This window comes from Streptomyces sp. NPDC057445 (genome assembly GCF_042802855.1).
Lineage (GTDB): Bacteria > Actinomycetota > Actinomycetes > Streptomycetales > Streptomycetaceae > Streptomyces.
In genome coordinates this window covers 1-57,391 of sequence record NZ_JBHVDH010000020.1, presented here as the reverse complement: position 1 = coordinate 57,391, position 57,391 = coordinate 1, and the positions used below count along the sequence as shown (strand labels likewise).

Sequence of the window (57,391 nt, the reverse complement as noted above, 5' to 3'; positions counted from 1 at the left end):
ATCTCGTCGGTGACGTTCGGGTCGTAGGCGGTGGGCCAGAAGTCCTCACCGACGCCCTCGACGAGATACGGCCGGCCGGAGCCGCCGGAGTAGACGGACCCCTCGGGGTCGGCGCCGACGACCCGCACCTTGCCGCCGCTGGCCTCCTTCAGATAGCGGCCGGTGCCGGAAATCGTGCCGCCGGTGCCCACACCCGCGACGAAATGGGTGATCTTCCCCTCAGTCTGTTCCCACAGTTCGGGACCGGTGGTCTCGTAGTGCGAACGCGGGTTGTTGGGGTTGGAGTACTGGTCGGGCTTCCAGGCACCCGGCGTCTCCTGCACCAGCCGGTCCGAGACGTTGTAGTACGAGTCCGGGTGATCGGGGTCGACCGCCGTCGGGCAGACGACGACCTCGGCCCCGTAGGCACGCAGGACGTTGATCTTGTCCGTGGACACCTTGTCAGGGCATACGAAGATGCACTTGTAGCCCTTCTGCTGGGCCACGATGGCGAGGCCCACGCCGGTGTTGCCGCTGGTCGGCTCCACGATCGTGCCGCCCGGCTCGAGCTCTCCGCTCTGCTCTGCGGCCTCGATCATGCGCAGCGCGATGCGGTCCTTCACCGAGCCGCCGGGGTTGAAGTACTCGACCTTGGCGAGAACCGTCGCCTGAATGCCCGCTGTCACGCTGTTGAGCTTCAGCAGCGGGGTATTGCCAACCAGACTGATCATCGAGTCGTGGAATTGCACCGTAAGTCTCCGGGATCTCCGTAGTGGTCCCGCCAGCGTATGCGCACCGGAGCGAGATTGGGCGACGGTCGTTACGGGGCAGTTAGCTCTTGTATGACGGCGCGGCTACGGAAGGTGGCTGGGACTGTGTCGAGGGCAAGGGTGGCGCGGCGCATCGCGGCGGGCGCGGCATACGGCGGCGGCGGAATCGGCCTGCTCGGAGCCGCGGCGGTGGGTGTGGTGCTGGCCGAGGTGCAGCTGGCGAAACGGTCGGTGCGCGGTGGCACCGCCCCGCTCCCGCCGCACCCGGACGGGCTGTACGGAACGTCGTACGGCCCGTCGGAGCCGCTGAGGCTTGTCCTCCTGGGTGACTCGACCGCGGTCGGCCAGGGGGTGCGGCGGGCGGGGCAGACACCGGGGGCGCTGCTCGCCTCGGGGTTCGCGGCCGTGGCCGAGCGGCCCGTGGAACTGCGGATCGTGGCGGAGCCGGGAGCCAGGTCCGACGATCTGGAGCGGCAGGTCGGCCGGGCGCTGCTGGATCCGGGGCGGACCCCGGACGTCTGCGTGATCATGATCGGCGCGAACGACGTCACGCACCGGATGCCGCCGACGCAGTCGGTGCGCCATCTGTCGGCGGCCGTGCGACGGCTGCGCACGGCGGGCGCCGAGGTGGTGGTGGGCACCTGCCCGGATCTCGGCACCATCGAGCCGGTGTACCAGCCGCTGCGCTGGCTGGCGCGCCGGGTCTCGCGCCAGCTCGCGGCGGCGCAGACGATCGTGGCGGTGGAACAGGGCGGCCGCACGGTCTCGCTGGGCGACCTGCTGGGCCCGGAGTTCGCGGCGAACCCGCGCGAACTCTTCGGCCCCGACAACTACCACCCCTCCGCCGAGGGCTACGCGACGGCGGCGATGGCGGTCCTGCCGACCCTCTGCGCGGTGCTCGGCCTCTGGCCGGAGTCCGACCGGCTCGACGCCGGCCGCCACGAGGGCATGCTGCCGGTCGCCAAGGCGGCGGCGGAGGCGGCGAGCGAGGCGGGCACCGAGGTGACGGGCGCCCGCGCCCCCTGGGCCCTCCTCAAGCACCGCAGGCGGCGGCGTCTGCCGACCTCTGTCCCCACGAAGCTCGCGGCGCCGACGGCGGACACCTGGCCCGCCGAGCTGCACGGCTCCGACTGACCCCGGAACGGGACGAATGGTCCGCGCCGCCCCGCACGGGCGGCGTGGCCGAACCCGGCTCCGTAAGCGAGCGCTTAGAAAAGAGGCCCGCATCACACGGTCCGTACGGTGACCCGCGCGATACGTAGGGGTAACTTCCCACTCAGACTTGCCTGACAGCCGCACTTCCCTCTGGAGCCGTGATGCCCGAAGCCGTGATCGTCTCTGCCGCCCGCACCCCGATCGGCCGGGCCTTCAAGGGCTCGCTGAAGGACCTGCGGCCGGACGACCTGACCGCGACCATCATCCAGGCCGCGCTCGCCAAGGTCCCCGAGCTCGACCCGAAGGACATAGACGACCTGATGCTCGGCTGTGGCCTGCCCGGCGGGGAGCAGGGTCACAACCTGGGCCGCATCGTCGCCGTGCAGATGGGCATGGACCACCTCCCGGGCTGCACGGTCACGCGCTACTGCTCGTCCTCGCTGCAGACCTCCCGCATGGCGCTGCACGCCATCAAGGCCGGCGAGGGCGACGTCTTCATCTCGGCCGGTGTCGAGATGGTCTCCCGCTCCGTGAAGGGCAGTTCCGACGGTCTGCCCGACACCCACAACCCGCTCTTCGCCGAGGCCGAGGCCCGCACCGCGGCCGTCGCCGCGAGCGAGGGCTCGAGCTGGCACGACCCGCGCGAGGACGGCCTGATCCCGGACGCGTACATCGCGATGGGCCAGACCGCCGAGAACCTGGCCCGCCTCAAGGGCGTGACCCGCCAGGACATGGACGAGTTCGGCGTACGGTCGCAGAACCTGGCCGAGGAAGCGATCAAGAACGGCTTCTGGGAGCGCGAGATCACCCCGGTGACCCTCCCGGACGGCACCGTCGTGAGCAAGGACGACGGCCCGCGCGCCGGCGTCACCCTGGAGGGCGTCCAGGGCCTGAAGCCGGTGTTCCGCCCCGACGGCATGGTGACGGCCGGCAACTGCTGCCCGCTCAACGACGGCGCCGCCGCGCTCGTGATCATGTCCGACACCAAGGCGCGCGAGCTCGGGCTGACCCCGCTGGCCCGGATCGTCTCCACCGGCGTCTCCGGCCTGTCTCCCGAGATCATGGGTTACGGCCCGGTAGAGGCCTCCAAGCAGGCGCTGAGCCGCGCCGGTCTGACCATCGGCGACATCGACCTGGCCGAGATCAACGAGGCGTTCGCGGCCCAGGTCATCCCGTCCTACCGGGATCTGGGCATCCCGCTGGACAAGCTCAACGTCAACGGCGGCGCGATCGCCGTCGGTCACCCCTTCGGCATGACCGGCGCCCGCATCACGGGCACGCTGATCAACAGCCTGCAGTTCCACGACAAGCAGTTCGGCCTGGAGACGATGTGCGTGGGCGGCGGCCAGGGCATGGCCATGGTGATCGAGCGCCTCAGCTGATCCCCCGGCCGGGCCGCTGACCTGCCCGGTCGAGCGGAACCCCGTCCCGCGGAAAGGGCTTTCCCAATCCCGTCGCGTCCCAGCCGTGACCTAATCTCCCCCAGGATGTGACCTTTCTCCTGGGGGAGATGCGTTTCCCCAGGTCACTGGGGCTCGAGCGGTAAACATCAACCCCAATTTCCTGTCCCTTTCGTGACGTAATGCACTGACACCAGGCACGGGCTCACGACAAGCTGATGTAGTAAGTCGGGGAATCCATTGAAACCGGGAGTACGTCAGTGAGCGCCATGTCCCTCGCCCTCATGCTGACCGCGGCCACCGCCACGGCCGTGGGCGCCGCTGCCCTGCACGCCGCTCACGGGCTGCGCAAGCAGGTCACGGCCCTGCGTACGGAGCTGGCTGCCGTGAACAGCGCGGAAACCGCCCTGTTCGCCGCAGCCGTGCCGCAGGCCCGCACCGCCCCTGCCGACGAGATACGCGCGGCCGTCGCCGAGGCGCTCGCCGAGGAGCGGGAGCGGGAGCTGGCCGAGGCGCGCGCCTTCTGGGCCGCCCAGGAGGCCCGTGACGCCGCGGACGCCCCGACGCTGCTCGGCGGCTCGGCCGGGCTCGGCGAGGAGCTCCCCCCGCTGTTCATCCCCCGCCAGGCCGACTTCGCGGGGCTCGAGGCGATGGACCTGGAGGCCGTCGAGGCGCTCGACGCACTGGCCGAGCTGCCCGAGTTCTGTGAGCCGCCCGCCGAGTTCGCCGAGGACTCCCCGGAGCTGGCCGCCGCCCGCCGCAGGCACCCCTCGCATCCCGACTTCGTCCCCGTCCAGACACCCGTGGTGACCGACCATGAGCGCACCGTGGCCCGGCTGGAGGAGCTCGCAGAGACCGCCACGGCGCTCGCCGACGTACGCCCCGGGCCGCTCGGCACCCTCGATGTGTACGTCTTCGCCGACGGCACGACGCTCTGCATGACGCCCGGCCACCGGGAGACGGCCGAGCGGCTCGCAGAGGCGCTGCGCAACGGTGAGACGCCGGTTCTGCTGGGCGGGTCGGGCGTCTCCGGCGCGTACGCCCTGACCTTCTCCTGCGGTTCTGGCGAGAACGTCTACATCCTCGCGGACCGCGTCATCGCCTCGCTCTAGCCGGCGCCGCCCCGAGCCACGGCAGCGACAGCCGCAGCCACCGCCACCGCCACCGCCCGGCGGCCGTCCAGGCCGACCCTGACCCCGCAGCCGCCTACAGCATCGCCCTGAGGCGCACCCCCGCCTCCTCCACGAATCCCACGGCTTCGCCCAGGTCCTCCGGCGAGGCCGCTGTCGTACGCAGAGACTCGGCCAAATCCGTCGCCGCCACCACAAGTTGGTCCGCGACCGCGAAAACACCCGTTTCCGGCATGATCCTCGGCTCCCCGTCCGGGGTCTCGAGCCGCTGCGCCCGGAGCGCCAACTCCCTTGCGAGCGCGAGACCTTCGGCTGCAGCACCACGCTGCAGCCGGCTCTGCGGGGCGGCCCGCAACCGGTCGGCGATCCGCTCCACGGCGGTCGTCAGAGGTGTCGTATCAAGCACTCCGCGACCCTATGCGCCGGTGCGGGACTGTTGCCAATACGCGAACACTCAGGCACGGTGACGTGAAGGACCACACGCGCAAAGCGTCCGGAGGCGCCGATGTCCCAAGTCTTCTCCGAAGAGACCCATCGCAATCTGCTCTCCCGCATCCCTCATTGCACCGGCCGTGAAGTCGCCGACTGGCTGCGTACCGTCGAGGAAGGCCCCGCTCTCTTCCGCTTGGAGGAGAAGGTCAGCTGGCTGCGGAGCGAACACAATCTCGCGTACGGACATGCGAAAGCGATCATCCATGAGTACGACCTGAGGCGAGCCGCGCGCAAGCTGCAATAACCAGGACGTACGCAAGTGCGACAACGAGAAGGGCCCGCCCGGCGCCAGCCGGGACGGGCCCTTCGTAGCTCAGCCGGCTACGGGTGGCTCACCCGCGTCAGTCGTCGCCCTGCAGGATCGACAGCAGACGCAGCATCTCCAGGTAGATCCACACCAGGGTCAGGGTGAGGCCGAAGGCCGCCAGCCAGGACTCCTCGCGCGGAGCGCCGTAGGTGATGCCGTCCTCGACCTGCTTGAAGTCCAGGGCGAGGAAGCAGGCACCGAGGATGATGCCGATGACACCGAACAGGATGCCGAGGCCACCGCTACGGAAGCCGAGACCGTCACCGCCGCCGAAGACGGCGAACAGCATGTTGACGGCCATCAGCAGCAGGAAGCCGATCGCGGCCGCCATCACGAAGCCGTAGAAACGGCGGGTGACGCGGATCCAGCGCATCTTGTACGCGATCAGCACACCGGCGAAGACCGCCATGGTGCCGAGCACGGCCTGGGCCACCACACCGTTGGCGATGTAGGTGGAGACGGCGCTGGAGATCACGCCGAGGAAGACACCCTCGAACGCCGCGTAGGAAATGATCAGCGCGGGCGAGGCCTTGCGCTTGAAGGACTGGACCATCGCCAGCACGAACGCCACCAGCGCGGCGCCGATGGCGATCCCGTACGACTTGCCGATGTTGGCCTGGTCGACGGGCAGCAGCACCCACGACAGGACGGCCGTGAGCACGACGGTGCCGAGCGTCATGGCGGTGCGCGCCACGACGTCGTCGATCGTCATCACATTGGTGCGGGCGGGCGCCTGCGGCGGGGCACCCAGCTGGGCGTCCGCGGGCGCGTAAGGGTTGGTGGCGTACGGGTTGGTCCCGACGGCGGGGCCCCCGGCCTGCGGCGCGGTGTTGAAGCCCGCGTGGCCGTTGTCGCGGCTGAACCCCCGTCGCGAGAAGACCGGGTTGCTGCTCCTCATCTCACTCCTCCATGGCCACCCTGCGCGGCCTTGACACAAGAGTAATGCGGGGGCAAAGACATCGGCCTAGTGCTGAGGGAGGATCTTTCCTCGATCGTGACGGGACGGACACGCTGGGACCCGTGCCGCCTCGCGCGTGCCACGGCCGGGTCCGGCCGGGTCCGGTCCGGCCCGACGAGATCAGCATGGGCCGATCGGGGGGTTTTGACATGAAATGCCCTACCGGGTGAGGCACCGGCCGCGACGGTGGCGGCGAGCGGCCTCGCGCACGGCGGGCGGGCGCGGGCCGGGGGCAGGGCGGACTGCCTCCAGGCGGTCGCCCTGGACGCGGCAGCGCCCTGGGCGCGGCAGCGGCCTGGGCGCGGCAGCGGCCTGGGCGCGGCAGCGGCCTGGGCGCGGCGGGCGGGTGCACTCCCTGGACCCGCCGGGCCGACCGAGTGGCGCGACCCGCAGGCGGACCGCCGGACCGTTCGCGGCCCGGCCGGGCGCGGGCCCCCGCATGACCGGGCGCCGCGCGGGACCTACGCACTCGCGCGGGACCTACGCACTACCTACGCGCTCATCGACGGCACGGGCCACGCACTCTTCGGCATCGGTCGGGACGCCGAGAGCGGGCGGCGAGGACGACGCGTGGAACGGCCGAGCGCGTCACGTGACGTTCGCATCGATGAGGGCCGGTTCCGGGATGAACGATCGCCACCGCCATCGCGCCGGAATGCCCGAGTAGACCTTCAAGAATTCAACGATTCAGCTCGCGCCAGCCGGTGGTGGACGTGCCCGGAGCCGGACTCGAACCGGCACGGCCCGAAGGCCAGCGAGGTTTAAGCTCGCCGTGTCTGCATTCCACCATCCGGGCTTGGTGCGCGGCCCTGCATCGGCACACGAGCCTATCCGGGCGGATCCCCCGGACAGCGGAGTCCCGACCCGATGTTGTCTTATTTTATTGACGTCTGAGTGTGCGTCAGCACGAGCGAGGGGCAGTTTGCCCCAGCCCCCGCCCCGCCTCACGCCCGCCCGGCCCCACGTCCGGGAATGACGGAAAGTCGCCGCCCGGATGCGCAGAAGAACGGGCGCCGGTGGCGCGGGACATCCCCGAAGGGCTCCCGGGGACGCCGTCATACCAAAGGAGGACGGACGTCCCGTGCCGTCAGACCCAAGACGGCCCCGGGAACGGGCACCGGGACGGACGATCCTGCGGCGAGCGGCCAGCACGATGGGGTGGTCCCCGAAGAACACCCCGACAGGAGAGTCGTCTCGTGACCACCACCCAGACCTTCCACCGCGCCACCGCGGTGGCCGCCCGCGCCATGGATCTGTCCAAGGTCTACGGACAGGGCGAGACCCAGGTGGTCGCGCTCGACCGCGTCACCGTGGACTTCCGGCAGGGCGAATTCACCGCGATCATGGGCCCGTCGGGCTCCGGCAAGTCCACGCTGATGCACTGCGTCGCCGGGCTGGACAGCTTCAGCTCCGGCTCCGTACGGATCGGCGAGACCGAGCTGGGGTCGCTCAAGGACAAGCAGCTCACGCAGCTGCGCCGGGACAAGATCGGGTTCATCTTCCAGGCGTTCAACCTGCTGCCGACCCTGACGGCACTCGAGAACATCACGCTGCCGATGGACATCGCGGGCCGCAAGCCGGACAAGCAGTGGCTGCAGCAGGTCATCGACCTGATCGGGCTGTCCGCGCGGCTCGGCCACCGGCCGGCCCAGCTGTCCGGCGGTCAGCAGCAGCGCGTCGCCGTCGCCCGCGCCCTCGCCTCGCGGCCCGAGATCATCTTCGGTGACGAGCCGACCGGAAACCTCGACTCGCGCTCCGGCGCGGAGGTACTGGGCTTCCTGCGCAACTCCGTTCGGGAGCTGGGACAGACCGTCGTCATGGTGACGCACGACCCGGTGGCCGCGTCGTACGCGGATCGCGTCGTCTTCCTCGCGGACGGCCGGATCGTGGACGAGATGCTCGCCCCGACCGCCGACGGCGTGCTCGACCGGATGAAGGCCTTCGACGCCAAGGGCCGGACCAGCTGATCCGCACCTCCACCCAAGACTTCCGGCCCTCACCTCAGGACTGACACCCACCATGTTCCGTACCGCCTTGCGCAATGTGCTCGCGCACAAGGCCAGGCTGCTGATGACCGTGCTCGCCGTGATGCTCGGCGTGGCGTTCGTCTCCGGCACCCTGGTCTTCGCCGACACGCTCTCCAACTCCTTCCGCAACCAGTCGGCGAAGAGCTACGACAACGTCGCCGTCGCCGTCACCTCGTACGCCGACGAGGACGACCCCCAGCAGGAACCCGGCATATCCCAGAAGACCCTCGACAAGCTCGGCAAGCTGGAAGGCGTCGCCGGCGCCCAGGGCCGCGTCAGCGGCTTCGCCGGCGTCGCCGGCCCCGACGGGAAGCTGATCGGTGTCGGCTGGTCCAACAAGGGCTCCAACTTCGCCCCCGGCAAGGACGGCAAGGACCCCGCCTACACCTTCACCGACGGCTCGGGCCCGGTGAAGGACGATCAGATCGCCCTGGACAAGGACTCCGCGGACAAGGGCAAGTACCAGGTCGGCGACCGGGTGCGGGTCGCGACCAACGGACCGGTGAAGGAGTACACCCTCAGCGGTGTCTTCACCACCCAGGACGGCGCCGTGAACGCCGGCGGCAGCCTCGTCCTCTTCGACACCGAGGTCGCCCAGAAGCAGTACCTCAAGCCGGGCTTCTTCAGTGAGGCCACCGTCACCGCCGCCCCCGGCGGCGACGACGCGAAGATCCTGGAAGACGTCAAGCCGCTGCTGCCGGACGCCGCAGAGGCCAAGGCCGGGGAGAAGCTCGCCCAGGAACAGGCGGAGCAGATCGAAGAGGGCCTTGGCGCCCTGAAGAAGGTGCTGCTCGGCTTCGCCGCCATCGCGCTGTTCGTCGGCGTCTTCCTGATCTCCAACACCTTCACCATGCTGGTCGCCCAGCGCACCAAGGAGATCGCGCTGATGCGCGCCGTCGGCGCCTCCCGCAAGCAGATCACCCGCTCGGTGCTGCTGGAGGCCGCCGTGGTCGGTCTCTTCGCCTCCGCGGTCGGTTTCCTGATCGGCATCGGCCTGGCAGTCGGACTGCGCTCCGGGATGGCCGCTTTCGACATGAAGATCCCGGCCGGACCGCTGGTCATCGGGGCGAGCCCGGTGATCGCCGCGCTCTCCGTCGGTGTACTGATCACGATGCTCGCCGCCTGGCTGCCCGGCCGCCGGGCCGCCAAGATCCCGCCGGTGGCGGCGATGAGCAGCGTCCACGCCGCGGCCACCACCAAGTCCCTGGTGCTGCGCAACTCCATCGGAACGGCCTTCGCCGCGCCCGGCACGGCCCTCATCCTGTGGGGCGCGTCGGCCGGGGGCGACACCGGCCAGATGCTCATCGCCGGGGGCGCGTTCCTCGCCCTGATCGGTGTGATCGTCCTGATCCCGCTGCTGTCCCGACCCGTCATCGCGCTCGTACGGCCGCTGCTCGTCGGTGCCTTCGGGGTGTCGGGCAAACTGGCCGGCCAGAACGCGGTCCGCAACCCGCGCCGCACCGGCGCCACCGCCTCGGCGCTGGCGATCGGGCTCACCCTGGTGACCGGTCTGACGGTGATCGGTGTCACGGTCGGCCAGGCCATCGACAAGACGACCACGGACAACATCAAGGCCGACTACATGGTCACGATGGCCAGTGGCGGGGGCCTGGACAAGTCCGCGCTGAGCGCGCTGGAGAAGGCCCCGGGCGTCTCGGCGGTCTCGCCCCAGCAGTCCGTCTACTTCCAGGTCAAGGACGACTACCTGTCGGCCTCTGCGGTCACGCCCGGCGACATCGAGAAGGTCCTCGACGTCAAGGTCGTGAACGGCAGCCTGGGTACGCTCGCCAAGGGCGAGATCGCGGTCGCCGAGGAGACGGCCAAGAGCAAGGGCTGGAAGGTCGGCGACAGCGTCCCGTTCACCTTCAACGACAAGAAGAAGAGCACGCTGAAGGTCGGCGCGGTCTACAAGGGCAGCGAGTTCCTCTCCGAGGTCCTCCTGGACACGAAGCTCGCCAACCCGCACGAGGTCAAGCCGTTCCTCCCGCAGATCTTCGTGAAGATGGACGGCGGTGAGTCCGCGGCGAATGAGAAGGCCCTGATCGACGCGCTGGGCGCCAACCCCGCGATCAAGGTGATGGACCGGCAGGACATCCGCGACGAGTTCGGCGGCATGATCAACACCCTGCTGAACATCCTGTACGGGCTGCTGGCGATGGCGCTGATCATCGCCGTGCTGGGTGTGGTCAACACGCTCGCGATGTCCGTCTTCGAACGCCAGCAGGAGATCGGCATGCTGCGCGCGATCGGTCTGGACCGCCGCCGGGTCAAGCGCATGGTCCGCCTGGAGGCCGTGGTCATCTCGCTCTTCGGCGCGGCGGTCGGCATCGTCCTCGGCTCGTTCCTCGGCTGGGCGGTCGGCGAGACGATCGCGGACAACATCCCGGGCTACGCCCTGGTGCTGCCCTGGGCCCGGATCGGGATCTTCCTGGCGCTCGCCGGACTGGTCGGTGTGCTCGCCTCGCTGTGGCCGGCCCGCAGCGCCGCGAGGCTGAACATGCTGAACGCCATCAAGGCCGAGTAGCCCGCCCCCACGGGTACGAGGGCCGGGTCTCCCGCACGGGAGGCCCGGCCCTCGCGCATGCGGTCAGCGCGGCGGGGACTCGGTCCACTCACGCGCCCGCAGCGGAAGTCCGGAGGCGCCGCCCTCCGGGGTCTTCACCGCCAGGATCTGGTTGACGCCGATCCGGTTCCGCTCGAAGGACACGGCGGACGCGGCCATGTACAGCCGCCAGATCCGGGCGCGGCCCGGCGACGTCCGCCGTACCGCGTCCTTCCACGCGGACTCCAGATTGGCCACCCAGGCGCGCAGGGTGCGGGCGTAGTGCTCGCGGATCGACTCGACGTCCCTGGCCTCGAAACCGGCCTCCTCCAGGATCGACAGGGTCGCGCCGACCGGCGCCAGCTCCCCGTCCGGGAAGACATAGGCGTCGATGAAGTCGTCCACGCGATAGGCCGTCTCGTCCTTCTCTGGGCGACGGGCGATCTGGTGGTTGAGCAGCCGGCCGCCGGGCCTCAGAAGGCCGTACAGGACGTCGGCGTACTCCCGGTAGCGGGCCGAGCCGACGTGCTCGGCCATGCCGATCGACGAAATCGCGTCGTACGGTCCGTCCTTGACGTCCCGGTAGTCCTGGACGCGGATCTCGACCCGGTCGGTCAGCCCCTCCTCAGCGATGCGCTTGCGGGCGTACGCGGCCTGCTCGCGGGAGAGCGTGATGCCGGTGACGCGGGCGCCGTACTCCCTGGCCGCGTGGATCGCCATCGAGCCCCAGCCGCAGCCCACGTCCAGCAGCCGGTCGCCCTCGTCGAGCGCCAGCTTGCGGCAGATCAGGTCCAGCTTGTCGCGCTGGGCGTCCTCCAGGCTTCCCCCGTCCGCCCAGTAGGCGCACGAATAGACCATGGAGGGCCCGAGCACCAGCTCGTAGAAGTCGTTGCCCACGTCGTAGTGGTGACTGATCGCCTGCCGGTCCCGGAAGCGGGTGTGCAGCGGGCCGCGGCGTCTGCGGACCTCCTCGGCGGGCGGGGCCAGCGGCAGCCACGCGCGCGGTCCTGACAGCTCGAGCAGGTCCCGGGCCGCGGCGCGCAGCCGTGGGTCGAGAAGAGCCTGCGCCCGTCCGGCTGCCGAGGACCGCGCTTCGCCGTCCTCGGGGGGCGGGCGGTCCCAGATCAGTCCGGCGAGCCGGTCGAGGGCCTCGTACAGATCTCCCTCGACGTCGATCTCCCCGGCCACCCAGCCCCGGACCAGGCCGAGTTCGCCGGGCTTCCAGAGCAGTCTGCGCAGGGCGCGCCGGTGCCGGACGACGAGGACGGGGGCATCGGGAGCCCCTGCTTCGCTTCCGTCCCAGGCGCGGATGCGGACCGGAGGCGGCGCCCCCAGCAGATTCCCGGCGAGAGTGGTGAGCCGCGAAGCGGCATCGGCCATGGCGCACACCTCCGTGATGACGGTTTCCGGAAATGCCCAACACCACGTAAACACCCTCGGCGCGGCGATGCAGTCCCCTTAGCGCGCAAATGGACGGCAAAACAGCTTCCTTCGCCGCCTTCCGGCCCAGGGGTGTCCTTCGGACCGGGCCGGATCGGCGAGCGGGGTCCGGCGCGTGCAGGTGCGGGGAACAGGAGGGAGCCACTGCGCTCGGGGGCACCTCCCAGCGCCCGACGGGCTACGGGGGGACATCCGCGACCGGACGGCGACGCAGCCGGGGGCACCCCCCAGGCGAAGCTGCGGGGAGCGCGTGCCAGAGCACACGAGCCCGGCAAGATCCGAGAGAACCCCCTAACGGGGTATGCCGAAGGGGCCGTCCGCACCACGGATGGCGGACGGCCCCTTCGGGACGTTCTGACGCTCAGGCGGTCAGGAGGCCTTGGCCTTCTCCGGAGCGGCCTTGGCCGCCGCCGGGGCCGGCTTGGCGGCCTCGTAGAACTCCTCGCGCGGCGTCTCCATCGCACCGAGCGAGACGACCTCGCGCTTGAGGAACATCGCGAGCGTCCAGTCGGCGAAGACACGGATCTTGCGGTTCCAGGTCGGCATCGCCATGCCGTGGTAGCCACGGTGCATGTACCAGGCCAGCCGGCCCTTGAGCTTGATCTTCACCTTGCCCATGACGATCATCGCGACGCCCTTGTGCATGCCCAGACCGGCGACCGCACCCTTGTTGGCGTGCTCGTAGGTCTTCTGCGGGAAGCCGCGCATCCCGGAGATGACGTTGTCGCCGAGGACCCTGGCCTGGCGCAGCGCGTGCTGGGCGTTCGGCGGGCACCAGGCGTTCTCGACGCCGGCCTTGCGGGACGCGACGTCCGGCACCTGGGCGTTGTCGCCCGCGGCCCAGATGTAGTCCGTGCCCTGCACCTGGAGCTTCTCGTTGCAGTCCACGTGGCCGCGCGGGCCGAGCGGCAGACCGTAGCGGGTGAGCGCCGGGTTCGGCTTCACGCCGGCGGTCCACACGATGGTGTTGGAGTCGACCTCGAGGCCGTTCTTCAGCACCACGTGGCCGTCGACGCAGGAGTCCATGGAGGTGTTGAGGTAGATCTCGATACCCCGGCCCTCGAGGTGCTCCTTGCCGTACTTGCCGAGCTTCGGGCCGACCTCGGGGAGGATCTTGTCGGCGGCGTCGACGAGGACGAACCGCATGTCCTCGCGCTTGATGCTCTTGTAGTACTTGACCGCGTCGCGGGCCAGGTCCTCGACCTCGCCTATGGTCTCCGCGCCGGCGAAGCCGCCGCCCACGAAGACGAAGGTCAGCGCCTTGCGGCGGACATCCTCGTCGGTCGTCGAGTCGGCCTTGTCGAGCTGCTCGAGGACATGGTTGCGCAGGCCGATGGCCTCCTCGATGCCCTTCATACCGATGCCCTGCTCGGCGAGGCCGGGGATCGGGAAGGTGCGGGAGACCGCGCCGAGCGCGACGACCAGGTGGTCGAACGGCAGCTCGTAGGCCTCGCCCACGAGCGGCGCGACCGTGGCGACCTTGCGGTCCTGGTCGATGGTGGTGACCCGACCGGTGAGTACCTCGGCCTTGGGCAGCACGCGTCGCAGCGGGACGACGACGTGCCGGGGCGAGATGCTGCCGGCGGCGGCTTCGGGGAGGAAGGGCTGGTAGGTCATGTACGACCGCGGGTCGACGACCGTGACGGTCGCCTCCCCGTACCGCATCTTCTTCAGAATGCGACGAGCTGCGTACAGGCCTACGTACCCACCGCCTACTACGAGGATCCTGGGACGCTCCGTGGTGCTCATGCCATCGAGTATCCACCCCCCTGGTGGGGGTCGCTCGTGAGCCCCTTCACAAGCATCTGCGGACCCTCTGCTACACTCCGCCGCCCACGTGACCGAGGTCATGGCGGGGGCAGGGAACCCCGGTGTAACGGGGAGCGTTGAGAAGGCCCTCTGAGCTGGCCCCACTCCCCCATCCGGAAGGTGAACCAGCACCCTGCTTCATGTGTACGTAACGCGGCGGGCACATGCCCCGCAGCGCGCGGGCAGGCCGAGTTGGGCAAAAAAGAGGCCCGGAGGGCCGTCGAGGGGCACTTTCGACGGCCGACAGGGCCCTTTTCCTTGTGAAGAACTTCACGAACTTTCTCGCGGCAGCCCGGCCGACGGGCCGGACCGAGCGCCGGTCAGGCGAGGGACCAGGCGATTCCGTCCAGAATGTCGTGTTCGCTGACCACGACCTCCTCGATGCCCGTGCGGTCCATGATCTCCAGCAGGACCAGCGCCCCGGCGGCGATCACGTCCACCCGGCCGGGGTGGATCACGGGGTTGGCGGCGCGCTCCTCGTGCGTGGAGGAGAGCAGTCCCCGGGTCACCTCCGCGACCTGTCCGCGGGAGATGCGCGAGTGGTGGATGGCCGAGGAGTCGTACTCCTCGAGGCCCAGCGCGATCGCGGCGACGGTGGTCACGGAGCCGGCCAGGCCGACGAGGGTCCGAGCCTCGCGGATCGGGACCGTCTCCTCCGCGAGGTCGAGCGCCGCGGCGATGTCGGCGCGGAGGGCGGCGACCTCGGCGGGGGCCGGCGGATCGCTCTTGATGTGCCGCTCGGTCAGCCGTACGCAGCCGATGTCGACGGAGCGGGCGGCCTCGACATGGCCGTGGCCGATGACGAACTCGGTGGAGCCGCCCCCGATGTCCACGACCAGGCGCTCCTCGTGCCCCGGGAGCTCCTTGGTGGCGCCGGTGAAGGAGAACTCCGCCTCCTGGTCGCCGCTGATCACCTCGGGCTCGACGCCCAGGATGTCGAGCACCCCACGGACGAACTCGTCGCGGTTCTCGGCGTCACGCGAAGCGGAGGTCGCCACGAAGCGGACCTTCTGCGCACCGTGCGCCGTGATGGCCTCTGCGTACTCGCGGCAGGCGGCGAAGGTGCGCTCCAGCGCCTCGGGGGCGAGGCGGCCGGTGCGGTCCACGCCCTGGCCGAGGCGGACGATGGTCATCCGGCGGTCCAGCTCCGTGAGGTCGCCGGTGGCGCTCCCACCGGGGGCGCTGTCGGGCCCGGTCACGTCGGCGACGAGCAGCCGGATGGAGTTGGTGCCGCAGTCGACGGCGGCGACGCGGCTCACTCGTCCTCCTCCGTGGCAGGCGTCACGCAGGGACCCTTCGCCCACCACTCCGGCAGCATCGCGATCGCCTCGTCGCCGAGCGGGTTCACGCCCGGGCCCGCGGCCAGGGAGTGACCGACCAGGACATGGAGGCACTTCACCCGGTCCGGCATGCCGCCCGCGCTCGGGAAGCCCTTCAGCTCCTCGATCGCGTCGCGCCGCGCGATGTAGTCCTCGTGCGCCGCACGGTAGGCCGCGGCGAGCTCGGGATCGGTCCCCAGGCGCTCCGTCATCTCCTTCATGACGCCGTTCGCCTCCAGCGTGCCGATCGCCGAAGCCGCGCGGGGGCAGGTCAGGTAGTAGAGCGTCGGGAACGGCGTACCGTCCTCCAGCCGCGGGGCCGTCTCGACCACGTCCGGGTTGCCGCACGGGCAGCGGTGGGCGATCGCGCGCAGACCGCGCGGCGGGCGGCCGAGCTGGTCCCGGAACGCGGCGATGTCCGCCTCGGTGGGCGGCGTGTGCTCGGTCGTCGGAGGGGGCGTGTCCATGGATATGTATGTCTCTTCGTTCGTGTTCGTGGCTTCGCTAGCGGCCCGCGTCGGCGTGGTCGACGCCGTCCCAGACGTTCGAGTACCAGGGGCGGCCGACGCCGCCCTCCTCGCTGCGGGACTGCTCACCGGCCTTGGGACCGACCATGGTGTAGGCGGTCTCGCCCGGCCGGACCATGTGCAGGTGCTCACGGGCCAGCCGCATGACGTACGCGTCGTCCTGGAGGCGCGCCTTCTCGTCACGCAGGCGCTCCACGCGCGCACGAGCGGCTTCGGCGAGCCGCCTCTGCTCGGCGACGTCGTTGCGCTGCGACACATACTGACGCGTCGGGTACGCGAGCGCGACGATCATCGAGCAGACCACCAGCGCGAGGAAGGCCGCCCGGCCGGTCAGCCTGGAGCGCCGGGCCTGGCGGCGCGTCTGCGAGCGGTAGACGCGGGCGGCGGTCTGCTCGCCGAGCAGCCGCAGTCTGGTCGCGGTCGAGAACCGGTCGCGGTCCTTGCCGGCCATGGTCCCGCCTCCCCTTTGTTACGCGCGTACGTCCCCGCACACGGTACGGGACCGGGTGCGGGGACGTACGGAGGCAGGTGTCAGCCCTTGAACCGCGGGAACGCAGAGCGGCCCGCGTAGACCGCCGCGTCGTCGAGGATCTCCTCGATGCGCAGCAGCTGGTTGTACTTGGCGACGCGCTCGGAGCGGGCCGGGGCACCGGTCTTGATCTGGCCGCAGTTGGTGGCGACGGCCAGGTCGGCGATCGTGACGTCCTCCGTCTCACCGGAGCGGTGGGACATCATGCACTTGAAGCCGTTGCGCTGGGCCAGCTCCACGGCGTCCAGGGTCTCGGTCAGCGAACCGATCTGGTTGACCTTGACCAGCAGGGCGTTCGCCGCACCGTCCTCGATGCCGCGGGCGAGGCGCTCGGGGTTGGTGACGAACAGGTCGTCGCCGACCAGCTGCACCTTGGCGCCGAGCCTGTCGGTGATGACCTTCCAGCCGGCCCAGTCGTCCTCGAACAGCGGGTCCTCGATGGAGACGAGCGGGTACGCGGAGACGAGCTCCTCGTAGTACTCGGTCATCTCGGCGGCGGAGCGCTCCTTGCCCTCGAAGACGTACTTGCCGTCCTTGTAGAACTCGGAGGCGGCGACGTCGAGCGCGAGGGCGATGTCCTTGCCGGGCGCGAAACCGGCCTGCCGGACGGCCTCGAGGATCAGGTCGAGGGCCTCGCGGTTGGAGTCCAGGTTCGGGGCGAAGCCGCCCTCGTCACCGAGACCCGTGGACAGACCGCGCTCCTTCAGGACCTTCTTGAGGGTGTGGTAGACCTCGGTGCCCCAGCGCAGCGCCTCGGAGAAGGACTCCGCGCCGATCGGGGCGATCATGAACTCCTGGATGTCCACATTGGAGTCGGCGTGCGAGCCGCCGTTCAGGATGTTCATCATCGGCACCGGCAGCAGGTGCGCGTTCGGGCCGCCCAGGTAGCGGAAGAGAGGGAGGTCGGCGGCCTCGGAAGCCGCGTGGGCGACGGCCAGGGACACACCGAGGATGGCGTTGGCACCGAGGGACGCCTTGTTGTCGGTGGCGTCCAGGTCGAACATCGCCTGGTCGATCAGACGCTGCTCGGTGGCGTCGTAACCGACGAGCTCCGGGCCGATCTGCTCGATGACGGCGAGTACCGCCTTCTCGACACCCTTGCCGTGGTAGCGGTTCGGGTCTCCGTCACGGAGCTCAATGGCCTCGAACGCACCGGTGGAGGCACCGGAGGGAACAGCAGCACGGCCGGTGCTGCCGTCGTCGAGGCCGACCTCGACCTCGACCGTGGGGTTGCCTCGGGAGTCCAGGATTTCCCGGGCTACGACGACGTCGATGGACGGCACGAGCATCTCCTTCTGGGATGTGACGCTAAATGTGACGCAAGCGGTGCAGGGCCGCTTCGGCCTTGCGGCATGAGCCTAACCGGCTCGGGGGCATCAGCCGGCCGGTGCCCGCCCCGTGGGACGAAAAAGGGAATCAAACAGACAGAAACCCCGGCCCGGCGCGTACGGGGGAAGGCGCGCCAGGCCGGGGGGCTGAGGGGGACGGGGGTGCGTCGTCCGGTGGTCCGCCGGGTCCACCGGACGACGTGATCCCCCGGGGACCACGAAGGTCCCCGGTCCGGGGCGGGGAGTCCCCGGTGTCGGGGGCCCCGGAGCAGGGTGGGTCAGCTCAGGTGGAGGAGCTGGCCGGGGTGGATGACGTCCGCGTCGTCGAGGATGTCCTTGTTCAGGTCGAAGAGCTTCTTCCAGCCGCCTTCGACCTTCTTCGCCTCGGCGATCTTGCTGAGGGTGTCGCCGGCCTTGACCTTGTACTCCCCGTCGCCCTTCTTGACCGGGGCGGCCGGGCGCTCGGAGCGGGTGGTCGGGGCCTCGGCGCGCTTCGGGGCCGGGGCGGGGGTCTCGGCCTTGGGGGCGGCGGGCTTCGGGGCGGCCTCGGCGGCGCCACCGGTGAACGGGGCGTTGGACAGGCCCACGCCACAGTGCGGCCATGCGCCCTTGCCCTGGCCGGCGAGGACCTTCTCGGCGACCTGGATCTGCTGGGCCTTGGTGGCCTGGTCCGCGCTGCCGGCGTATGCCGTGCCGCCGTACGCGGCCCAGGTGGAGGCCGAGAACTGCAGGCCGCCGTAGAACCCGTTGCCGGTGTTGATGGACCAGTTGCCGCCCGACTCGCACTGGGCGACGGCGTCCCACTCGGAGGCGGTCGCGGCGGACGCGGTGCCGGAGGCCATGAGCGGCGCGGCGATGGCGGCACCGGTGACACCGGCGAAGGTGGCGATACGGGCGGTCCGCCCGAGGGCGGTCTGGCGGCGGTGCTTGCCCTTGCCTGAAAGCAGCATGAAGTATCCCCTCACCGACGCCTACGAGGTGAGCTGTCGGGTTCGGGCCAAGTGAGTTGCCCGGCCGCGCAGACCATGCGCGCGGCTCCACCCCAAGCCGTGCCCTCCCTCAACGGGCGGGTACGGCACTTACCTTGGGTCCCCCGCTCCTGCCTACGGCGCATGATGCGTCGACTGTTCCCTGCGACCGACGGCAGGATTCGGCGTGACGGTCGACGGGGCCCGCGATGGCGAGCGTTCAGACCGTAAACACACGTCTCCCCGATGTTCAAAGACGAACATCGGGGAGAAAACGCCCATACCCGTCACGGACGGATGTCCGTTTTCGCAGGTGAGAGGCGGGATGGCCCTACTTGGCGGGCATGAGGCGCCAGTTGACCGGAAGAGACCCATGTCTCACTTGCACAGAAACGGACATAAGCGCCCTAACTACTTCTTCAACTGCTCCTGATCCAGGCCCAGATCGAGGCTCTGGCCAGGGAGGATGAGGTCGGCGTCAGAACCGACGACATCCTCGTTCGCCTCATAGAGCGCGGGCCAGCCGCCGGGGACCTCGTTGGCGTCCGCGATCGCCCAGAGGTTGTCGCCGGGCCGGACGGTGTACTCACCCGGCGTTGCGGCGACGTCTCGTGCCGATCCGTCACCTCGTGAGGCATGGCGCCCGGAATCACGCTCACTGTCAGAACTGCCCGAATTGCCCGGCTCGTCCTCATCGGTGGCCGCGGTACCGCGGTGCTTGCCGGCACCGGAGTCGGCGCCCTCGGCGGGATCGGCGCCCTCGGCGGACTCGGGCGCGCTCGGCTCCTGCCGCGAGCCGGCGGGCTCGGACGTCTCGGGCGACGCCGAGGAGTCCGTGGAAGGCTTCGACGACTCCGGCGAGGCGGAGGCCGAGGGGTCCGTCACGACGGAGTCCCTGCCGTCACCGAACGACGGCGGGTCGACCTCCTCCTGGACGCCGAGCGTCACACCCGGATCGACCTGGGCCTTGGCCCCGCCGGTCGTGAGCCCCGTGATCGCGGCGCAGCTCGCCCATGCGGAAGGACCCTGGGCGGCGAGGACCTTCTCCGCGACGGCGATCTGCTGCGAGCGGCTGGCGAGGTCGGGGCGCGGCGCGTAGGTCGTGCCGCCGAACTCGTCCCACTGCTCCTGCGACAGTTGCAGCCCGCCGTAGTAGCCGTTGTCGAGGTCGGCACTCCACATGCCGCCGCTCTCGCAGTCCGCGACCCGGTCCCATGTGGTGGTGTCGGCGGCCGAAGCGGAACCCGCGCCGAGCAGCGGGATCGCGATGGCCGACCCGGTCACGCCTGCCGCGACGATGAGGGCGGGAGCCTGACGGGGGCGGCGGTGTCGACCGTTCCCGGAGAGCATGCGGTGGCCTTTCGTGTGACGACAGGGGACCGAAGGGTCCCGAGTTGACGGTGAACGTAGCCGCATTCGAACGCGCATCACAAGTCGATGCAGCGGAGATCACGTGAAAGTCACGTTACTGACGCGTCGTCAGTTTTCTTGAGGAGTGAACTCAACGGGCAGAGTGCGCAATCCGCGCATAATGAGCCCCCCACGCCACCGCAAATCGGAAGGATCCGTCGCAAGTCGCAAGTCGGGCAAGCGGGTCAGCAGAGTCGCGAGCGCGGTCTGTCCCTCCAGCCGCGCCAGCGGCGCACCGAGGCAGTAGTGGATGCCGTGCCCGTACCCGAGATGCGGATTGTCCCGGCGGGCGAGATCGAGGACGTCCGCGTCGGGGAACCGCTCCGGGTCCCTGTCGGCAGCGGCGAGTACGACGAGGACGGGGTCGCCGGCGGCGATGTCCTGCCCGCCGAGGGTGAGCGGCTCCGTGGCGAAGCGCCACGTGGCCAGCTCCACCGGCCCGTCGAAGCGGAGGAGTTCCTCGACGCCGGTGGCAAGCAGTTCTGTTTCGCCGGCGGCGACGGAGGACTGGAGGCGGGCGCGCTGCTCCGGGTGGCGCAGCAGCGCGTACACACCGTTCCCGATGAGATTGACGGTCGTCTCGAAACCGGCGAAGAGGAGGATGAAGGCCATGGCGGCCGCCTCGTTCTCGGTGAGGTGCTCGCCGTGGTCGGACGCCTTGATGAGTCCCGAGATGAGGTCGTCACCCGGAGCCTCGCGCTTGCGGTGGATCAGCTCCGCGAGATAGCCCCGCATCTTCTTCACCGAGCGCGCCACACCGCCACGGGGTCCGCCGCCGTGACGGATCATCATTCCGGCCCAGTCACGGAAGTCGTCCTGGTCCTCGGGCGGGACGCCGAGCATGTCGCAGATGGCGTAGATGGGGAGCGGGAACGCGAACTCATGGATGAGGTCCGCGCTCCCCTTCTCGGCGAAGCCGTCGATGAGCCGGTCCGTCAGTTCCTGCACGCGCGGGGCGAACTCGGCGACCCGGCGAGGGGTGAAGGCCTTGGAGACGAGTCGGCGCAGCCGGGTGTGGTCGGGCGGGTCGATGTTGAGCAGATGCGTCATCAGCTCCGCCTTGCGTTCCCCCGGGATCCCGGTCTTGCCCTTCGCGTGCGCCGGCTCGTCGTGATGCGCCGGGTTCTTGCTGAGCCGCTGGTCCGCGAGGGCCTGCCGCGCGTCGCCGTACCGGGTCACCAGCCAGGCCTCGACCCCACTGGGAAGCCGGGTCCGGTGCACGGGCGCGTGATCGCGCAGCCAGGCGTAGGCGGGGTACGGGTCGGTGGCGAACTCCCAGGTGAAGAGCTCGGGGGCGTCTGGGACGCCGGACGGCTGGTCGTGCATGGGTCGACGGTAGCGCCCGCCGCACCGGCTCACTCGTTCGGCGGACGGCTACGCATTCCCCCTGGGTAGGCTGACCGTACGCGCCATACTCCGTCGCATGGGAGCGCTGATGAGTGCCGCAGCCGAAGACCGGAGGGACGACCAGGACGGCCGGGAGGAGCAGTACGTGTTCCCGGTCCCGCCCCCCGGTGGGTGGACGGCGGACGACCTCGACCGGATCGAGGGTCTCCCGCCGCACACCGAGCTGATCGACGGGGGACTGTTCTTCGTGAGCCCGCAGACCTTCTTCCACATGGCCGCGCTGCGCCTGCTGGAGAACGCCCTGGTGCAGGAAGTACCGGGCCACCTCTACGTCATCCGCGAGATGACCACCAAGCTGGGCGAGCGCGACCGGCCGGAGCCCGACCTCATGGTCGTGCGGCAGAGCGCCCTCAGCGGGTCGACGCAGACCTGGTACGAGCCGGCCGACATCCTGCTCGCCGTCGAGGTCGTCTCCGACGAATCCGTCCAGCGGGACCGCGAGCTCAAGCCCCGCAAGTACGCAGCCGCCGGGATCCGGCACTTCTGGCGGGTGGAGAAGAACGACGGCCTGCCCGTGGTGTACGTCTACGAGCTCGACCCGGCCACGAACACCTACGCCGTCACCGGCATCCACCACAACCGGCTCAAGGTCGACGTCCCGTACCCGATCGAGATCGACCTCACCGCTGTGGACCGGAGGCGAGGAGCCCGGGACTGACGGGCCCGCTCGTCAGTCGCCGTTCGCCGCCGTCTCCGCCGCGCGGATCGCGTCGCGGTAGGTGCGGGCCGCGGCGCGCAGGGCGGCCTCCGGGTCGTGGCCCTCGGCCTCCGCCCGTACGGCCATGGCCAGCAGCTCGTACCCGATGCCGTCGCCCGCGGGCATCGACACGTCCAGCCCGGCCGTCCGCACCCGGCTCGCCAGTTTCGCGGCCAGAGCGAGACCGGGCTGGCCGAGCGGGACGCCGTCCGTCAGCGAGTCGCGCTGCTTCTCGACGGCCTTCGTGCGCAGCCAGTGCGCCTTGACGTCCTCAGGGGTCTCGGCGTGCTCGTCCCCGAAGACGTGCGGATGGCGGTGGATGAGCTTGTCGACGATCGTCCCCGCGACGTCGTCGATCGAGAACGGCTCTTCGGCGTCCTCCTGCGCGATGCGTGCGTGGAAGACCACCTGCAGCAGTACGTCGCCGAGTTCCTCGCGCAGCTCGTCACGGTCGCCGTCCTCGATGGCCTCGACGAGTTCGTACGCCTCCTCGATGCCGTACTTGGCGAGGCCCTTGTGGGTCTGCTGCGAGGACCACGGGCACTCACGGCGGATGCGGTCCATGACCTGGACGAGGTCGAGAAGACGCGCGCCCGGCAGATCGTAGGAGCCCGGAAGCAGCTCGAGATCCGGCATCTGCACCCTGCCCGACCCGGCCATGCGGGCCAGGCCGTCGGTGAGCGCCCGGTCGCCCTCGCCGACGGCGAGGACGACGACGGTACGGCCTGCGGCAGTGGCGTCGACGAGCTCCTGCGCGGTGGGCGCGGCGATCTCCACGCCGACGCCCGCCTCCCTCAGATACGGCAGCTGCGGATGGCCGTCGTCCGCGCACAGCACACGGTCGGCGGCCCGGAGCGTCTGCCACGCGGGCCAGGACAGCAGACCGGGTGCGACACGGTGGCTGGCGGTGAGCAGCACGATACGGCCGGGCTCGACGGGGGCTTCAGCGTTCACCCCTCGACCTTACGTCGGCCGGTCCGTCCCTCAGGCCCCGGCCTGGACCGCCTCCGGCTCCCTGGAAACCTGGGTGATCCAGGGGGCCTTGTACTCGCCCAGCTGGATCTTCGTGTCGTCCCAGGCGCCGTAGCGGGGGTTCACGTCGATGTCGAGCGCCTTGGACGCCGCGGTGAGGGCGGTGCCGACCTTCTGCTGGCCCTGCGGTGTGCCGAGGTCGGCGTCGAGCGCCTTGGCCAGCTTGGTCAGCAGGACCTCCTCCCGGACGGCCTGGTCGATCTGGTCCGGTGCGAGTCCGCGCTGCTGCAGCAGCATCGCTGCGAGCTGCTTCTCACCCCCGGACTGCTGGACGGCGGCGGCCCGGGCGTCCTGGGTCTCCTTGCGGGAGACGGTGACCCCTGCCTCGCTCGCGGCCTTCTCGAGAACCAGGTCGAAGATCATGCCGTGCAGCTTGGCCCGGCTCAGCTGCCCGGTGTTCTCGATCAGCTGCGCCGATCCGGGTGCCGTCTCCTGGGCCGCCCGCACGTCCTGCACCTGCGACTGGAGCGTGGCCACCTCGATGCGGTCCCCGCCCACGACGGCTGCCGCCCCCGGATGCGCTTCGTTGCCGCAGGCGGCGAGCAGGGGGGCCGCAGCGACGAGCGCGGCTGACAGGGCGAGCGCGGTGCGACGGCGGCGGTGCAAAGGGGCCTCCCGGCGTGCGGCGGTTGCGGTGATCGATGGTAGGCAGTCGGCGTGGCTCAGGGCCACTACTTCGAAGCCACTGATTCGGTCAACGATTCGCGAGGCGCTTGGGGCACGAGGGCACGGCATGGCCATGCCTGATCGCCGAGGGCGGGGGCATCCGTACGGGGGAAGGGAGGACCACCGTCATGAGATCCGGCAAAGCTGTGCCGTGGTGGGTGAAGGCTGCGGGCGGCGCCGCCCTCGTGGTCGTACTGCTGCTGGCGGGCCTGCGCTTCAGCCTGCTGCCCTCGCTCGAGGACGTACTCGGCGAGGAGACCCACGACCGCTCGGGACCCGCGCTGCTCGAATCCATCCAGGACATCAGCCGCTACGAGGCTGCCACGGGCAACTTCCAGGTCGTCGTGGACCTGGAGAAGGACACCAAGTACCTCCCGGACGCGTTGCGGGGCACCAGGACGCTGTACGTCGGCGCCGGGACCGTCGACGCGTACGTCGACATGGGAACCCTGGACAAGGAGGACGTCACGGTCGACAAGGACCGCACCAGCGCCACGATCCGCCTCCCGCATGCCGCCCTCGGCAGGCCGGCTCTCGACCCCGAGCGCTCCTACGCCGTCTCCAAGCAGCGCGGTCTGCTGGACCGGCTGGGCGACTTCTTCTCCGACAATCCGGGCAGTGAGCAGGCCGTCCAGCGACTGGCGGTGCAGCACATCGAGACCGCCGCCAGGAGCAGCCGGCTGACCGCTCAGGCCGAGCAGAACACCACGAGGATGCTGCAGGGCCTGCTGCGCTCACTCGGTTTCAAGGAGGTCCGGATCAGCTACGGCGGCTGAGCTGCCCCATCACGGCCTCATCGACGGACACCGGCTTCGGGGACCGGCCCCTCGCCGGCCGGCACCTGTCGGGCCGGTCCCCGTCGGGGCCGGGCCGGCTCCGGGCGGAGCATGATCGTGCGGGAGACGACGAAAGTGATCGGGATGGCCGCGGCCGCGGCGACGAGGGGTGACCAGCGGTCGCTGAATCCGCCCACGTCGACCAGCAGATAGACCCCGCCGGTGGTGATGACGAAGTTCGCGGCGTTGGTGAGCGGGAAGAGCAGGAACTTCCGCCAGGTCGGCCGCGTGCGGTAGGTGAAGTACGAGTTCATGAAGAACGAGCCCGTCATGCTGAGCGCGAAGGCGATGACGTGCGCGGCGATGTACGGCAGTCGGGTCAGCAGCGCCAGGTAGCAGCCGTAGTACGTGCCGGTGTTGACGACGCCGACCAGCGCGAAGCGGAACATCTGCCACTGGACCGTCATCGGCGTACGAGCTCTCCCTGCTCTTCTCCCCGGCCCGCCCGGTCACGCTGACGCGGAAGGCCGGCGTTGGTCTCCGCCACCAGATAGTGCGGGCGGCGCTTCACCTCGTAATAGATACGGCCGACGTACTCACCGACCACGCCCAGCATCACCATCTGGACACCGGCGAGCGCGACCACCGTCACCAGAAGTGTGACATAGCCGGGCGTGTCAACCCCGTCGACGAGCGCGACACCGACGATCCAGGTGGCATACGCCATGGCCACGGAGAGCAGAAGAAGTCCGAGATAGACGGCTGCCCGCAGTGGCTTGTTGTTGAAGGAGAGCAGCCCGTCGAGGCCGTAATTGAGCAGCTTGCCGAAGCTCCACTTGGACCGGCCCTGCTCGCGTACCGCATTCTCGTACTCGAACGTCGTGGTGCGGAATCCCACCCAGGCGAAGAGGCCCTTGGAGAATCGGTTGTACTCGCTCAGTCCGAGGATCGCGTCCACGGTGCGGCGCGACAGCAGCCGGAAGTCACCCACGCCGTCGACGAGTTCCACGTCCACCAGCCGGTTGATCAGCCAGTAGTAGGCGCGCGCGGTGACGGTACGGGTGACCCGGTCACCCTTGCGCGTGCGCCGCGCTATGACCTGGTCGAATCCCTCCTCGTGGAGGCGGAGCATCCGGTGCACCAGCTCGGGCGGGTGCTGGAGATCGGCATCCATGATGACCACCGCGTCGCCGCCGGCGTGCTGGAGTCCGGCCAGCATCGCGGCCTCCTTGCCGAAGTTCCGGCTGAAGGAGACATAGCGGGTACGGGAGTCGGCCGCGGCGATCTCCTCGAGGAGTCCGAGCGTACGGTCACGACTTCCGTCGTCCACATAGACCAGTTCGAATTCCTGGCCCAGCAGCGCGAGTTCCTTGGTCACATGCTCATGGAAGCGGTTGATGATCTCCTCTTCGTTGAAGCACGGGACAACAATCGAGATCAGCACGGAAGAACAACAACGGACCCGTATGTCCGGTGCGGATTGGGCACATGGCGCACAGGCGACCATTGCGTGAACTGGCCCCACGGGCGATCGAATTCACATCCGGTCCTGGCATATTCGATGAATCATGCCGACTCTGGACCTGAAGCGGGACGAGACTTCCCGCGGGCCTACGACCGCAAACGCCGGGCGGGCGCCCTCCCGGCGCGCCTCCTCGCTGCGCGCCGCCGCCCTGGCCGCACTCGTCACCACCGTGACTGTGTGCGCCGGGGACGCGGTCGCCCGCAGCTTCCCCTTCGGCCCGAAGACGCGCAGTGTCAACGACCTGGGCAATCAGTTCGTACCGTTCCACGCCCATCTGTGGGACCTGCTGCACGGGCGCGCCCACGGCGGGCTGCTGCTCAACTGGCAGTCCGGGTACGGCACCGCATTCCTCCCCGACCTCGGGACGTACCTGGGCAGCCCGTTCTCGCTGATCGTCGGGCTCTTCCCACGCGAGGACATCGACCTCGCCGTGTACGTGATCACCGTGCTGAAGATGGCGGCGGCCGCGGCGGCCATGACCCGGCTGCTGCTGACCCTGCACCGCGGCACCGGCCGCTCGTGGGCGGCGGCGGTCCTCGGGGCCTCGTACGGGCTCTGCGGCTGGTCGGTCATCGAGGCCTCGTACAACACGATGTGGCTCGACGGGCTGATCGCCTTCCCGCTGCTCTGCCTGGTCGGCGAGTGGGCACGCGCCGGGCGGCGTCCCGTCCTCGGCCCGGTGCTCGTGGCGCTGGCCTGGACCGCGAACTTCTACACCGTCTACATGGCGACGCTCGGCGCCGCTCTCGTACTGGTGCTGCGGCTCCTCCTGGACGAGCGGACCGGAGCGCGGGACCGGGTACGCGTCCTTGTCCGCGCCGCCGCCACCACGCTGCTCGGGATCGGCCTCGCCGCGCCGGTGCTGCTGCCCGTCTTCCTGGGCGCGAAGCACGCATACCCCGGCTGGAGCCGGGAGTTCGAACCCTCAGGCTGGTCGGACGTGCTCGCCAGGACGCTTCCGGCGACGTACAGCTTCTCCACCCCGGCCATGTTCCTCGGCACGGGCACCCTCCTGCTCGCCTGCGCGCTCCTCTTCCACCGGGGAGTGCCACGGCGCGAGCGCCGGTGGTGGACGGCTCTCGCCGTGCTGGTCGCCCTGTCGATGCACTGGGGGCCCACCCATCTGACCTGGCACATCTTCGCCACGCCCAACGGCAGCCCGTACCGTCAGACCTTCGTCCTCGCCGGAATCATGGTCATCGCGGCCTGGGTGTGCGTCGCGCACACCTGGCCGGACCGGCGAGCGCTGCTCGCCGGCACCGGGATCCTGGCGGTCGTGGGGCTGGGCGCGGCGGCCAGCGACCTGGTGACCGGCTGGACGTACCCGCTGTTCCTGGCCGGGCTCGCCGGCGCGGGCACCGCCCTGGTGCTGGCGAAGCGGCAGCGTCACGTCGTGGTCGCCGCGCTCCTCCTCGCCGGTTCGCTGGCCGGGCAGGCGGCCGCGACCACCGCGTACGCCGACCGGCAGCGGCTCGGACGCCTCGACGACTATCCGGCCTGGAGCAGGGACCACGGCGAGCGGGCCGGCGCGGTGGCGCGGGCCGACGGCTGGCCCCGTTACCGGACCGACCCGGGGCGGGAGCAGATCACCGGCAACGATCCGCTGCTGCTGGGCGGCGAGGGCGGCGGCTACTACAGCAGCCACACACCCGATGTGCTCACCCGCACCATGGCGGCGCTCGGCGCGGGGTGGACCTCGCGGGGACGCAATCTGCAGAGTCTGGACAACCCGGTCACGGACGCGATCTTCTCGGTGGGCGCCCGGATCCACTCGGCGCGGGGCACGGAGCCGCGAGGCACGGAGCCGCGGGTGACCAGGGCGGCCGAGGTGCTGCCGCTGGTGACCGTACGGCCGCGAGGCCCGGAGCTCGGCTACGGCGACTCGCCTTTGCACAACCAGGAGCGGCTGCTCGGCGCCCGGGTGTACGGCGAGCCCGTCAACGGCGTCTGCCCGGCCGGTACAGACGTCTTCCTGTGGGCGCCCGACCACACCGGTACCGTGCGCCTCGGCGACGGCGAGCCCGTCCAGATGCGCGGTGGACTGCCCAAGCGCCGCGCGCCGTTGACCCCGCTCGGCACGTCGAAGGGGGCGCGATCGGTGATCGTCTTCGGCAAGGACGGCCCGCCCCGCCACTGGAGCGCAGGCTGCCTCGACCGGGGCAGGCTCGCCACCGCCGTGGCCGCGCTGAAGGCCACGGGGGCGGTGTCCGTCGACGTCCGGGACAGCGGCGTACGGGCCGAACTGCCGCCGGGATCGACCGGAACGGCCGTTCTCGCCGCGCCGCGCATCGCGGGCTGGAGCTGCAACGGCAGGCCGGCGGAGCAGCACCTCGGTCTGGTCGCCGTCCCGCTCGACGGCGGGACGACCGTCGTCGACTGCTCCTTCCGGCCGCCGGGGCTGCGGGCCGGTACGGCGATCGGCGGGGCGGCGGCGCTGCTGCTGGTCCTGTCGGCGGTCCTGCCCGCGTCACGGGCGCGTTCCCGAACATGTGCGCGTCGGCGGAAGGCCACCAAGACTTCACCCGTACAGAACCCTTTGGTGGCCCCGGGAGCATGAAGCGCGGCGTACGCTCCCGGCCATGCCCTCCCTCCTGAGCAACCGGCTGGCGAAGCGGGTGCTGCGCCCCGCGTTCACGCTGGTCGAGCAACGCCTGGAGCGCGCCACGAACGCCCTCCAGGCCGATCTCGACGCCCTCCACCACGAAGTGGCCGACCTGCGGCGGCAGAGCTACGGGCTCGGGCTGCTGCTGGACCACGCCGGGCGGGACGCGCACCGGATGCCCACCGCCACGCAGTTGGACACGCTGGTGCGAGAGGTGTGCACGGCGACGGGGGCCTCCGCTGATCACGCCCGTCGCGATCTGACGGTCGCGTACCGCACGGTGGTGGCGCTGGAGGCGCTCGGAGTCGGCCGGATCGCGGGCTCCACGTCCGATGTGTGCGGCAAGCTGGCGACCGTTCCGCTGCTGGCCCCGCCGAACGAGGACGTACTGGAGATCGGCACCCGGCACGGGCTCTTCGCGACCGCGCTGCTGCGCATGCTGCACCGCGCGGGCTCCGAGCCTCGGCTGACGATCGTCGACCCGCTCGCGGGTACCGAACCGCTGGTGCGCGAGGACGTCGTACGGGCCAACCTGGCACTGTGCGGCAGCCGGTCGGGTGCGCAGGCCCGCATCCAGCAGGGCGCGTCCGGCGAACCGGAGATCCGCAGCGCCGTCGCCGACCGCCGCTACGGAGTGATCGTCATCGCCGGCGACCCCTCCGTGCGGACGGTCCTCGCCGATCTGGAGTGGGCGGAGGAGCTCGCCACCGAGGGCACGGTCGTGGCGCTCGACGGCCACGCCGACGACACCCGCCCGGGCGTGAGCGAGGCTCTGGCGAAGCACCTCGCGAACGGCTCGCGGCTCAAGCTCGCCGGTCAGGTCGCCGGTACGGCGTTCCTGCGCGCGACCTGACCGGCCCCGCGCGGCCTGGCCACGGCCACACGGCCGCGCCGGGCCTAGGAAGGCCGCAGTCCGCGGGGCCGAAGCCCGGCCCGGGGCCTCAGCGGGGTCCGAGGCTTCGGTGGGGTCCGGGGGCGCAGCCAGGTCCCAGGGGCGCAGCCAGGTCCCAGGGGCGCAGCCAGGTCCCAGGGGCGCAGCCAGGTCCCAGGGGCGCAGCCAGCTCCCGGGGCCTCAGCGGAGTCCGGGGCACAGCCCGGCCCAGAGCCGAAGCCCGGTCCCGGGGCCTCAGCACGGCCCGGGGACGTAGCCAGGCCCGGGTCGGGGCGAACTACCCCGGCCGGAACTGGCGCTGGCGGTCCAGTGAGCGCCGGAGCTCGATCGCCCGGGGGTGGCCCGGGCCGTACATACGCTCCGTGTCGAAGAGCAGGTTCTGCAGCTGCTGATGGCCCGCCGTGTGGTCGCCCATCGCGAGCAGCAGATCCCCGATGCGGTGCCGGATGTCGAACGCCCGGGACCGGTCGGCGCCGGTCGAGTGAAGGTTTTCGTAGAACGGCAGCAGCGACCGGTACTCGGCGAGCGCCGCCGTCGTTTCGCCCAGTTGCTCCAGGCACTGCGCGGCGTCGTAGCGGAACTGGAGGGTCGCTGGATCTGCCATGCCCGCCTCGGCCGCCCGGTCGTCGGCGAGCCTGCGCAGCTCCGGCAGGGCGCGGCGGTACTGGCCGTCGTCCATCAGCGTCGTCGCGTACTGCTTGCGCAGGATTCTGACGACCGGTGAGTGCTCACCGTGCTCGGCCGCCGCGGCCGGGAGGATGCCGCCGAGGATGTCCACGGCCCTGGTGATGCTGCCTTCGCCGAGGAGGCGCTTGACCTCGTCGACGGCCGCGGCGACGTCCGGACGGTCCACGACGTCCGGCGCGGGCGCCTGATGCGGGATGGGCGGCGGCGGGGCGCCACGGTCCGGCCAGGGGGCGTGCGGGCGCAGGAAGGGGCGCGTCGGGTCGAGCGGGCCGCCTGCGGCACCGCGTCCGGAAACGCCCCCGGCCATGCCGCGTCCTGGCAGCAGCGGGGCCAGTTGCTCGTACACCTCCTGGGCTCCGGACGGGCGGTGCTGCGGGTCCTTGGACAGCAGCCTCAGCACGACCGCCTCGAGCTCGGCGGGCACCTCGGGACGCAGCTGCCGCACGGGAAGCGGCGGCTCGTACAGATGACGGTGCAGCACACCGAGCGCGGTGGAACCCACGAACGGCACGTTCCCGCTCAGCAGTTCGTGCAGCAGCACGCCGAGCGCGTACAGATCGGTGTACGGGCCGACGGCACCGCCCATCGCCTGCTCGGGTGCCATGTAGGCGGGGCTGCCGATCGGGGAGCCGGTGTGCGTGAGACGGGTGGTGTCGGTGTCCAGCACGGAGGCCACGCCGAGGTCGAGCACGGTGACCGTGCCGTCGGGCTTCACCATCACGTTCCGCGGCTTGAGGTCGCGGTGGACGATCGGTACGGCGTGCACTGCGCCGAGCACCGCGCACAGCTGGGCCGCGATCGACACCGCCCACTCCCACGGATACGGGTCGTGCTCGGCCAGATGGTCCGCGAGGTCCGCGCCCTCGACGTACTGCATGACGAGATACAGATCGTCCCCGTCGCTGCCCGCGTCATGGACGGTGACCAGACCGGGGTGCGAGACCTGGGCGGTGACCCTGCACTCACGGACGAAACGGCGGCGCATCTCGTCCGCCGCGGTCGCTGCGGCCATCATGTCGGGGCGGAGCAGCTTCACGGCGACACGGCGGTCGAGCCGCTGGTCGTAGCCGGTCCAGACCTGGCCCATACCGCCCTGACCGATGATGGTGGAGAGTTCGTAACGGCCGGCGATGACCCGTCCGTTCACCGGCCGCCCTCCCGCTGGTCCTTGTCCCTGCGGAGGATGTCGCTGAGCTCGTCGAGCTCGGCGCGGACCTGGTCGATACGGGCGGGGTTCGGCTGCCGGTCGGCGGCCGGCTGGGGCGCCGGCGGGGTGTACTGCTGCTGCACGGGCTGCGCGTACGGGTTCTGGACGGGCGGACCCGGTACGGGCGTCGACGGCGCGGGCGGCGTCTGTACGGGCGCCTGGGCCACCTGCGGGTAGCCGTAACCCGTCATCTGCGTCTGCGTCTGCGGCGGGATGTAGCCGGGCGACAGCGGGACCGACTGCTCGAAGTGGCGGATCTCCGCCACGAGGTAGTACGTCGTGACTCCCACCGTGGCGAGGAGCAGCCAGATGACCAGTGTGAAGCCGACGGGGTCGCTCATCTCCTGGGTCTGGTCGTCCGGGACCATGGTTCCCGCGAACACGAGGATGCCCACGGTGGACGCGATCACGGCCCCGAACAGTCCCCAGTGCAGGCGCCTGCGGGTGAGGAGCCCGAGCCGGAGCATCGGGGCCCAGCCGAGGAAACCGCAGCTGAGCATCGTCAGCGCCACGAGGACCACGCGCAGGACGACCTGCCCGCCGTTTGCGCGGCGGGTCGGAGGTGGCGGCGCGTAGCCATGGCCGTGCATTGCTGCTCCTGACAAGTTGCGGGTACGGGGGGTGCACAGGTCGAACGAGGACTCGAGCGTATACACCGACACGGACAGCCCGCCCCGGGTTGTGCGGAACCGTTGTTGAACTGATCACGCCACGGTACGCGGCCCTGCTCAGGCCTCGACGGTGCCGTCCGTCAGCCCGTCGTACAAACCCTGCACGAGCTGCTCCCCGAGCCGGCCCGCGAGCCTCAGCGCGTCCTCGAACGAGGCGAGCGCACGGAAGCGCTCCCCGTACTTCCGCTGTTCGACGAGCGGCAGCCGGGGCAGCTGGAGCCGGCGGACGTCCAGCCGGGTGGCGGTGGAGGCGTAGCTGCTGGCCTGGCGGTTGTTCGCGGTGCCGCGCAGGAAGCCGGCGAGGAACCAGGGGTCGAGGGCGGCGGGGTCGGGGCGCAGCAGCTGGAGGTTGCGTCCGAGCGCGGCGCCGGCCGTGGCCTCGTCGACGACGCGGGCGGCCGAACCCCCGCCGAGCACGGGGACGATGACGTCACCGGTGCGGACGAGGACGGGTTCGACGGGGTCCTCTCCGGGCCCGGGGGCGTCCGGCAGGGTGCCGGAGGGTGCGGCGCCGGCGAGGACGTCGTGCTCGGTGAGGACCGGGACCGAGCCGGTACCGGTGCCGCCCGCGCGCAGCTCCAGGGCCCCTGCGCGGACGAGTTCGCCGACGGTGGTGCCGGTCCAGCGGGCCGGTCCGGCCGTGGCGGGCTCGGCGGGCGGCGGGGTGAGGTCGCCGGTGAGGCGCAGGGTGTCGGTCAGCCGTTCCCGTACGCCGCTGAGCTCGGCCGCGCTCCCGCCCGCTGCCGGGGGCGGAAGGTGACGGGCGGGAGCCAGGTCCACGTCGTCGTCGAGGAGCTCGATGACGGGAACGGAACGGCTGACACCGGGCTGTTCCGCGACGGTGCCGTGGCGCTCGAAGGGCCGCCAGGCGTCGAGCACCGCGCTCTGCACGGCCTGCCAGTCGAGCTTGTCGCGACCGCCGTTCCCCGCCTGCTCGGCCGTGTCGACGAGCAGCAGTTCGGGCGCGGGACGCTCACCTGTGGCCGGGCGGCGCAGCACCCACAGGTGCAGGGGGACCCCGTAGGGGGGCGCCGCACCGGCGGGCAGGGCGACGACCGCGCGCAGCGCGCCACGGCGGAGCAGATCGGCGCGGATGCGGCGGCCGGAGCGGCGGGAGGCGGCTGCGGGCGGCATCAGCAGAACGGCCGTTCCGCCGGGGCGCAGCCGAGCGAGCGCGTGCTGCACCCAGGCCAGTTCGGACTCGGTACGGGCCGGGAAGCCGTACTCCCAGCGCGGGTCGTAGGCGAGTTCGTCGTGGCCCCAGTTGCGTTCGTTGAACGGCGGGTGGCAGAGGACGGCGTCGGCGGCGAGCTGCGGAAAGGCGTCGGCGCGCAGGGAGTCGCCCGCGCGGGCGCGGACCTCGGCGTCGGACTGCAGGGCGAGGCGCAGCGCGGCGAGCGCGGCGAGGTCGGGGTCGGCCTCCTGCGCGTGCAGCACGGTGGGGTTCGCGACGGCCCAAAGCAGCGCGCCGGTGCCGCAGGCGGGGTCGAGAACGGTGCTCGCGGGACCGGCCAGTGCGGCCATGAGCGCGGCGGGGCCGGGCGGAGTGAGCGTGTACTGGCGGGGGTTGGCGTCGAGATGGCGGCCGACGAGGAATTCGAACGCCTGGCGTGCGCCGGTCTCGGCGGCGAGCTCGGCGACACCGCGCAGCAGGGGGACGGAGCGGCGCAGCGCCGGAGTGTCGGGCGTGGGCACGGCACGCTCGTCCGCCGGTCCGAACCGCGGGGTGAGCACCGCCTCCACAGCCGTGGGCAGCATCGTCGCCATGCGCTCGTCGGAGACGGCGGCGAGCTCCAGCCAGGCCGTGTGCCGGTCCCGTACGAGCAGGAGGGCGCAGCCTGCGTGGACAAGGGCGGTGACGGCGCCGTCGGGGTGTCCGGACAGTTGCTGCCAGACCCGCTCCCGGAGCGGTACTTCGGCGAGTTTTCCCTGGTCGCGCAGCCACTGCTCGACGTCCGCGAGAGCGAAGGACGGACTGGTCTCCGTGCCGCCGACGGGCCTGGGGAAATCGGCGTGCCGGCGCCGCCAGTTGCTGACCGCGGCACGCCCCACGCCCGCGAGCCGGGCGATTCCGGCAGCGGTCACCTCTGCAGCGTTGTCCGGCACGTGGCGGCCTCCTGTTTCCCTCGACGGCTCTCATCGGCGCTGATGTGGCACCGAGCATACCGATGACCACAAGACGGACCACTTCACAGCGTGAGCCGACCTCTTCTCCGTGAATCCTGTTGACTCGGTTCACAGGCTCTGCTCTCATTGACTCACCGCACCACGGGATTGCTCAGCGGTCCCGGCCACACGGGCGTTCCCTCCCGTGCGGCATCCGTCCCCATCACGTCCCCGGAGGACACCCATGTCCCAGTACACGCAGCAGCCGCAGCAGCCGCAGTTCCCCCAGGCGCCCGCGCCGATCCAGGCCCGCAACGGCCTGGGCACCGCGGCACTGATCCTCGGGATCATCGGCACCCTGTCCGGTTTCGTCCCGTTCTTCTTCTGGCTGGCCGGAATCCTCGGCCTGATCGGCCTGATCCTCGGCTTCGCGGCGCGAGGCAGAGTCAAGCGCGGCGAAGCCACCAACAAGGGGGTCGCCATCACGGGTGTCGTCCTCGGCCTGGTGTCGCTGGTCCTCTCGGTGGTCGGCGCGGTCGTCACGTTCAAGGTCGTCGGTGACGCCGTCGACGAGATCAACAAGGGCGCCTCCGGCAGCTCGGCGTCGAAGAGGCCCGGCACCGGCAAGGGCGACAAGCCCCTGGAGAAGGCGAAGGACGGCGAGGACGCGGCAGGCAAGGCGCTGGCGGCCGGCGACTCCGCCGTCTACGACGACGACCTGACCATCACGGTGTCCGAGCCGACGGCCTACAACCCGGGCGAGTTCGCCATCGGTCACACCAAGGGCAACAAGGCCTACAAGGTCACCGTCGTCATCGAGAACTCCGGCAAGGAGAAGTTCGACGCCGCGCTCGTCACCAGGGAGGCCCGTGCCGGCAAGGACGGGGTCAAGGCCGAGGAGATCTACGACGGCAAGGTCGGCGAGCCGTTCACCGGCACCGTTCTGCCCGGCAAGAAGGCCACCGTGACGTGGGCCTTCGACGCCCCCGCAGCCGCCAAGAACCTGACCGTCGAGATCAGCCCCGGCTTCGAGTACAACGCCACCGTCTGGGACCTGACGCTCTGACGGTCCGGCGCGGGCGCTCCCCGTCCCGCGCCGACTCCCGCCCTCCCCGCCCTCCCCGCGTACCTCCCGCCTCCCACCTCCCGGAGAAGAAGACCCATGTCTGCCACCGCTCTGGTCCGGCTGAAGCGCATCGCCCTGACCGCCCTCTGCAGCGCCACCGCTCTCGGCCTCACGGGGTGCGGCACGCTCGGCCCCGACGGCAAGGAGACGCGCGAAGCGGGCTCCGGCCCGTTCGCGGACCTCTCGGGCCCCGAGGTCGTCAACAAGAGCTTCCGGGCCACCAAAGAGGCGAAGTCCCTCACCCTCGACATCGACATGAAGTCACCCGACGGGCCGGTCAAGGCATACCTGGCCGTCAACACCAAGGGCGACTGCGCGGGAACCGTCTCCATCGACTCCGCGGGCACCACCGAACTCATCAAGACCGGCAACTCCGTCTACATGCGGTTCGACGAGACGATGCTCCGCATGCAGAGCAAGGGCGACTCCAAGGAGGAGACCGACGCCGTCCTCAAGGCCCTGCTCGGCAAATGGGTCGAGACCGAGGCCGACTCGGAGGACGCCCGGGACATGGTCGAGTTCTGCGACCTGGACACCTATCTCGCCGGCTTCGAGGACAACGACAACATCGCGAAGAAGGCGGGGGAGTCGAAGGTCAACGGCGCGTCGGCGCTGATGCTCACCGAGCGGGACGGCGAAGAGAAGTACACCGCCCACGTGGCCGTCGAGGGCACCCCGTATCTGCTCAAGCTCCAGGTGACCGGCGGCAAGGAGCCCGGCTCCATGACGTTCTCGGGGTTCAACAAGCCGGTCCCGGCGACGAAGCCCGCCAGGAAGGACATCGCCGACGTCGGCTAGCGGCGGAGCCAAGGGCCGGCCGGGGAGGCCGCCGGAGGGGGCGGCCTCCCCGGCCTCCGTGCGTCAGAGCCGGTGCCGCACCCACACATTGGGCTCGACGTACACGGCGTACCCGTGCGCGGTCGAGCAGTTGACCGGCACCAGCGCCCCGGGAACCGTCACCGGCCCGTCCGTGTCGAACGGCAGGCCGGTCCAGTCACGCCACTGCTCCAGCGATCCCGAGACGGTCATGGACGCCGGCGCGACCCGCTCGACGACCCCGCCCGCGCGGACATGGACGCGCAGCCACGGGTCGTGCGGAAGACCGTCCTGCTCGCGGGTGCGGAAGGCGTACTCGGACATCGGCGCCTGGGGAACGAGATGCTTGCCGTTCGGCCGGACCGGCGCGACGAGCTCCCCGAAGCCGAGGGCGCGGGCGTTGTCCCGCATCGCGGCCACCATGCGGCCGGAGATCCCCCGGCCCAGCATCCCCTTCTCCACGGTGATCTCGATCGCGCTCACCGTGTCCGGGGTCCGTCCGTGCCGTCGGTCGGAGAACGCCCACAGGAGCACCTGGTCCCAGCCGGTGGCGGGCAGCCCCCGCCGCCCGTCGGTGTCCAGCGCGAACGGGACACTGAACCCCCTGGCCACGACCGCGCCCTCGGGGTCGGTCGCGACCAGGACGTACTCGGGCAGCTCCGCGACGATACGGCCCATGTTCGCCCAGCCGACGGGGTCGTTCAGGATGAACTTCGGCCAGGTGTCCGGCATCGCCCACAGGGGCCCCTGCAGTTCGGGCCGCTCGGAGAGCGTGGTGATCGTCAGTTGCGGGTCGGCAGAGGCGTCCATCGGAGCAGGCTAACGACGGAGCGTACGGCCCTCAAACAGTTTTCCGGCAGTGCGCCGCCACGGCCACCGGCTCCCCACGCCTTCGATTCCCCTTCTCACAGGACGGCCATGAGCGTGAACGACGGCACAAGGGTCACCAGCGCACTCACCGGCCGGTAGAACCGGGGGGCCGGCGCCATCCTGCGCCACACGACGCGGTTGACAAGCCACCAGACCAGGGCGAAAAGCAAGAGCACCGGTGCTCCGACCACCAGCCACGGCAGCATGCCGTCGTTCTCCGTCGGCTCCGGCCGAGTCCAGCCGATCGCCGCCAGCGGCCAGTTCACGGCGAAGTACCAGAACAACCACACGGGCGCGACACCGGGAATTCCCAGCAGCAGATTCACCGCCACTGCTGTCGACCATTTCCGCATGCGCCCAGTATTCCCGCCCGTGATCGGCCTCACTGGTCACTTGAGTTGCCCACGGCCCGTGAAACTTCGCGCAGTTGCCCGGTGGGCCCCTCCCGGCCGTCCCCGCCACCGCCTACTCTGATCGGTCGTGACACCCCCCAGCACCTCACACCGTGCCCGCCGCCTGCTTCGACCCGCCATCCTGACCCTGGCGTGCTCGCTCGCCCTGACCGGGTGCGAGACAGGACAGGGTCCGACAGGAGCAGCCCCAGGATCCACCGCGTCCGCGGGAACGGCACTGCGAGCGGTCGAAAGTCTTGCGGTGAAGGGCCGGGCGCCCAGGTCGGGTTATTCGCGCGACGAGTTCGGCTCCGGCTGGCTCGACACCGACCACAACGGGTGCGGCACCCGTGTTATCTCTATGCTTCGCCAGGCGATTGGGGCATTTGTGCAGCTCATGCAGAGGGCGGTGGGTTGTGCTTACTGAGAGGCACGTGAGTTACAAGGGGTCGGAGAACCTGCGTTTCTTCCGTGTGGCGGCGGTGGCAGCGGCTGCCGTGCTTCTCGTCTCTGGATGCGAGGGTTTCGGCGAAGACGGCTCCTCCACGGGCTCCGGTCCGGCTGCGTCGGACGGACGCGCAGTCAGCCCGCTCGAGAATCCGGACGGTACGAAGCCCGGGCTGGCGCCCGTGATGGCCGACGCGGACAAGGCGGCGGCCCGCCGACTCATCGAGAAGCTGTACACGAAGGGGCGGGGGCCGAAGCCGGGGTACGACCGTGACATGTTCGGCTACGCGTGGATGGACACGGCGGACGGTGTGCCGCTCGCGAGGAACGGGTGTGACACTCGAAACGATCTCATTCGTCGTGATGGCCAGAGCCTCCGCTTCAGAGCTGGCTCGGACTGTGTGGTCATCGCAATGACTCTGGATGACCCGTACACCGGAACGATCATCGAATGGCGCAAGCAGCGGGCCTCCGAGGTGCAGATAGACCACGTGGTGCCGCTGTCCTACAGCTGGCAGATGGGTTCGTTTGGCTGGCCGAAGAGCAAGCGGGAACGGTTCTCCAACGACGTGCTCAATCTGGTCCCGGTCCACGGCCGGGCCAACTCGGCCAAGGGCGACTCCGGACCAGCGTCCTGGCTGCCGCCCGACAAGCGGATCAGGTGCGCCTACGCGGTCCGCTTCGCGCAGGTTTCCCTCAAGTACGACCTTCCGGTGACGACGGCGGACAAGGCGATGATGCTGAAGCAGTGCGGAGGCTGACAGTGCCGCGATGACCTGAGGAAACGCGTTCTGCCTCGTGTTGCCGGACGCGTACGCTTCACACGTGGCTGATCGCATACAGAAGATCGTGACGGAGCTGCCGGGCCTGAAGAGCGTCACCGACGTCTGGAAGGTGGCCGACCGGCGTCTGGCGCAAGGGGACGCTGTCTTCATCGCGGACCTCGGTATCGCGCTTGCCGGGGCGTACGGTTCCGAGCCCAGGCCGATCTGGCAGTACGGGAGCGTCTTCGACCATCTGCTCCGGCTGCTGGCCACCAATCCCGGCCCTGGGAACGTGGTTCAGGCGCTGCGGCTGGTCTCCGCGACGGAAGCCGCCCACAGGAAGCTGGATCACTACACGGCATCCTTGCTGGCCTCCAGCCACCCGGCAGAGGAACTCGCCGCGGCGTTCACCGGGAACGCCTCTGAGGAACTGCGTGCCTGCCTGGTCCATGAGCTCGTGCTCAGGGGCGTCGCAGTCACGGAGACGCCAGGGATCGCAGGGTGGGCGATGTCGCCGCACTGGAAGCACCATCCTCTGGGATGGCTGCCGTTGGCGCTGTTGGACGTGGAGGGACAGCCGGATCTGCCGAGCTACAGCACCCGGGGCAGCAGCCACTCGATGCCGTACGGCCCGTCAGAGAACGGTCGCGTGGCGGTCGACCGCGGGGCGCACGTGCCGCCGGTCGAGGAGACGACGACCCCTGCCGTTGCCAAGGGCATCAGCGCGGCCGTGGCGAACTGGGCCGAGGAGTCGAACGGCCGGATCGAGGCACGAGTCTTCGACCTGGCGGCTCCTCTGGACGCCGAGTCGGTACCGAGCGCGTTGCTGGCGCTGGGGCTGGAGTGCCTGAAGGATGCGGGGAGGAAGACCGCCTTCTCGGTCGTGGCCTGTCCGCCGGACCAGGCATGGCGGGTGCTCTTCGCCGCCGCCTCCTCGGGAGGGGCGTACAACTCGGGTGCTCGCGGCGCCTACGGCCGACTGGCCGCGTGGCAGTCCCTGGTCAGCCTTGCCGGGGCCGCGGAGGGTGTCCCTGCTGAGACGGCCGAGGCACGTGCACGGGAGTGTGCCTGGTACGGCTTCGACGCCGACACCAAATGGTTCGAGCGCGTGGCCTGGGACATCGGCCTGGCCGCAGTGTCTCCAGAACGCCGACGGCTTGCGGCGTTGGCCGCGACGGACACCGACTGAGCATGCCCCGGAATTGCTTCGGTGAAGCTTGCCCCCGTGCAGACGTCCCTCGTGGCTGTCCAGCCGACGGCATGGGAGCCGGCCGGACAGCCACGAGACGCGGCTCGTGCAGAGCACGCTACGGGGACGGGACGGCCCGCATCGCACGACGGAGACCGGCCCGAGCGGCGGTGAGATCGTCTTCCGTCTCACGCAGCCTCTCCTCCAGGGCGGTGACCCGATCCCTGGCCACCGACAGCTCCTTGTCCAGATCGGTGTTCCGCTGCTCCAACTGCTGCACTCGTTCGATCAGCTCGCTGTGGTTCACCCCGTCCAGCTCGGTACCGAGAGACAGCCGGACCCGGTTCCGGAGCCGGTCGCGTTCCTTCTTGAGGTCCTTGATCTCTTCGCGAGCCAGGGCTAGATCCGTCCGCAGCCCGGCAGGAGACACCTGTTGTGCTTCCGGAACGGGGGAGTTCCGACGTCCCTGCTCACGCTGGGTGGTGATGCCGTCCTGAACGGCCCGGTGCACCTGGGGCTGGTTGTAGACGAACCAGGTGGACACCGCTGCCTCCCGCGCCACCTGGGTGACGGTGATACGCCGTCCCGAGCGGAGAAGGCCGTCCACCGCATCGAGGGCGCGCCTGGTCTTGGCATCGCTGTCTTTTGCGCGGCTGGCGCGCAGGCGTTCGACCCGTGCACTCCGGTCATTGGCGCCGGCAGTGGCAGGACGTTTCATTCAGAGCTCCGTGTCGTCAGCGCCTGCAGGGGGACGAAGGCCGCTGCGGAGCGTGCCCTGCGCAGCTCCCGCGAGGCGGATTCGACAGCAGCGCGTTCCTCGACGGGCAGCGCATCGAGCTTCTTCCGCATCTCGTCGGCCGACTTCGAGTACGCGCGGATCTGGTCGTCGAGATTGCGAACGACCCAGTCCGCGGCCTCCATCGCCAGGGCGGCCTCCTTGTCGGCCCTCAAGTCCGCGATCTGCTGCTCCAGGGCCGGCAGGTAGGAGGGATCGGGCCGGTAGAAGTCGCATCCGGCGCACTGGAAGCGGATGCGGCAGTGCCCGCCCCCGGCCTTGACATTGCTCGGTTCGGTGCAGCCGCCGTACGGAACCCCGACGCTCTCCACCTCATAGGCCAGTGGGTCGCTGAAGCCACGGGAATTCCCGTGCCGGTCGACGGCGAGCGACGCGACCGTGCGCACGGCTTCCTGCTTCCGGCTGAGCGAGACCTTGTAGTACCCCATGGTGACGTCCAGCGACCGGTGGTCCATGAGTTCCCGGAGGACATCGGGGCGAGTACCCGCGTCCGCGTGGCGTTGGGCGTAGGCGTGCCGGAATCCGTACGGGACGATCTGGGTGCGGTCGTAGGGGAGAGGCTCACCGTCGTCGCCGAGGCGCTCGTCTACGAGCGCGGGAATGACCTCGTCGACCCAGGCGCGGAAGATCCTGTTGCAGAACTGTGCAGGGGTTAGGTGACCACGCCGGGGCCGGTTGCGCTGACCTGGTGACGGGAACAACCACTGCTCGCATGCAGGTACCTGTGGCAGGCGCTGAAGCGCCTTCTGCCAGGACTCGATCTCCTGGGCGGTCGCCTCGGTGATGGGCAAGCGGCGGCCGTGTCGGCGTCGCTTGTGGTTGTCGTAGATCAGAGTCGGTTTGCCGTCGATCCACTGCAGACAGTCGCGGCGCAAGCTGGTGACCTCGCCAGGGCGCCGGCCGGTGTCTCGAAGGACCTTGTAAGCAACCTGGTACATCCGCGCGAAGTCCGCGGCAGTCCAGCCGCCGCTTTCGTACGCTGTCGATGTGCCGAGCAGTTCGATGTGAGCGTCGAGCTGCGAGATGACATATTCCGGGATGGCGCGGCCGATCTCGTCCTCGGAGATCTCGACCGCGGCGATGGTGTGGAATTTCGGGTTCAGCGCGAACCCGCCGGGAATGTGGTCCATTAGCCCGGCCTGTCGTACGTACTCGAGGAACGCGCGCCATAGGCGCAGCAGTGCCCGCCGGTGGCTCATTGAGTAGTCGTGACCGTTCTCCGGACGCTTGGCGATGCGGAACACATCCACGACGGCGCTCATGTCCGCCATCGACAACCTCTCCGGTGCATCACCGTGGGGGCGGTCGGTCAGGGCGACTGATGCGAGTGTCGCGGCGTACACGGTTTGCCGGAACTCGATGACATTGGGGCGTACCGCACGGCCGTAGTCCTTCACCAGTTCGCGCAGCCATGGCTGGCGGACCGGGCGGAAGTCGATGACGCCGTGCATGGCCGTATATTTGCGCCCGGGACCGGCGGCGAGTCCCACCAGGGAGCATTCCCAGACATCTCCCGATGTCGGATCGGTGCCCTCGTACTCCAAGCGCGCACGTCGGACGTGTTGGAGGATCCCGTTCAGCATCCCCGCGAGTTCCGCCGGCAGCTCTCGCACGAACGACTCGTCCAGATCCAGGAGCGTCGGCAATTGAGAGGGGAGAGCAGCGACCATACGCCGGACGCGCTGGGGCACGAGGTTGATCCCTGCGGCGTCGCGCTGCTGGATTCCGTACTGGATCTCCCGCCGTACGGCCGAGGAGACCTCGCTGAGCGAGAACTGGGAAACTCCAGGAAGGGACCCGGTCGAGACATTGGGTCGACGGCGTGCCGTGTCGGGTACGTAGGTTGCGTCGAAGTCGGACGGGTTGCCACGCGACCCGCGTGCTCTGCTGCAGGCGCTGCAGCGGCCGCCGTTGTGGGCAACGTGCGTGGAGCACGCCGCCACCCTGCAGATGAACACGCTGGTCGTGGGGTTGCCCGGGACTGCGGTGAACAGTAGTGCGCCCTCGTCCCACTCGGCCGCTCGCCACCCAGATACCAGGCGTTCCGCGAGCCAGGAGGCCCAAGACGCATCTGCCTGGAGAGGCAGCGCGACGACAGCCAAGTCGGCCCCCTGCCTCATAGGATCCCCTCCGCCGAGACGCGCTCAACAGCAGCTCGGAGCTCCTCGTCCTGGGCGTGCAGATAGACGGCCGTGCTCGCTGATGAGGCATGGCCCAGCAGCGTCTGGACGACGTCCGGTGAGACTCCGCTGCGAATCCATCGCGTTGCTGCGGTGTGCCGCATCATGTGTGGACGGGCGCGGAAGCCGCAGCGCTTCCCGATCCGCTCGACGATCTGCTTGGCGTTGGAATACGTCATCGGCCTGCCCGCGTACGCGCCGACGAGGTTCACGAACACGTAGTCGCAACTGACGGCTTCGGGCGCGTTCTCCCGCTCCGAAAGATGGTCGCGGTACCTGTGCGCGGCACCTTCAGCCAGTGGCACCACCCGATGGCGGCCTGCCTTCGCTCGTGCGCCGTTCACGTTGTCCTGCCTGGGGCGGACATGCAGATGGGCGCCGCGCGTACGACAGCCCAAATGCGTCGAGTCGGGCAGCAGGTGCATGTCCTCCCGCCGCAGTCCGAGAGCCTCGCCGATCCGCAGGCCCCCTTCAACGAGCACCGTCAGGAGCAGTCGATCCCGGGCCGAACGGGCTGTCTCCAGCACCTCCCTGACCTGGGGATGGGTGAGAATTGCGGGTGCTGTTTCGATCTCCGGCGCCTTTAGGACGCGAGCCTTGATCATGAGGTGCTGGCCGCCTTCCCCCGGGTCGAAGCCGCTCGGCGGCGAGGTCAGGAACCGCGGCTCACTCAGGCGTGCGGCGACCTCATGCTCCACATGCCCCTGGACGGCGCAGAACCGCAGGAACTCGCAGACCGCGGTGAGAACGGCATTGACTGTCTTCCCCGAGGGCAACTGCCCCTGTCGGATGGGTGTTCGCTCGATATGGAACTTGAATCTCGTCACGTCCCCGAGGCCAGCGGTTTTCCAGTCAGTGCCCCGCCCGGCGCACCAGTTGAGGAAGCGCCCGATCCGAGGAATGTAGGCGCGCTGCGTCTGGGGCGAGCGCCCGGCGCCCCGCAGGTAGAGCGAGAACTCCCGTGCCTCGGGATGAGGCCGGTACGTCTCCTCGTCGACGAGTAGCCAGGTGACCTCTCCCGAGGTGGGTGAGACAGCCTTCTCCGTGCGCAGCATCTCTGATTCCTCCCCTTGTCCGAGCATGTCGCTCATGTGCCTCTCGGCATCACTGATAACGGCGAGCCACAGCGAGTGGACACGGCTGTCCCTCATGTCTCTCGCAGGCGAGAAGGACATGCAGATAACCCGTGACGACGTGCTCGCAGAGCAGCTGGATTCCGTGTCCCGGGCCTCCGACGGATGCAAAGTCCTGCGCGGGGTCCTCGACCCCGACCCGTACACCGGAAGCCGCATCACTTACGTACGCGGGCGCAGCAAGGTGGACATAGACCATCTCGTCGCCCTGTCCGATGCCTGGCAGAAGGGCGCGCAGCAGTGGAGCGACGGCAAGAGGCGGGCCTTCGCGAACGACCCGGTCAATCTCGTGGCGGCCGATTCGTCCGCCAACCGCCGCAAGGGTGACGGGGACACCGCGACCTGGCTTCCCCCCAACAAGTCGTACCGCTGCGCCTACGTGGCGGGGCAGGTCGCGGTCAAGAAGAAGTACGGGCTGTGGGTGACCCGGGCGGAGAAGGAGGCGATGGCCAGAGAGCTGGCGATCTGCCCGGACCAGAAGCTTCCTGTCGGCGGCAGCCCCACGGACGCCGACATCCGTTGAGGCACTGAACTCACGTGAGGCACTGAACTCACGCCGCCCCGCCTTGGACGAGTCGTGTCGTCAGGCGCGCGGCCTCAGACCTTCCCGATGCCCAGCGTGGTCTCGCGGGGAAGCATTCCCGATCCCAGTGCCTCCACCCAGAGGGGGCCGAGGAGCTCGGAGAGACGGGCGGTGCCGTCCACGCCCAGGGCACGCCAGGCGCCGCCGCCAGTTCGTCGGTGCTGTGCTCGACGTCGGCGCGCAGGGCGCGGCCCGCGTCCGTCGCCGTGCCGTCGGCATCGAGCAGTCCGCGTACGACGAGACGGTCGCAGGCCGCCGCCCATTCGTCCGCGCTCCATCCGCGGCTCGTGAACACCTCGGCAGCGGCGGCGCCGACCGCGGCGAACGACACCAGGGCCTCCACGGGGTCGAGTTCCGCGGTCATGAGCGCGGCGAGGTGGCCGTCACCGCGGTGCTCACGCAGGATCGTGGCGGCCTGCCACAGCACCAGATGGGGCGCATCGGGCCATGGCAGCGCGGCGTTGGCCGCCGCGAGCGGGCGTCCCTCCGTGTTCGCCGCCTCGGCGGCGCGGCGGGCGAGGGCGGCGGCCTCCGCGAACCCGGTCCGGCGCCGGGGACCAGGCGCCGGGTTGAGCCGTGCGCGGTAGGGACGCCCAGGGCCGCGGACGCAACCGACCGGGCCCTCGACGTGTCCGTCGGGCGGCCCGGTGCCTGGTCCTCGCCGGGGCCGCCCGATCCCTGGTCCTCGCCGGGGCCGCCCGGTCCCTGGTCCTCGCCGTCTCTACGAGCCGAGGATCGTCGTCAGGAACTCACCGGTCCACGCCAGCAGTTCCCGCCCCACCACCGGCTTCCCGCCGATCTTGCCCGTCGTCGGGCGCGGCACCAGGACCTGGTGGGCGGCCGGCTTGACGACGGTCCGCGGATACAGCCGCTTCAGCCGCAGCTCCTGCGACTCGCGCAGCTCCACCGGCGCGAAGCGGATGTTCGGCCCCTGGAGGACGATCTCGCCCACGCCGCAGGCCCGCGCCAGCATCCGGAGCCCCGCCACGAGGAGCAGGTTCTCGACGGGCTCCGGCAGCTTGCCGTAACGGTCGGTCAGCTCCTCGCGCACCGCCTTGATGTCCTCCTCCGAGTTGGCGGAGGCAATCGCCCGGTACGCCTGCAGACGCAGCCGCTCGCCCGGCGCGTAGTCGTGCGGGACATGCGCGTCCACCGGGAGCTCGATCTTGACCTCGAGCGGGGGCTCCTCCTCCACGCCGCCCTCGACCGCGGCGCGGTAGTCGGCGACCGCCTCGCCCACCATGCGGATGTACAGGTCGAAGCCGACGCCCGCGATATGGCCGGACTGTTCGCCGCCCAGGAGGTTTCCCGCTCCGCGGATCTCCAGGTCCTTCATCGCGACATACATGCCCGCACCCATCTCGGTGTGCTGGGCGATCGTCGCGAGACGCTCGTGAGCGGTCTCGGTGAGCGGCTTCTCCGGCGGGTAGAGGAAGTAGGCGTAACCGCGCTCGCGGCCACGGCCCACACGGCCGCGCAGCTGGTGCAGCTGCGAGAGACCGAAGTTGTCGCCGCGCTCGACGATCAGCGTGTTGGCGTTGGAGATGTCGATGCCGGACTCGACGATCGTCGTCGAGACGAGCACGTCGAACTTCTTCTCCCAGAAGTCCACCACGACCTGCTCGAGCGCCGACTCGGGCATCTGGCCGTGGGCGGTCGCGATGCGGGCCTCCGGCACGATCTCGCGGAGCCGGGCCGCCGCCCGGTCGATCGACTCCACACGGTTGTGGATGTAGAAGACCTGGCCCTCACGCAGCAGTTCACGGCGGATGGCCGCGCCGAGCTGCTTCTCCTCGTACGGGCCGACGAAGGTCAGCACCGGGTGGCGCTCCTCCGGCGGGGTGGTGATCGTCGACATCTCGCGGATGCCGGTGACCGCCATCTCCAGCGTGCGCGGGATCGGGGTCGCGGACATCGTCAGCACATCGACGTTGGCGCGGAGCTTCTTCAGCTGCTCCTTGTGCTCCACGCCGAACCGCTGTTCCTCGTCCACGACGACCAGACCGAGGTCCTTGAACTTGGTCTCGGACGAGAAGAGGCGGTGCGTGCCGATGACGATGTCGACCGAGCCGTCCCGCAGCCCCTCCAGCGTCGCCTTCGCCTCCGTGTCCGACTGGAAACGGGACAACGCCTTGGTGACGACCGGGAACTGCGAGTAGCGCTCGGAGAAGGTCCCGAAGTGCTGCTGCACCAGCAGCGTGGTCGGCACGAGGACCGCGACCTGCTTGCCGTCCTGGACGGCCTTGAAGGCGGCCCGCACGGCGATCTCCGTCTTTCCGTAGCCCACGTCGCCGCAGACCAGCCGGTCCATCGGAACCGACTTCTCCATGTCCTCCTTCACCTCGGCGATGGTGGACAGCTGGTCGGGCGTCTCGGCGTACGGGAACGCGTCCTCCAGCTCGCGCTGCCACGGCGTGTCCGTACCGAAGGCATGGCCGGGCGCCGCCATACGGGCGCTGTAGAGCTTGATGAGGTCCGCGGCGATCTCCTTGACCGCCTTCTTGGCACGCGCCTTGGTCTTCGTCCAGTCCGCGCCGCCGAGCCGGTGCAGCGTCGGGGCCTCGCCGCCGACGTACTTGGTGACCTGCTCCAGCTGGTCGGTCGGGATGTAGAGGCGGTCACCGGGCTGGCCGCGCTTGGCCGGGGCGTACTCGACGAGCAGATACTCGCGCGTCGCACCCTGGACGGTGCGCTGCACCATCTCCAGGTAGCGGCCGACGCCGTGCTGCTCGTGCACGATGTAGTCGCCGACCTCCAGGGTGAGCGGATCGATCTGCTTGCGGCGCCGGGTCGGCATCCGGGCGCCGTCCTTGCCGGCGGCCTTCTGGCCGGAGAGGTCGGTCTCCGTCAGGACGGCGATCTTGAGACCGGGGTCGACGAAGCCGTAGTCGATCGAGCCGCACGCGACATGCACGACGGACGGGGAGACCTCCCCGAGGTCGGCGTCGAGGCGGGCCGCGATGCCCTCGCCGCCGAGGACCTCGACGGTACGGGCGGCGGGGCCGTGGGCCTCCGTCACGAACACCGTGCGCCAGCCGTCCGCGAGCCAGCCCTTGGTGTCGGCGAGCGCGCGGGCCGTGTCGCCCCGGTACATCTCCGGCGCGTGCATGCCCAGCTTGAGCGCGTCCCCGTCGCCTTCGGCGTCGACGACGGACGTCAGGGCCTCGTCGGCGGCGAACGGCGACACCGACCACCACATCATCCCGAGCTCACGCGCCCGGTCCCGGACATCCGCGATGCCCCACAGCGACGCCGCGCCGAGGTCGATCGGGGCCTCGCCCCCGCCCGCCGTCGCCGCCCAGGAGGCCTGGAGGAACTCCTGCGAGGTCGCCACCAGGTCTGCGGCCCGGGTACGGACCCGCTCCGGGTCGCACACGACCGCCATCGACCCCGCGGGGAGCACGTCGAGCAGCAGCTCCATGTCGTCCACGAGCACCGGGGCGAGGGACTCCATGCCCTCGACCGCGATCCCCTCGGCGATCTTGCCGAGAAGTTCGGCCAGCTCCGGGTGGGCCTCTGCGAGGGCCGCGGCCCGCTGCCGTACGTCATCGGTGAGCAGCAGCTCACGGCACGGCGGTGCCCACAGGCCGTGCTCTGCGACCTCCAGCGAGCGCTGGTCGGCGACCTTGAAGTAACGGATCTCCTCGACGTCGTCGCCCCAGAACTCGATCCGCAGCGGATGCTCCTCGGTGGGCGGGAAGACATCGAGGATGCCGCCGCGGACCGCGAACTCACCGCGCTTCTCCACCAGCTCGACCCGCGAGTACGCGGCCGCTGCGAGCCCCGCCACCACCTCTTCGAGATCGGCGGTCCGCCCGCTGCGCAGCGCCACCGGCTCCAGGTCCCCGAGGCCCTTCACCTGGGGCTGCAGCACGGACCGTACGGGCGCGACGACGACGCTCACCGGACCGGTGGCCGGGTCGTCCTGCGACGGGTGCGCGAGCCGGCGCAGCACCGCGAGCCGCCGGCCCACGGTGTCGGAGCGTGGCGAAAGCCGCTCGTGGGGCAGCGTCTCCCAGGAGGGATACTCGACGACCGTGTCCGGGTCGAGCAGGGAGCGCAGCGCCGCGGCCAGGTCCTCCGCCTCCCGTCCGGTGGCGGTCACGGCCAGCACAGGCCGGCCCGCGTCGCGCGCCAGGGCGGCGATCGCGAACGGCCGCGCCGCCGGTGGTCCGACCAGGTCGACATGTCTGCGGTGACCGTCGGTGGCGGCCTTCACCGCTTCGGCCAGCGCCGGGTCACGTACTACGGCGTCCAGCAGACCGTGCAGGCTCATGAAGGGGTTCCGTCCGGGATCCGAGGGGGGTGGGCAGCGCGAACCGCCCGACACGTCGAACGGGCCACGCCAACCGCCCGACACGTTGGGTCCCCCATGTCGAAGACCAGGGGCGGGCCGGGGTCTCCAGGGTAAACCGCAGGAATTTTTGGTGCGCAGGTAAACCGGGTGCCCGTACGGGGCGGGCGGCGCCCGGGCCGCGCCCGCGCCACCCGTCCAGGTGTCGGCCCTGGGCGCGCGCCGCAGCACCCGCAGGGTCGCGGTCGCGGTGGCGGTGGCGGTGGCGGCGGCCTGCGCGGTGTGCGTGCTCGCCGGTGGCGCCATGGCCGCCGCGGTGCAGCTGACCTCGGGGGGTCCCACCCCACCCGCCGCGCCGCCCACCCCCGTCGACTCGGGCAACGGCAGGTCCGCGTCGCCGTCGCCGTCGCCGGGCGGACCGGGCGTGGCCGCCGGATACGTACTCCCGGAAAAACGGGCCGGAACGGCTCCGGCCCGGTGAGCGTGGAGGACGCTCACCGGGCCGGAGCCACCATCCTACGAACTACTCGGTGGCGATGGCGTTCAGCACATTCATCCGGCCCGCCCGGAACGCCGGGACCAGCGCCGCGAAGAGTCCCACGAAGGCCGATCCCACGAACACCGTCAGGATCGTCGGCCACGGGATCTCCAGGACCTTGAAGCCCTCGAGGGCCAGCAGCTTCTGCGCCGCCGTGCCCCAGCCCATGCCCAGACCGAGGCCGAGCAGGGCGCCGAAGAGGGCGATGACCACCGACTCCAGGCGGATCATGCGGCGCAGCTGGCGGCGGGAGAGACCGATGGCGCGCATGAGGCCGATCTCCCGGGTCCGTTCGACCACCGACAGGGCCAGGGTGTTCACCACGCCGAGGACCGCGACGATGATCGCGAGCGCGAGCAGGCCGTAGACGATGTTCAGGAGCTGGCCGATCTGGTCCTTCAGGTCCTGCTTGTAGTCGGTCTGGTCGAGGACCTGGTACTGCGGGTACTTGGCGAGCGCCTTCTTGAGCGCCGCGTACGTCTCCTTCTCCTTCCCGTCCTTCGCCGAGGCGAACATCATGAAGTTCTGCGGCAGCTTGTCGGCAGGCAGGTACCGCGCCGCGGTCGTGATGTTGGTGTACATCGCGCCCTTGTCCACACCGGTGTCGTCCGAGGTGATCGCCGCGATCCTGAGCTTCGCCGTCGCACCGCCCTCGAAGGCGACCTTCACCGTGCTGCCGACCTTGATGCCGTGCGCCTTGGCGTAGCCGTCACCGACGGACATGGCGTCCTTGCCGTACGCCGCCGCCAGCTCACCGGCGACCAGCTCGCGCCGCAGGTCGTCGGCGTACGTCGGGTCGACGGCGGAGAGCGTCTTCTTCTCCGTCCTGCCGTCGGGAGAGGTCAGTCCGGCTTTCACGAGCTTGTACCTGGTGACGTGCTCGATGCCCGGCGTCTTCTCCATGGCCTGCTGCACCTTCGGCACGATCGGCTGCATGTTGGGCGACTGGACGATGAAGTCCGCGCCGACCGACTTGTCCAGCTCGTCGTTCGCCGAGGCGACCATGGACGAGCCGACGACCGACAGACAGGCGACGAGCGCCAGGCCGATCATCAGCGCGGCGCCGGTGGCTCCGGTGCGGCGCGGGTTGCGCAGCGCGTTGCGCTCGGCCATCCGGCCGACCGGGCCGAAGAACCGCAGCACGACGGCGCTGATGACGCGGACCACGCCACTCGCGAGAAGCGGGCCGACGACGATGAAGCCGACGAGGCTGAGCACGACACCGAGCCCGAGCCACATCGAGCCCTCGCCCGCCTTGCCGGACCCTGTCGCCGTCCACAGCGCCGCGGCTCCGGCACCCGTGAGGACCAGGCCGAGGACGCCCCGCACGAGCCCCGCCCTGCCGTCCGCCGGCGTACCGGCGTCGCGCAGCGCGGCCATCGGGGAGACCTTGCCCGCCCGGCGGGCCGGGATGTAGGCGGCGAGGACGGTGACGACGACCCCGAGGCCGAGGCCGATCGCCGGGGTGGTCCACTTGACGGTCAGGTCGTCGGTGGACAGCTCCATGCCCATGGAGGACATGAGTTCCATCAGTCCGACGGCGAGACCGACACCGGCGGCGACACCGGCCACGGACCCGACGATGCCGAGCAGCAGTGCCTCGACGAGGACCGAGCGGTTGACCTGCTTGCGGCTCGATCCGATGGCGCGCATCAGACCGATCTCGCGGGTGCGCTGGGCGACCAGCATCGAGAAGGTGTTGACGATGAGGAAGATGCCGACGAGGACGGCGATCCCGGCGAAGCCGAGCATCGCGTACTTCATGACGTCGAGGAAGCCGCCGACGTCCTCGCGGCCCGCGTCCGCCGCCTCCTTCTGGGTCTGGACCTTGTACGGGGCGGCGTCGACCGCCGCGACCACGTTCTTCTTCAGCTGCTCGTCGCTGACGCCGGGCGCCGCGGTGACCAGGACATGGGTGAACGCACCGGTCCTGCCGAGGAGTTGACGCTGGGCCGTGGCGGTGTCGAAGTAGACGACGGCCGCGCCCGGGTTGGTGACCTTGAAGGAGGCGATGCCGGAGATCCTGGCGGTGAAGTCCCCGGTGACGGCGATGGTGCGCAGCTCGTCACCGATCTTGAGCTTGTGCTTCTCTGCGGTGTCGGCGTCGACCATGACCTCGGTGGGTCCGCGCGGGGCGTGGCCCGAGGTGATCTCCATGGAACGCAGTTCGCCCTGCGTCCAGTTGCCGGCGATGGTCGGGGCTCCGTTGGTCGAGCCCATGTTCTCGTCGGCCGCGTTGACGACGGTCACGCTCATGGAGACGACCGTGCCCTCGGCGGACCGCACGCCTTCGGCCTTCTCCACCTGCGGGAGGAGCGAGGCCGGCAGCGTCTCGGGCCTGCCGGTCCCCGGGGTCCCGTCGTCCGTCGCGGCCTTCTTGGGGCTGACGGTGACATCGGCCGCGGTCGCCGCGAAGAGCTTGTCGAAGGTGGTGTTCATGGTGTCGGTGAAGACGAGCGTGCCGGACACGAACGCCACCGAGAGCAGGACGGCGACGGCGGAGAGCGCCATGCGTCCCTTGTGCGCGAAGAAGTTGCGCAGTGAGGTCTTGAGTACGGTCACGACGTCCGCCCCCGGGCGTCGAAGTCCTTCATCCGGTCCAGGACCTGGTCGGCGGTCGGGTTGAACATCTCGTCGACGATGCGGCCGTCGGCGAGGTACAGCACACGGTCCGCGTAGGAGGCGGCGACCGGGTCATGGGTGACCATGACGATGGTCTGCCCGAGCTCGACCACGGAGCGGCGCAGGAAGCTCAGGACTTCGGCCCCGGCACGGGAGTCGAGGTTTCCGGTCGGCTCGTCACCGAAGATGATCTCGGGGCGGGCGGCCAGGGCGCGGGCGACGGCGACGCGCTGCTGCTGACCGCCGGAGAGCTGGGTGGGGCGGTGCTTCAGCCGGTCCGCGAGCCCTACGGTCTCCACCACCCGGTTCAGCCAGGCGGCGTCCGGCTTGCGGCCGGCGATGTCCATCGGCAGCGTGATGTTCTCGATGGCGTTGAGGGTCGGCAGCAGATTGAACGCCTGGAAGACAAAGCCGATCCGGTCCCGGCGCAGCTGGGTGAGCTTCTTGTCCTTGAGCCTGGTGATCTCGGTGTCGTCGATGTGGATCTCGCCCGAGGTCACGGTGTCCAGCCCGGCCAGGCAGTGCATCAGCGTGGACTTGCCGGAGCCCGAGGGGCCCATGATCGCGGTGAACTGCCCGCGCATGATGTCCACATCGACATGGTCGAGCGCGACGACCCGCGTCTCGCCGGAGCCGTACGCCTTGACGACCTGTCGCGCTCGCGCGGCGACGGCCGTTCCCCTTCCAGTGCCCCCGTGCGCGGGAGCGGTCACAGCCGTTGTCACGGTATGTCTCCTAAATAAGTGAATTGAGCGGTGGCGCCGCAGGCGATGCGGGCTTGTGTGCGGTTCGGGCTTCGTGTGCGGTTCGTGCTTCACGCACGGTTCGTGCTTCGCGCACGGTTCGGGCTCCGTGCGCAGTTCGAGCTTCGCGTGCGGCGAGGTCCCGGCGCGCTGGTGCCCGGCGCAGTCTTCGAGCGGGGGTTTTCCCCACCCCCCGCGGGTCCCCGGGCCCCGCAGCGCCGGCCGTTCCGCCGTAAGACCAAGTTAAGGAACGCCCCTTGCCCCTCTCGTCCTCCGGCGGAACGAACGGCCCCTGGCCTGAAGTAAGGACTCCCCCCTAGGGGTCTCAACCCCGGAACCGCTCCCGTCCTCCTGGATGCTGACCCCTCCCGTGACGTGAGGAGCAAGTGAGAAGGTGGGACACGGAGATACGTGCATAGGGAAAGGATCTTCATGGGCGGGGGCGGTGCGGGCCCGGACGGCGGCAGCACAGGCACGGGGACGAGCGAAGGCGAAGACGCAGGCGCAGACACGGGGGCGGGCTCCGGCGAGGGCGCGGGCTTCCGCACGGGCGAGGCCGAGGACAATTCGGGCGCCGGCAAAGGCCGTACGGGCACGACACCGACGCGCCCGGCCCCCGCCGTCCACCCTTCCGGCCGCCGCGGACGGGTCGTCGCCGCGCTGATGCTGGGCATGGCGCTGGCAGCCCTCGACGGCACCGTCGTCGCGACCGCCGTCCCGCAGATCGTCGGGGACCTGGGCGGTTTCTCCGTCTTCTCCTGGCTGTTCTCCGGCTATCTGCTCGCCGTGACCGTCACCCTCCCTGTCTACGGGAAGCTCTCCGACACCTTCGGACGCAAGCCCGTCCTCATCACGGGCGTCGCCCTCTTCCTGGCTGGCTCCCTGCTGTGCGCGGCCGCCTGGAGCATGGCCTCGCTCATCGCCTTCCGCATCGTCCAGGGGCTGGGCGGCGGCGCACTCCAGGGCACGGTCCAGACGATCGCCGCCGATCTCTATCCACTGAAGGAGCGCCCCAGGATCCAGTCGAAACTCTCCACGGTGTGGGCGGTGTCGGCGATCGCGGGCCCCGCGGTGGGCGGCCTGCTCGCCTCGTACGCCGACTGGCGCTGGATCTTCCTGATCAATCTGCCGATCGGGGCGGTCGCGCTGTGGCTGATCGTCCGCCATCTGACCGAGCCGGTACGGGAACGGGGCCGGCGGCCCCGTGTCGACTGGCCCGGAGCGCTCGCCGTCTTCGTCACCGGAGCCCTGTTGCTGACCGCCCTCGTGCAGGGCGGGGTGGCCTGGCCCTGGCTCTCGGCGCCGTCGCTCGGACTCTTCGCCGCCGCCGCGACGGGCGCGGCCGTGACCGTGCTCGTCGAACGGCGTGCGGCGGAGCCGGTCATCCCCGGCTGGGTATGGCGGCGCCGCACCATCGCCGCGGTCAATCTGGCGCTCGGCGCACTCGGTCTGCTGATGGTCGCACCGACGGTCTTCCTGCCCACATACGCCCAGTCGGTGCTCGGACTCGGCCCGACAGCCGCCGGGTTCGTGCTGTCCGTGATGACGCTGAGCTGGCCGGTCAGCGCGGCATACTCGAACCGCGTCTACAGGCGCATCGGCTTCCGCAACACCGCCGCCCTCGGCATCGGCGCGGCGATGCTGGTCCTGCTGGCGTTCCCGCTGCTCCCGTATCCGGGGGAGGCATGGCAGCCCGCACTCGTCATGCTGCTGCTCGGGGCGGCACTCGGATTCTTCCAGCTGCCGCTGATCGTCGGCGTCCAGTCGACGGTGCCATGGGCAGAGCGCGGCACGACGACCGCGTCCGTGCTGTTCTGCCGCCAGGTCGGCCAGAGCGTCGGCGCCGCGCTCTTCGGCGCGCTCGCCAACGCGGTGCTGGCATCCCGGCTCGGCGGCTCCGGGGACCTCGACCCGGTCGCCCGTTCCCTGGCCGACGGGTCAGGACACGACCATCTCCGGCGGGCGGTGGCGACGGCGGTGGACTATGTGTACCTGGGTGCGGCGGGAGCGGCCGGACTGGCGCTGCTGGTCCTTCTCCTCCTCGCGCCGCGCCGCTTCCCCGTACTCGGCGACCACGAATGACCGCGTACGGCGGGGCGGTTGTGCACGGCGGTACGGCGACGTCCGACCCACCGGCCGCGCTGCCTGCGCAAGCCCGGCGGCGGGCCGCCGACTTGCCGCCCCGGGACCTCTCAGTAACCGGACCCACATGCTCCGTATCGATGGGTGACCTGCGCACCTTCACGTGACCCGACTGTTGCCGAACTGACATACCGAACAGTCGGTGCCCCTCTTACGCCACACCCTTACCGGCAAGTAACGTGCGCGGTTCCACCGCGACTCCCCCACGCCCGCCGGCATGGGGGGACCCCCAGTCCGCGAGGGCCGCCGCAAGGAGCCGCAGTATGTCGTACGACCCGTACTTCCCCGAGCCCCCCGCCCCGCCGGGGCAGAACTGGTACGCGCCACCACCGGATCCCGTGCCCGCACCCGCCCCCCACAGCGATCTTCACCGGCTCCGCTCCGGCTACCGCAGGCTGCGCCGCGTAGCGACCTTCACCGCGCTCGGCTACTTCGTCCTGTTCCTCCTGCTCTCCGGCTACGCACCCGGCCTGATGAGCAGCCGCATCACCGGCGGCCTCACCATCGGTCTGCTGCTGGGACTCCTGACGCTGCCGGTGGCCCTGGCCGCGATCGCGGTCTACGAACGCATCGCACGCCAACGCGTCGACCCGCTCGCGGCGACGATCCGGCACCAGGCAGAGCTTGCGGCCGAGGCCGCCCAGGGACCCGAAGCCCGCCAGGGGCGCCAGAACCGCTCCCGCCCCTACGGATGGGACCAGCCGACGGGAGGCCTGCGCGCATGAGCGGCTTCAACTCCGATGCCCAGACCATGTCGTTCGTCGCCTTCATCGCCGTCATCACGGTCACGCTGCTGCTGTGCGTGATGACCGGACCCGACCGCGACGACCTGGGCGAGTTCTACACCGGCTACCGCTCCCTCTCCCCCGTGCAGAGCGGCCTCGCCATCGCCGGCGACTACATCTCCGCCTCGACCGTGCTCGCCACCATCGGCGTCATCTCACTCGTCGGCTACGACGGACTGACGCTCGCCCTGAGCACCGTGCTCTCCCTGGTCCTGATGATGTTCCTGCTCGCGGAACCGCTGCGGAACGCGGGCCGTTTCACCATGGGCGACGTCCTCACCCGCCGCGCCCCGGCACCCGCTGTGCGGATCACCGCGTGCCTGGTCACCCTGGCCGCGCTGCTGCCACTGATGGTCTTCCAGCTCGCGGGCGCGGGCGATCTGCTCGCCATGGTCCTCGGCTTCGACGCGGACGGCTTCAAGACCGGGTCCATCGTCTTCCTCGGCATACTGATGATCGCGTACGCGGCCATCGGCGGGATGAAGGGCACCGCCTTCATCCAGATCGTCAAGACCGTCGTCCTGCTCGGCTCCGCCACCTTCATCGCCGTACTCGTCCTGAACCGCTTCGACTTCAGCCTGCCGACGCTGCTGGACGCCGCCGCCAAGGGCAGCGGAGCGGGAGACGCCTACCTCGCCTCCGGACTGCAGTTCGACGGCGGAGCGGACATGATCAGCGCACAGCTGACGGTGGTGCTCGGCGCGGCCGTGCTGCCGCACATCACGATGCGCATGTTCACCTCGCGCAACGCCACCGCCGTGCGCCGCTCGATGTCCTGGGCGATCTCGACCGTCGTCGTGACCTGTGTGCTCCTCGCCGTGATCGGCTTCGGCGCGGCCGCCGTCGTCGGACACAAGGGTCTCGTCGCGGGCGACCCACAGGGCAAGACCGCATTCCTGCAGGTCAGTCAGGCCCTGCTGGGCGCCGACACAACCGCCCTGGAGAGCCTGCTGTTCACTGCCGTGGCCACAGCGGTCTTCCTCACCCTCCTCGCCTCGGTCGCCGGGATCACCCTCGCCTGCGCCAACACCCTTGCGCACGACCTCATCGCGCACGGCCTGAGCCGCACCAAGCTGAAGCACTCCACCGAGATGACCGTCGCCCGCTCGGCCGCGGCCGTCGTCGGCCTCACCGCCATCGCCCTCGCGGCAGCCGCCCGCGACTGGAACCTCCAGGCGATGGTCACCCTCTCCTTCTGCATCGGCGCATCGGCCGTGGCACCCGCCCTCGTCTACAGCCTCTTCTGGCGCCGCTACACCCGCCGGGGGCTCCTCAGCACCCTCATCGTGGGCGCCCTCTCGGCGATCCTCCTCATGACGGGCAGCAACCTGGTCTCCGGCTCCCCCCAGGCCGTCTTCCCCGAGTCCGACTTCAACTGGTTCCCGTTCACCACGACGGGCCTCGTCTCGGTCCCGCTGGGCTTCCTGGCCGGCTGGCTGGGCACGGTCCTCTTCCCCCGCGACGCCTCGGACCAGCAGCACAGCTACGAGTCGGTCGAGCCGACGATCCTGGCGGGCGTGGCACCGGCGGCACCCCAGAGCTGACGGGCAGCCGTCCGAACGTCCCCTGCCGGGACATAAGGAAAGGGGCGTCGGGCCTGCGTGTGCAGGCCC

General features: G+C 70.3%; 45 protein-coding genes, 1 tRNA gene, 2 pseudogenes and 1 riboswitch (1 of these 49 cut by a window edge). Of the genes and pseudogenes, 19 read left to right on the top strand and 29 right to left on the bottom strand.

What is annotated here, in order from left to right:
* A protein-coding gene (locus ACFU5O_RS29840; protein ID WP_384245227.1) for a cystathionine beta-synthase crosses the window boundary here: on the bottom strand, positions 1–728 show its 5' portion. The gene continues 661 nt to the left of window position 1, outside the view; the window shows 728 of its 1,389 coding nt (coding positions 1–728); its start codon is at positions 726–728; the stop codon falls past the left edge of the window.
* 141 nt (positions 729–869) lie between these two features.
* Here ACFU5O_RS29840 and ACFU5O_RS29835 point away from each other — a divergent pair, with 141 nt between their 5' ends.
* From ACFU5O_RS29835 to ACFU5O_RS29825, 3 genes are all read left to right on the top strand, one after another.
* On the top strand, positions 870–1,883 hold the full coding sequence (locus ACFU5O_RS29835; protein ID WP_384245321.1) for an SGNH/GDSL hydrolase family protein: 1,014 nt from the start codon (positions 870–872) through the stop codon (positions 1,881–1,883).
* A gap of 182 nt (positions 1,884–2,065) precedes the next feature.
* Complete coding sequence (locus ACFU5O_RS29830) at positions 2,066–3,286, top strand: acetyl-CoA C-acetyltransferase (RefSeq protein ID WP_384245226.1); 1,221 nt, start codon at positions 2,066–2,068, stop codon at positions 3,284–3,286.
* A 302-nt stretch (positions 3,287–3,588) separates the two neighbouring features.
* A complete protein-coding gene (locus ACFU5O_RS29825) occupies positions 3,589–4,416 on the top strand; it encodes a hypothetical protein (protein ID WP_384245320.1) in 828 nt (275 codons plus the stop codon).
* Positions 4,417–4,510: 94 nt separating this feature from the next.
* On the opposite strand, the gene ACFU5O_RS29820 is transcribed toward ACFU5O_RS29825, so the two are convergent.
* A complete protein-coding gene (locus tag ACFU5O_RS29820) occupies positions 4,511–4,840 on the bottom strand; it encodes a hypothetical protein (protein WP_384245225.1) in 330 nt (109 codons plus the stop codon).
* 99 nt (positions 4,841–4,939) lie between these two features.
* On the opposite strand from ACFU5O_RS29820, the gene ACFU5O_RS29815 reads away from it, so the two are divergent.
* Complete coding sequence (locus tag ACFU5O_RS29815; protein WP_384245223.1) at positions 4,940–5,170, top strand: DUF4287 domain-containing protein; 231 nt, start codon at positions 4,940–4,942, stop codon at positions 5,168–5,170.
* A 97-nt stretch (positions 5,171–5,267) separates the two neighbouring features.
* Here ACFU5O_RS29815 and ACFU5O_RS29810 read toward each other — a convergent pair whose 3' ends face one another.
* Together ACFU5O_RS29810 and ACFU5O_RS29805 are read right to left on the bottom strand one after the other, a co-directional pair.
* Complete coding sequence (locus tag ACFU5O_RS29810) at positions 5,268–6,131, bottom strand: Bax inhibitor-1/YccA family protein (RefSeq protein ID WP_384245222.1); 864 nt, start codon at positions 6,129–6,131, stop codon at positions 5,268–5,270.
* Positions 6,132–6,905: 774 nt separating this feature from the next.
* A tRNA-Leu gene (locus tag ACFU5O_RS29805) sits at positions 6,906–6,987 on the bottom strand.
* A 451-nt stretch (positions 6,988–7,438) separates the two neighbouring features.
* On the opposite strand from ACFU5O_RS29805, the gene ACFU5O_RS29800 reads away from it, so the two are divergent.
* Together ACFU5O_RS29800 and ACFU5O_RS29795 are read left to right on the top strand one after the other, a co-directional pair.
* Positions 7,439–8,158: an ABC transporter ATP-binding protein gene (locus tag ACFU5O_RS29800; protein WP_384245319.1), complete on the top strand. Its 720-nt coding sequence runs from the start codon at positions 7,439–7,441 to the stop codon at positions 8,156–8,158.
* Positions 8,159–8,210: 52 nt separating this feature from the next.
* Positions 8,211–10,742, top strand: a complete 2,532-nt coding sequence (locus ACFU5O_RS29795; protein ID WP_384245220.1) for an ABC transporter permease — start codon at positions 8,211–8,213, stop codon at positions 10,740–10,742.
* Between the two features lie 63 nt (positions 10,743–10,805).
* On the opposite strand, the gene ACFU5O_RS29790 is transcribed toward ACFU5O_RS29795, so the two are convergent.
* The 9 genes from ACFU5O_RS29790 to ACFU5O_RS29750 all read right to left on the bottom strand — a co-directional run bounded on the left by ACFU5O_RS29790 (position 10,806) and on the right by ACFU5O_RS29750 (position 21,416).
* A complete protein-coding gene (locus ACFU5O_RS29790; protein ID WP_384245219.1) occupies positions 10,806–12,140 on the bottom strand; it encodes a class I SAM-dependent methyltransferase in 1,335 nt (444 codons plus the stop codon).
* Between the two features lie 429 nt (positions 12,141–12,569).
* On the bottom strand, positions 12,570–13,949 hold the full coding sequence (locus ACFU5O_RS29785) for an NAD(P)/FAD-dependent oxidoreductase (protein WP_384245218.1): 1,380 nt from the start codon (positions 13,947–13,949) through the stop codon (positions 12,570–12,572).
* A gap of 380 nt (positions 13,950–14,329) precedes the next feature.
* Positions 14,330–15,268: an exopolyphosphatase gene (locus tag ACFU5O_RS29780; RefSeq protein ID WP_384245217.1), complete on the bottom strand. Its 939-nt coding sequence runs from the start codon at positions 15,266–15,268 to the stop codon at positions 14,330–14,332.
* Positions 15,265–15,795 carry a DUF501 domain-containing protein gene (locus ACFU5O_RS29775; protein ID WP_384245216.1) on the bottom strand — a complete coding sequence of 177 codons (531 nt, stop codon included), beginning with the start codon at positions 15,793–15,795 and terminating at the stop codon, positions 15,265–15,267. Before ACFU5O_RS29775 ends, ACFU5O_RS29780 begins: the two co-directional genes overlap by 4 nt.
* A 37-nt stretch (positions 15,796–15,832) precedes the next feature.
* Positions 15,833–16,306 carry a septum formation initiator family protein gene (locus ACFU5O_RS29770; protein WP_384245215.1) on the bottom strand — a complete coding sequence of 158 codons (474 nt, stop codon included), beginning with the start codon at positions 16,304–16,306 and terminating at the stop codon, positions 15,833–15,835.
* 80 nt (positions 16,307–16,386) lie between these two features.
* Positions 16,387–17,673 carry a phosphopyruvate hydratase gene (gene eno, locus ACFU5O_RS29765; RefSeq protein ID WP_384245214.1) on the bottom strand — a complete coding sequence of 429 codons (1,287 nt, stop codon included), beginning with the start codon at positions 17,671–17,673 and terminating at the stop codon, positions 16,387–16,389.
* A 317-nt stretch (positions 17,674–17,990) separates the two neighbouring features.
* Complete coding sequence (locus ACFU5O_RS29760) at positions 17,991–18,662, bottom strand: transglycosylase family protein (RefSeq protein WP_384245213.1); 672 nt, start codon at positions 18,660–18,662, stop codon at positions 17,991–17,993.
* A 3-nt stretch (positions 18,663–18,665) separates the two neighbouring features.
* Positions 18,666–18,833: riboswitch (cyclic di-AMP (ydaO/yuaA leader) on the bottom strand.
* A 258-nt stretch (positions 18,834–19,091) separates the two neighbouring features.
* Positions 19,092–20,030 (bottom strand): transglycosylase family protein, encoded by a 939-nt coding sequence (locus ACFU5O_RS29755; RefSeq protein ID WP_384245212.1) that lies wholly within the window; start codon positions 20,028–20,030, stop codon positions 19,092–19,094.
* Positions 20,031–20,159: 129 nt separating this feature from the next.
* Positions 20,160–21,416: a cytochrome P450 gene (locus ACFU5O_RS29750; protein ID WP_384245211.1), complete on the bottom strand. Its 1,257-nt coding sequence runs from the start codon at positions 21,414–21,416 to the stop codon at positions 20,160–20,162.
* A gap of 109 nt (positions 21,417–21,525) precedes the next feature.
* Here ACFU5O_RS29750 and ACFU5O_RS29745 point away from each other — a divergent pair, with 109 nt between their 5' ends.
* Positions 21,526–22,155 carry a Uma2 family endonuclease gene (locus ACFU5O_RS29745; RefSeq protein ID WP_384245210.1) on the top strand — a complete coding sequence of 210 codons (630 nt, stop codon included), beginning with the start codon at positions 21,526–21,528 and terminating at the stop codon, positions 22,153–22,155.
* 12 nt (positions 22,156–22,167) lie between these two features.
* On the opposite strand, the gene ACFU5O_RS29740 is transcribed toward ACFU5O_RS29745, so the two are convergent.
* Both ACFU5O_RS29740 and ACFU5O_RS29735 read right to left on the bottom strand, forming a co-directional pair.
* Positions 22,168–23,148, bottom strand: coding sequence for a nucleoside triphosphate pyrophosphohydrolase (locus tag ACFU5O_RS29740; protein WP_384245209.1), 981 nt, complete (start codon positions 23,146–23,148; stop codon positions 22,168–22,170).
* A 30-nt stretch (positions 23,149–23,178) separates the two neighbouring features.
* Positions 23,179–23,832, bottom strand: a complete 654-nt coding sequence (locus tag ACFU5O_RS29735; RefSeq protein WP_384245207.1) for a SurA N-terminal domain-containing protein — start codon at positions 23,830–23,832, stop codon at positions 23,179–23,181.
* 188 nt (positions 23,833–24,020) lie between these two features.
* Between ACFU5O_RS29735 and ACFU5O_RS29730 the strand changes: the two genes are divergently transcribed.
* Positions 24,021–24,668 (top strand): DUF4230 domain-containing protein, encoded by a 648-nt coding sequence (locus ACFU5O_RS29730; protein WP_384245206.1) that lies wholly within the window; start codon positions 24,021–24,023, stop codon positions 24,666–24,668.
* A gap of 17 nt (positions 24,669–24,685) precedes the next feature.
* Here ACFU5O_RS29730 and ACFU5O_RS29725 read toward each other — a convergent pair whose 3' ends face one another.
* Together ACFU5O_RS29725 and ACFU5O_RS29720 are read right to left on the bottom strand one after the other, a co-directional pair.
* The gene (locus ACFU5O_RS29725; RefSeq protein WP_384245204.1) at positions 24,686–25,135 is read right to left on the bottom strand and encodes a GtrA family protein; all 450 of its coding nucleotides are present in this window, start codon (positions 25,133–25,135) and stop codon (positions 24,686–24,688) included.
* A complete protein-coding gene (locus ACFU5O_RS29720; RefSeq protein WP_384245203.1) occupies positions 25,132–26,112 on the bottom strand; it encodes a glycosyltransferase family 2 protein in 981 nt (326 codons plus the stop codon). The genes ACFU5O_RS29725 and ACFU5O_RS29720 overlap by 4 nt, the downstream gene beginning before the upstream one ends.
* 124 nt (positions 26,113–26,236) lie before the next feature.
* Here ACFU5O_RS29720 and ACFU5O_RS29715 point away from each other — a divergent pair, with 124 nt between their 5' ends.
* A complete protein-coding gene (locus ACFU5O_RS29715) occupies positions 26,237–28,750 on the top strand; it encodes a YfhO family protein (protein ID WP_384245201.1) in 2,514 nt (837 codons plus the stop codon).
* Between the two features lie 22 nt (positions 28,751–28,772).
* Complete coding sequence (locus tag ACFU5O_RS29710) at positions 28,773–29,648, top strand: class I SAM-dependent methyltransferase (RefSeq protein ID WP_384245200.1); 876 nt, start codon at positions 28,773–28,775, stop codon at positions 29,646–29,648.
* A 316-nt stretch (positions 29,649–29,964) separates the two neighbouring features.
* Here ACFU5O_RS29710 and ACFU5O_RS29705 read toward each other — a convergent pair whose 3' ends face one another.
* From ACFU5O_RS29705 to ACFU5O_RS29695, 3 genes are all read right to left on the bottom strand, one after another.
* A complete protein-coding gene (locus ACFU5O_RS29705) occupies positions 29,965–31,521 on the bottom strand; it encodes a protein kinase (protein ID WP_384245199.1) in 1,557 nt (518 codons plus the stop codon).
* Positions 31,518–32,171 carry a hypothetical protein gene (locus ACFU5O_RS29700; protein ID WP_384245197.1) on the bottom strand — a complete coding sequence of 218 codons (654 nt, stop codon included), beginning with the start codon at positions 32,169–32,171 and terminating at the stop codon, positions 31,518–31,520. The genes ACFU5O_RS29705 and ACFU5O_RS29700 overlap by 4 nt, the downstream gene beginning before the upstream one ends.
* 138 nt (positions 32,172–32,309) lie before the next feature.
* Positions 32,310–34,358, bottom strand: a complete 2,049-nt coding sequence (locus tag ACFU5O_RS29695; RefSeq protein WP_384245196.1) for an N-6 DNA methylase — start codon at positions 34,356–34,358, stop codon at positions 32,310–32,312.
* A gap of 244 nt (positions 34,359–34,602) precedes the next feature.
* Between ACFU5O_RS29695 and ACFU5O_RS29690 the strand changes: the two genes are divergently transcribed.
* Both ACFU5O_RS29690 and ACFU5O_RS29685 read left to right on the top strand, forming a co-directional pair.
* Positions 34,603–35,424, top strand: coding sequence for a DUF4190 domain-containing protein (locus ACFU5O_RS29690; protein ID WP_384245195.1), 822 nt, complete (start codon positions 34,603–34,605; stop codon positions 35,422–35,424).
* A gap of 96 nt (positions 35,425–35,520) precedes the next feature.
* The gene (locus ACFU5O_RS29685) at positions 35,521–36,282 is read left to right on the top strand and encodes a hypothetical protein (RefSeq protein WP_384245193.1); all 762 of its coding nucleotides are present in this window, start codon (positions 35,521–35,523) and stop codon (positions 36,280–36,282) included.
* Positions 36,283–36,345: 63 nt separating this feature from the next.
* On the opposite strand, the gene ACFU5O_RS29680 is transcribed toward ACFU5O_RS29685, so the two are convergent.
* Positions 36,346–37,110: an N-acetyltransferase gene (locus ACFU5O_RS29680; protein ID WP_384245192.1), complete on the bottom strand. Its 765-nt coding sequence runs from the start codon at positions 37,108–37,110 to the stop codon at positions 36,346–36,348.
* Between the two features lie 95 nt (positions 37,111–37,205).
* Positions 37,206–37,523: a hypothetical protein gene (locus ACFU5O_RS29675; RefSeq protein WP_384245191.1), complete on the bottom strand. Its 318-nt coding sequence runs from the start codon at positions 37,521–37,523 to the stop codon at positions 37,206–37,208.
* A 473-nt stretch (positions 37,524–37,996) separates the two neighbouring features.
* On the opposite strand from ACFU5O_RS29675, the gene ACFU5O_RS29670 reads away from it, so the two are divergent.
* Together ACFU5O_RS29670 and ACFU5O_RS29665 are read left to right on the top strand one after the other, a co-directional pair.
* Complete coding sequence (locus ACFU5O_RS29670) at positions 37,997–38,770, top strand: HNH endonuclease family protein (RefSeq protein WP_384245190.1); 774 nt, start codon at positions 37,997–37,999, stop codon at positions 38,768–38,770.
* Between the two features lie 64 nt (positions 38,771–38,834).
* Positions 38,835–39,962 carry a DUF6183 family protein gene (locus tag ACFU5O_RS29665; RefSeq protein ID WP_384245188.1) on the top strand — a complete coding sequence of 376 codons (1,128 nt, stop codon included), beginning with the start codon at positions 38,835–38,837 and terminating at the stop codon, positions 39,960–39,962.
* Positions 39,963–40,080: 118 nt separating this feature from the next.
* Here the strand turns inward: ACFU5O_RS29665 and ACFU5O_RS29660 are convergent, their stop codons facing one another.
* The 3 genes from ACFU5O_RS29660 to ACFU5O_RS29650 all read right to left on the bottom strand — a co-directional run bounded on the left by ACFU5O_RS29660 (position 40,081) and on the right by ACFU5O_RS29650 (position 44,089).
* Positions 40,081–40,680, bottom strand: coding sequence for a DUF6262 family protein (locus ACFU5O_RS29660; RefSeq protein ID WP_384245187.1), 600 nt, complete (start codon positions 40,678–40,680; stop codon positions 40,081–40,083).
* Positions 40,677–42,449, bottom strand: a complete 1,773-nt coding sequence (locus ACFU5O_RS29655; protein WP_384245186.1) for a tyrosine-type recombinase/integrase — start codon at positions 42,447–42,449, stop codon at positions 40,677–40,679. The genes ACFU5O_RS29660 and ACFU5O_RS29655 overlap by 4 nt, the downstream gene beginning before the upstream one ends.
* Positions 42,450–42,874: 425 nt before the next feature.
* Complete coding sequence (locus ACFU5O_RS29650; RefSeq protein WP_384245185.1) at positions 42,875–44,089, bottom strand: tyrosine-type recombinase/integrase; 1,215 nt, start codon at positions 44,087–44,089, stop codon at positions 42,875–42,877.
* Between the two features lie 31 nt (positions 44,090–44,120).
* Here ACFU5O_RS29650 and ACFU5O_RS29645 point away from each other — a divergent pair.
* Positions 44,121–44,594: pseudogene (locus ACFU5O_RS29645) on the top strand (HNH endonuclease family protein); the annotation flags it as partial.
* A 74-nt stretch (positions 44,595–44,668) separates the two neighbouring features.
* On the opposite strand, the pseudogene ACFU5O_RS29640 reads toward ACFU5O_RS29645, so the two are convergent.
* Together ACFU5O_RS29640 and mfd are read right to left on the bottom strand one after the other, a co-directional pair.
* Positions 44,669–45,258 (bottom strand): annotated as a pseudogene (locus tag ACFU5O_RS29640) (hypothetical protein); the annotation flags it as partial.
* 117 nt (positions 45,259–45,375) lie between these two features.
* Positions 45,376–48,930 (bottom strand): transcription-repair coupling factor, encoded by a 3,555-nt coding sequence (gene mfd, locus ACFU5O_RS29635; protein WP_384245183.1) that lies wholly within the window; start codon positions 48,928–48,930, stop codon positions 45,376–45,378.
* Positions 48,931–49,150: 220 nt separating this feature from the next.
* Between mfd and ACFU5O_RS29630 the strand changes: the two genes are divergently transcribed.
* Positions 49,151–49,429 (top strand): hypothetical protein, encoded by a 279-nt coding sequence (locus ACFU5O_RS29630; RefSeq protein ID WP_384245182.1) that lies wholly within the window; start codon positions 49,151–49,153, stop codon positions 49,427–49,429.
* A gap of 42 nt (positions 49,430–49,471) precedes the next feature.
* Here ACFU5O_RS29630 and ACFU5O_RS29625 read toward each other — a convergent pair whose 3' ends face one another.
* Together ACFU5O_RS29625 and ACFU5O_RS29620 are read right to left on the bottom strand one after the other, a co-directional pair.
* The gene (locus ACFU5O_RS29625; RefSeq protein ID WP_384245181.1) at positions 49,472–52,048 is read right to left on the bottom strand and encodes an ABC transporter permease; all 2,577 of its coding nucleotides are present in this window, start codon (positions 52,046–52,048) and stop codon (positions 49,472–49,474) included.
* Positions 52,045–52,833 carry an ABC transporter ATP-binding protein gene (locus tag ACFU5O_RS29620; protein ID WP_384245180.1) on the bottom strand — a complete coding sequence of 263 codons (789 nt, stop codon included), beginning with the start codon at positions 52,831–52,833 and terminating at the stop codon, positions 52,045–52,047. Before ACFU5O_RS29620 ends, ACFU5O_RS29625 begins: the two co-directional genes overlap by 4 nt.
* Before the next feature lie 450 nt (positions 52,834–53,283).
* Between ACFU5O_RS29620 and ACFU5O_RS29615 the strand changes: the two genes are divergently transcribed.
* From ACFU5O_RS29615 to ACFU5O_RS29605, 3 genes are all read left to right on the top strand, one after another.
* The gene (locus tag ACFU5O_RS29615) at positions 53,284–54,933 is read left to right on the top strand and encodes an MDR family MFS transporter (protein WP_384245317.1); all 1,650 of its coding nucleotides are present in this window, start codon (positions 53,284–53,286) and stop codon (positions 54,931–54,933) included.
* A gap of 323 nt (positions 54,934–55,256) precedes the next feature.
* Positions 55,257–55,718: a DUF485 domain-containing protein gene (locus tag ACFU5O_RS29610; protein ID WP_384245178.1), complete on the top strand. Its 462-nt coding sequence runs from the start codon at positions 55,257–55,259 to the stop codon at positions 55,716–55,718.
* Positions 55,715–57,322 (top strand): cation acetate symporter, encoded by a 1,608-nt coding sequence (locus ACFU5O_RS29605; RefSeq protein ID WP_384245177.1) that lies wholly within the window; start codon positions 55,715–55,717, stop codon positions 57,320–57,322. Before ACFU5O_RS29610 ends, ACFU5O_RS29605 begins: the two co-directional genes overlap by 4 nt.
* The last annotated feature ends 69 nt before the right edge of the window (positions 57,323–57,391 follow it).

Bases quoted from the DNA above. Each gene is read 5' to 3' on its own strand.
- ACFU5O_RS29755 (WP_384245212.1), bottom strand. From the start codon at position 20,030: ATGCTCTCCGGGAACGGTCGACACCGCCGCCCCCGTCAGGCTCCCGCC.
- ACFU5O_RS29825 (WP_384245320.1), top strand. From the start codon at position 3,589: ATGCTGACCGCGGCCACCGCCACGGCCGTGGGCGCCGCTGCCCTGCAC.
- ACFU5O_RS29750 (WP_384245211.1), bottom strand. From the start codon at position 21,416: ATGCACGACCAGCCGTCCGGCGTCCCAGACGCCCCCGAGCTCTTCACC.
- ACFU5O_RS29760 (WP_384245213.1), bottom strand. From the start codon at position 18,662: ATGCTGCTTTCAGGCAAGGGCAAGCACCGCCGCCAGACCGCCCTCGGG.
- ACFU5O_RS29830 (WP_384245226.1), top strand. From the start codon at position 2,066: ATGCCCGAAGCCGTGATCGTCTCTGCCGCCCGCACCCCGATCGGCCGG.
- ACFU5O_RS29710 (WP_384245200.1), top strand. From the start codon at position 28,773: ATGCCCTCCCTCCTGAGCAACCGGCTGGCGAAGCGGGTGCTGCGCCCC.
- ACFU5O_RS29605 (WP_384245177.1), top strand. From the start codon at position 55,715: ATGAGCGGCTTCAACTCCGATGCCCAGACCATGTCGTTCGTCGCCTTC.
- ACFU5O_RS29815 (WP_384245223.1), top strand. From the start codon at position 4,940: ATGTCCCAAGTCTTCTCCGAAGAGACCCATCGCAATCTGCTCTCCCGC.
- ACFU5O_RS29610 (WP_384245178.1), top strand. From the start codon at position 55,257: ATGTCGTACGACCCGTACTTCCCCGAGCCCCCCGCCCCGCCGGGGCAG.
- ACFU5O_RS29675 (WP_384245191.1), bottom strand. From the start codon at position 37,523: ATGCGGAAATGGTCGACAGCAGTGGCGGTGAATCTGCTGCTGGGAATT.
- ACFU5O_RS29790 (WP_384245219.1), bottom strand. From the start codon at position 12,140: ATGGCCGATGCCGCTTCGCGGCTCACCACTCTCGCCGGGAATCTGCTG.
- ACFU5O_RS29700 (WP_384245197.1), bottom strand. From the start codon at position 32,171: ATGCACGGCCATGGCTACGCGCCGCCACCTCCGACCCGCCGCGCAAAC.
- ACFU5O_RS29615 (WP_384245317.1), top strand. From the start codon at position 53,284: ATGGGCGGGGGCGGTGCGGGCCCGGACGGCGGCAGCACAGGCACGGGG.
- ACFU5O_RS29770 (WP_384245215.1), bottom strand. From the start codon at position 16,306: ATGGCCGGCAAGGACCGCGACCGGTTCTCGACCGCGACCAGACTGCGG.
- ACFU5O_RS29795 (WP_384245220.1), top strand. From the start codon at position 8,211: ATGTTCCGTACCGCCTTGCGCAATGTGCTCGCGCACAAGGCCAGGCTG.
- ACFU5O_RS29800 (WP_384245319.1), top strand. From the start codon at position 7,439: ATGGATCTGTCCAAGGTCTACGGACAGGGCGAGACCCAGGTGGTCGCG.
- eno (WP_384245214.1), bottom strand. From the start codon at position 17,673: ATGCTCGTGCCGTCCATCGACGTCGTCGTAGCCCGGGAAATCCTGGAC.
- ACFU5O_RS29685 (WP_384245193.1), top strand. From the start codon at position 35,521: ATGTCTGCCACCGCTCTGGTCCGGCTGAAGCGCATCGCCCTGACCGCC.
- ACFU5O_RS29690 (WP_384245195.1), top strand. From the start codon at position 34,603: ATGTCCCAGTACACGCAGCAGCCGCAGCAGCCGCAGTTCCCCCAGGCG.
- ACFU5O_RS29785 (WP_384245218.1), bottom strand. From the start codon at position 13,949: ATGAGCACCACGGAGCGTCCCAGGATCCTCGTAGTAGGCGGTGGGTAC.
- ACFU5O_RS29725 (WP_384245204.1), bottom strand. From the start codon at position 25,135: ATGACGGTCCAGTGGCAGATGTTCCGCTTCGCGCTGGTCGGCGTCGTC.
- ACFU5O_RS29650 (WP_384245185.1), bottom strand. From the start codon at position 44,089: ATGAGGGACAGCCGTGTCCACTCGCTGTGGCTCGCCGTTATCAGTGAT.
- mfd (WP_384245183.1), bottom strand. From the start codon at position 48,930: ATGAGCCTGCACGGTCTGCTGGACGCCGTAGTACGTGACCCGGCGCTG.
- ACFU5O_RS29810 (WP_384245222.1), bottom strand. From the start codon at position 6,131: ATGAGGAGCAGCAACCCGGTCTTCTCGCGACGGGGGTTCAGCCGCGAC.
- ACFU5O_RS29775 (WP_384245216.1), bottom strand. From the start codon at position 15,795: ATGGACACGCCCCCTCCGACGACCGAGCACACGCCGCCCACCGAGGCG.
- ACFU5O_RS29715 (WP_384245201.1), top strand. From the start codon at position 26,237: ATGCCGACTCTGGACCTGAAGCGGGACGAGACTTCCCGCGGGCCTACG.
- ACFU5O_RS29680 (WP_384245192.1), bottom strand. From the start codon at position 37,110: ATGGACGCCTCTGCCGACCCGCAACTGACGATCACCACGCTCTCCGAG.
- ACFU5O_RS29730 (WP_384245206.1), top strand. From the start codon at position 24,021: ATGAGATCCGGCAAAGCTGTGCCGTGGTGGGTGAAGGCTGCGGGCGGC.
- ACFU5O_RS29745 (WP_384245210.1), top strand. From the start codon at position 21,526: ATGAGTGCCGCAGCCGAAGACCGGAGGGACGACCAGGACGGCCGGGAG.
- ACFU5O_RS29660 (WP_384245187.1), bottom strand. From the start codon at position 40,680: ATGAAACGTCCTGCCACTGCCGGCGCCAATGACCGGAGTGCACGGGTC.